We start from the raw sequence: 56,270 nt of genomic DNA, 5'->3' as shown, positions 1-56,270 counted from the left end.
TGGGCCGACAAATACGGCATCAATGTCGAGATCACCCGCATCAACGACTATGTCGAGAGCATCAACCAGTACACGGCCGGCGGCTTTGACGGCTGTTCGATGACCAACATGGATGCGCTTTCGATCCCGGCCGGCGGCGGTGTCGAAACGACGGCCTTGATCGTCGGCGATTTCTCCAACGGCAACGACGCGGTCATCCTCAAGAACAAGACCGCACTCAAGGATATTGCCGGCCAGAAGGTCAATCTCGTCGAGCTTTCCGTCTCACATTACCTACTTGCGCGCGCGCTAGAGACGGTGGGGTTGGCCGAAAAGGACATTACGGTGGTGAACACCTCCGATGCCGACATGGTCGCTGCCTACGGTACCAGCGACGTCACCTCCGTCGTCACCTGGAATCCGCTGGTCTCGGAAATCGCTGCCATGCCGGGCGCCCACAAGGTATTTGATTCGACTGAGATCCCCGGCGAGATCATCGACATGATGGTCGTCAACACCGCGACGCTGAAGGACAATCCGGCCTTGGGCAAGGCGCTTGTCGGTGCATGGTATGAAGCCATGGCGCTGATGACGTCGGGCACGCCCGAAGGCAAGGCGGCCAAGGAAGAGATGGCCAAGGCGTCGGGGACGGATCTTGCCGGTTTCGACGCTCAGCTTGCATCAACGGCGATGTTCTTCGAGCCGGCCAAGGCGGTCGCATTCACCAACGGCGCCGAACTGCCGAAGACCATGGATCTGGTGCGCAACTTCCTGTTCAGCCACGGCATTCTTGGTACCAACGCGCCGAGCGTCGACGTGATCGGCATGAGCTTCCCCGACGGCTCGACGCTGGGCGACGTCAACAACGTCAAGCTGCGCTTCGATCCGGCCTTTATGGCAGAGGCAGCGGGCGGAACGCTCTGACGCGGGAGCGCGACATGCTAGCCAGAGGAACCGGCATCATGCAGGCCGCAGCAGGCCCCGAAGTCGCGCGCCTGCAACTTAGCAGGCCGAAAGCGCGGCTTCGCCTCATCAACGCGACGGTCTCGCGCGGCGGAGCGCTGCTGCTTGGGACGCTGCCGTTTGCCGCCGTGGCGATTGCCTATCTCTTCGCTTCGGCGCAAAGGCTGGCGGTCAATCCCAGCGACAAGCTGCTGCCCTCCCCTGCACAGATGTGGTCGGCCTTTTCAGACCTGGCGACAGTGCCGGACAAGCGCTCCGGCGACCTGATCCTGTGGGCCGACACCTATGCCAGCCTGATCAGGCTGTTCGCCGGCGTCGGCATGGCCACGCTGGTGGCGCTCAGCCTCGGCGTCGCCATAGGTTTCATCCCGCGCGTCAGGGCCTTTCTGCTGCCCTTGGTCACAGTTGTCTGCGTCATCCCGCCACTGGCGCTGCTGCCGATCCTGTTCATTGCGCTCGGCCTCGGCGAAACGGCCAAGATCACCTTGATCGCTCTCGGCGTCGCACCGGTCATGGTGCGCGATATCGCCAACCGGGTGATGGAATTGCCGCCGGAGCTCGTCGCCAAGGCACAGACGCTCGGCGGCAACAGCTGGACCATGGTGCTCAGGCTGGTGCTGCCACAGGTCATGCCGCGCCTCATCACTTGCGTACGGCTGGCGCTTGGGCCGGCCTGGCTGTTCCTGATCGCGGCAGAAGCCATCGCCTCCACCGAGGGGCTCGGCTACCGCATCTTCCTCGTTCGTCGCTACCTATCGATGGACGTCATCCTGCCTTACGTCGCCTGGATCACGCTGCTTGCGGTAATGACCGACTGGCTGCTCGTGCGGCTCTCTCACATTATCTCGCCTTGGGCGCATCCGGTGCGGACCAGATGAGCCGGATCCTCGTCCATAGGCTGGAGAAGAGCTACGGCGACGCCCGCGTGCTGGAACGGGTCAACGTCTCCGCCGAAGCGGGTGAATTCCTGTCGCTGGTTGGCGCCAGCGGTTGTGGAAAATCGACGTTCCTGCGCATCCTGCTTGGCCAGGAACAGCAAAGTGGCGGCGTGGTCGTCGTCGGCGACCAGCCGATCGTGCCGGAGCCGACGCCGCAGCGCGGCATCGTCTTCCAGCGCTATTCCGTGTTTCCGCATCTGACCGCGTTGCAGAACTTGCTGCTGGTCGAGGACTTCCGTTCGGGCGGACCGTTCGGCCGCGTCTTCGGCGCCAGGCGCACAAGCGCCAGGCAAGAAGCCGAAACCATGCTGGAACGGGTCGGGCTTGGCCATGCGCGCGACCTCTATCCGGCCATGCTTTCTGGCGGCATGCAGCAGCGGCTGGCGATCGCGCAGACCTTGCTCGGCCGGCCGCAGATCCTGCTTCTCGACGAGCCGTTCGGCGCACTCGATCCCGGTATTCGCATCGAGATGCATGAGCTGCTCACCGAGCTCTGGACCGAGCACGGCATGACCGTGGTCATGGTCACCCACGATATCGGCGAGGCATTCAAGCTCGGCACCCGCGTGCTGGTCTTCGACAAGGTGCGCCACGACCCCCAGTTCCCGTCCGCCTATGGCGCGACGATCACCTACGATCTGAAGCTCGACCGCAAGCACCGGGCTTCCGCACGAGACGTGGCCGAAGTGGCCGCGATGGTCGGGACGACCCGACTGGATAGCGCAATCGCGACGACGGCGTCGTGAAGGAGGTTTCATGCACAGAGATAGTCCAGAACGCCGGCATCGTCGCGCCGGGCTCACCGACCACCAGCCACGCCAACGCTTCCACCATCCGAACTTCGAGATCCGCGACATGCAGGGCTGGAAGTCTATCGAGGCGGAAGGAAAGCTGCCCGAGGACGGCTGGCGCAAGGAACAGAAATGGGCACTCGACATGGGCCTGCCCGGATCGGATTCGATCATCGACAAGTCGATCCCGACATTCGCGCGAGGCGAGTTGCCGCACTTCGCCGGCATCAACACCTTCCTCAAGGCGCCCTATGTCGAGAACGTCCGCGATGTCGGCAGATATGACGCTGCCGTCATGGGCATTCCTTTCGACAGCGGCACCACTTACCGGCCCGGAACCCGCTTCGGGCCGCAAGGCATGCGCCGCATCTCGGCGCTTTACACGCCTTACAATTACGAGCTCGGTGTCGACCTGCGCGAGCAGATGACGCTTTGCGACGCCGGCGACGTCTTCACCATCCCCGCCAATCTCGAAAAGAGCTTCGACCAGATCACCAAGGGCGTCAGCCATGTCGCCTCGTCCGGCGCGCTGCCGATCATGCTCGGCGGCGACCATTCGATCGGGTTTCCGTGCGTGCGCGGCATCGCCGACGTGACCTCCAAGCGAATCGGCATTATCCATTTCGACCGCCACATCGACATCCAGGAAAAGGATCTCGACGAACGTATGCACACGACGCCCTGGTATTGGGCGACCAACCTGCCGAACGTCTCGGCCACCAATCTGGTGCAGCTCGGTATCGGCGGCTGGCAGGTGCCCCGCTACGGCGTGGCCGAGGCGAGAAAGCGCGGAACCAACGTGCTGACGATCTCCGATATCGAACAGATGGGGCTGGAGAAGGCGGCCGAGATCGCGCTCGAGATCGCATGGAAGGACACCGACGCCGTATACATCTCCTTCGATGTCGACAGCATCGATTGCGGTTTCGTGCCGGGTACGGGCTGGCCGGAGCCCGGTGGCTTCCTGCCGCGCGAGGCACTGAAGCTGCTCGGGCTAGTGTCGGCGCCCGGCATCTGCGGACTGGAAGTGGTCGAGGTGTCGCCGCCCTACGACACGTCAGACATCACGGCGCTGTTTGGCGTGCGGGTTGTCGTCGAGGCGCTCGGCTCGATGGTCGCGCACGGCAATCTCGGCAAACACAAATCCATCATCGACAAGCCGACGAGCTTTTGACCATGCACGATGATCATCACCACCACAGCCATGATCATGGCGACGGCCACCATCACGGGCCGAACGGTCATCATCACCATCCCCACCCCGTCGGCCACAACGGGCCGGCCGGCAAGCCGTTGCAATGGCAGACACCGCATCTACCGCACGACCATGCGCCCGAACCCGCCGACGCGCGGGCGACCGATCTCGATCTCGTCGAGATCGCGTTTCTCGAAGGGTTTTCGCGGGCGCCCGACCCATCCAGTTTCCTGCGCCTCGCCGGGATTCCGTTCGTCGGCGAGACCGCCGACGGCGTGCGGCTGCATCTTCTGCGCGTCGAGACGCAGGACATGGTCGATGTCGGCGCCGTCATGCCGCTGATTGGCGGCGCCGGCGTCACCTATCACCCGCTGCCCGCGAAACTGACGTCGCGCCGGCGCCGCCTGGCCTTCGTCTACCATAACGGCAAGGCACAAACGCCCCTTGACTTCGGCGAGGCCCGACTTCTGGCCGACAGGTCCGGCGCCGCACAATTCACCATGCCAGGGGCCGGACAATGAGCACCGGCCTTGAACCGATCGCACCCCTATCAAACAGGTCCAGAACCATGAACAGAACGCTTTCATTCTTCGGTAGACTCGCCCTGGCAGCCGCCACAACCCTCATCCCCTCATTGGCCTTCGCCCATAGCGGCGGTTTTCATGCCCACGGGTTTGTAGACGGCATTCAGCACCCGCTGACCGGTATGGACCACCTGCTTGCCATGATGGCTGTAGGCATCATTGCCGCTCGCGCCGGCGGCAAGGGGATCATCATCGTGCCGTCGTGCTTTGTCTCGGCGATGCTCGCTGGCGCCCTGCTCGGTATCGCCGGCATCGGCCTGCCCTCACTGGAAACCGGCATAACGCTATCGCTGGTGGTCTTCGGCGCCATGATGGCGCTTGCCAAGCCGCTTCCGCTCGCTGTGGCCGCCTCGCTGACTGCTCTCTTCGCCCTCTTCCACGGCAATGCCCATGGCCTCGAAATTCCCGAGACGGCCAGCGGCATCGCTTATGCGGTCGGCTTCGTGGTCGCTACTTCGGCTCTTCACGCGACCGGCGCGTTAGCCGCCCTAACACTTCGGCGCTGGCCGCGAGCCATCCGCACGGCAGGGGTCGGCACGTCGTTGGTCGGCGTGGCGCTGGCGGCACAGATCATCTGAACCGCAGCCCATTCATCTGCGATGAACAGGAGGCGAAGGCGTGATCAACCGGCTAACCGTTGGGCAGCGCATCCGAAACGTGCTGTACCAGATCCTGAAGACCCGGTCTGAGCGACTCTGATCTCATCCGGAGATTGAGGCTAGCAGCTTGCCGTACGCCGCGCGCGCGTACGGAGCCGTCCGCCGTGGGTTGCGATTAACTTCCTAGCTGCAGCCGGACGGTCTTGCCTGACGTAGCCGGCCTGTTCCCAGCTACGCCAAATGATCGCCGTCGTGAACTCCGCGCCGGCGAGCGTGACTTGGTCGTCACCGCTGCTGGCGGCCTCCCGGGCGAGGTCATGAAGAACTGGCGTGTCAAAGCGCCGAACACATTCGATCGCGAATTCGGCTTCTCACGCATGGGCTACGAGATCGCCTGGGGTGCGGCGATGGCCGATGTAGCATCCAGACAGTAATTCGAGGTCGATTGCGTAGGGGACTATGCGCGGCTTTCTATTCCGAACACCGTGCCGGCGTCGTTCAAGCACTTGATAAACGATCCTGACACTCCACCGGCGGTTGGCAACACATCTGCGGCCTCCAGAGGCCCACCATAAGTCAATAAAATCAAACGCTATGGACGGCGGTTCGCCTGCCTTGACTTGGCTAGCCAAGTGCAACAATGCCTCTAAATCATTGAAAGATAACGATAATGGTGGGCCCGGAGGATGTGCTAGAAACGTCGATTTGATTGGGTTTTTCGTGGGCCAAAATCAGAAGTATTCCCGTATCGTTCCGTAAGGTTCCGCGATGCTCTCACCATCGAATTGGCTGTGCCCTGCTTATATTAGTCCAGCAGCAGCCCAACTTCGAAGGTCCGGCATAGCCTCCGCGTGTGTCGGCTGAGCGCACATCTTAGATCACGCGCGGCCTCCGGGCTCGGCTCGGCCCTGCAACGGCGAATCTAGGACGATCCGCGCTGCTGTAACGTCGCACGCCCATAGGAATCGAGGACACGGGTGATGCTGCCAATCAGCAGGTCATGCGCGACGGGCTCGATCCGACCCGCCGCAACCTCGGCATCGAGTTGCCCCAGATACTGGCTGATCAAAGAGCGGGGAATGTCCCTGTCGCCCAGAAAATCCAGCAGCGTCTGTGTCGCGTGCTGTGCGTCGGGCGTCGGCCAGTAGTAACGGATGCGGTCGCTGAAGGAGAAGTGCCGCTGCACGCGCTGCTCGTCCGGCGTACCCGGATAGTATTTCTGCCAATTGTCCGGCGAGGCAAGCATGACGCGCTCCATCGCCGCCGGTAGGCTTTCACGGGACGGGTCTGGCGCAAGCACGTCGGCGATGTGGCTCAGCCCGTACAACGCCTCGCGCAGCGCGAAGGTGAGCCAGGGTCCAACCTTGAGGATGGCGAAGCCGTCGCGCACCAGAGCCCCAAGGGCCTCGTTTGGCTGGTAGTCGGTCGAATGCGCCTCGAAGACGAATTGCGGCATGCGCCCGAGCACGGCGACCAGCTGCGTCGCCTTCCGCGGCGCGTAGGCGATGATCTCGGCATTACCGAATTCGACGCCCGGCTGGACGACGACGCCGACCGCACGCGCAAAGGCAGCATCGAGGCCAGCGCGCGAAAATGCCTGTCGGTGGATCTCGACGGTGCGCAGGGCGTCATCGGGTTCGGTGACATGCATATGGTCGAGCGCTTCGAGCGCGCCGCCCGGCACCGGAACTTCGGTGCCGATGATGTAGACCGGTTTCTCGCCGCCAATGCGTTCGACCGCCGCCTCGGCGACGGCCGCAAGCGCCGCGGCGCGTGCAGCGATGGTCTCGTCGGCAAGCGCGGCTGGATCGTCGGCGCAAGCCATGCTGGTGTCGAGATGCAGCTTTGTGAAGCCGGCGCAGGCATAGGCGTCGATCATCGCCTTCGCCTTCGTCATCGCCTCGGCGGAAGGAAGATGCTTCCACGGATTGGGACCGAGATGGTCGCCGCCGAGGATCAGGCGATCGAGCGGAAAGCCGGCCCTTTGCGCGTGGCCCTCGACGAAGCTGCGGAAGCCGGCGGGCGTCATGCCGGTGTAGCCGCCTTCGTGATTGACCTGGTTGCAGGTCGCCTCGATCAGCACATCGGAACCGCGCGACGCGCCGTGGCGGAGCGCGGCCTCGATCACCAGCGGATGCGCCGAACAGATCGAGGCGATGCCGCCTTTCTCACCCGCGGCGCGCTTCACCGCGATGCTGGCAAATCTCTGCATCGCGGCCCTCACGGCCGGCCCCTCCCGGCGGTGGTTGCGAAAGCCTCAACCTCGGCCAGCGGAAAGATACCTTCCATTGGCCCCTTGCGAGTAACGGCTAGCGCGCCACACGCATTGGCGATCATGAGCGCCTGGGCGGGTGCCGCACCACGAAGCCAGAATGAGACGAAGGCAGCGCCGAAACAGTCACCGGCGCCGGTCGGATCGACCTCGTTGATGGCAAAGCCCGGCAAGGCCACCGTGCCGTGACGGTCGTGGAAGGCGGCGCCGTCGGCGCCCTTCTTGAAGACGACGCAGGAAACGCCGCGCTGCAGGAGGTCGTCGACCGCGCCCTTTTCGTCGCCGGCCGACGAAAACAGGAACAGTTCGTTGCCGCTCGGCAGGAAGACATCGGTTTGCTTGAGCACTTGGTCGAGCGCTTCGCGCATGCCGGAGGCCTGCATGATCTCGCGGCGAATGTTGGGGTCGAAGGACACCGTCCCGCCCTTGGCCTTCACCGTTTGGATCGCCGACAACGCGACGTCGGTGGCGCGGTCGGAGAACAGTGACGAGCCCATGATATGGACATGGTCGGCGCCGGCCAGCATGCTTGTAGCAGCGGCATCGATCCCGACCAGGCCGGCGGCGCTGTTGCGGATGTTGAAGACAAAGTGCCGGCTGCCATCCGCCCGGTAGGTGACGAAGGCGGTGCCCGTCGCGTAGTCCTTGTGAACCGCGATCGCCGACACGTCAGCTCCCAGGGTCCGCAGCCGCTCGATGTTCAACTGGCCGAAATCGTCCTCGCCGACCGCGCCGATCAGGCCGGCGGGTTGGCCGAGCGCTGCGGCTTGGCCGATGAAGATGGCGGGCGCGCCGGACGGATAAGGCCCCAGCAGCGGGCCCGGTTCGAGAAAGCTCTGGCCGATACGCTCGGCCATGATCTCGACGAGGATCTCGCCGGCTGAGACCAGCTTCTTCATCGCGGAATTCCTCCCGGCGTTTCGCTCCAGTCCGACTGCGGACTTCGGTCGCGCACAATTGTGCCTGGCGGCAATCGACATCCAGAGTCAATACGGCTTGCACTTTTTGCGCCAATTAATAAACTTACGCGTGGAATAATTTTATTATACGCGTTAAAACAGCTACAGTTTTCTGTAAAATTTTGCCTTGCGGTTGCACGCCGGCGCACCGTAAGAAGGTGCCGGACAGCACAAGGAACGAGGTTTCCGGAAGGCGGGGAATCGCTGGCGATGAAGCACAAGACGATGGAGGATTTCGCCCGCTCCTGTGGCGTCTCCAGGCCGACCTTGTCGAAATATTTCGACGATCCGACCAGCGTCAAGCCGGCGACGCGAAAGCGCATCGAGGAAGCGCTGCGCTCGTCCGACTACCAGCCCAATTTGTTCGCGCGCAACCTCAACCGCAAGCGTACCCGCAGCATCGGCATCATGGTGCCGACGGTGGCCGATCCCTTCTATTCGGAGATGGTCAGCCGCATAGAACTCAGGCTGCGCGACGAGGGCTACTGGCCGATCGTGATCTCCTCGCACGGCTCGCGCGAACTCGAAGTGGAGGCAACGCGAACGATCCTGTCGCTGAAAGTCTCCGGCGCGCTGATCGCACCGCTCGGCGTGCGCTCGGACCACCGCACGCTGGAAAAGCTGACGCAGGCGATCCCGGTCGTCTATTTCGACACCTATCTCGAAGGCCGGACGCCGTTCGTCGGCAACAACAACGCACAGAGCGTCTCGACCATCGTCGATTATCTTTGCCGGTCCGGCGCCGCCCCGGTCTATTTCGACATCCCGCATGTCAACCACAACTCGCCGGAACGGCTGGAGAGCTATGTCGCCTCGATGAAGCGGCTCGGGCATGAGCCGGTCGTCATCGGCAACACCGAGGACTACACTTGGGATTTCGAACGGATCGGCTACGAGCAGACGGAAACGATGCTCGACAATGGCGGCCTGGCGGGAAAGACCATCCTGTGCAACAACGACCGCTTGGCCTTTGGCGTGATGGCCGCCGCCTATGCGCGCGGACTCAAGATCGGCCGCAAGGGCGATTGCGACCTGCGGGTAGCCGCCCATGACGATCATCCACTCAGCCGCTACACCTGCCCCGGTCTCACCACCATGGCGCAGGACTTCGCCTCGATGGCCGGGCGCAGCGTCGAGATGCTGCTGGCGGTGCTTGAGGAGGACGACACGGCGGTCGCACCCAAAGTCAGTCTCGATGCGACGCTGGTGATGCGTCAGTCGGCCTGATCTTTCCCAAAAGCCGAATCGAAGCCGCGCCATGCGGCGACCGCAGCGCCAACGGCCTGTCGCGCTGCCGTGCCATGGCGGCCCATGGAAACAAAACCATGGATCTGGCCTGGCCAACGCCGCAGCACGACCGGCACACCGTCATCTTGCAGACGCCCGGCGTAGGCCTCGCCTTCATCAGCGAGGATGTCGTGACCGGCGATGGCGACGAAGGCTGGCGCCGCGCCGGCGAGGCTCTCCGCCCTGAGTGGCGAGGCGCGCCAGTCGTCGATGTCGGCGGCATAGCGGACATAGTGATCGCGAAACCAGGCCATGGTCGAGGCGGTCAGGCCAAAACCTTCGGCGAAGCGGCTATAGCTGTCCGCCGTCTGCGCGGCATCAGTGTTGGGATAGAACAGCAGCTGCGCGGTCAACGGAATAGGATCGCCCCGCGCGAGAAGACTAAGCACCGTGGCGAGATTGCCGCCGGCGCTGTCGCCCGCAACGGCAATGCGCCGAGCGTCGATGCCGAGATCGCCAGGTGCCTCTTGTATGAAGGAGAGCACGGCGCGGCAATCCTCGACCGCGGCCGGGAATTTGTGCTCCGGCGCCAGCCGGTAGGCGGGCGAAACGACGACGCAAGCCGCCATATTGGCGAACCAGCGGCAGATCTCGTCATGGGAATCGAGATTGCCGATCACCCAGCCGCCGCCATGCAGGTAAAGCAGCGCCGGGGCAGTTGCATCATGCGCGTCCTGCCCGCGATAGATCCTGAGCGTCAGCGAACCGCCGGGTCCAAGGATGGCGCGCTCAGTGACCGAAGCCACCGGCTCGCGCTCACCCTGCTGGTCCGGAAGGCCCTCTTCGTAGGCACGGCGTGCCTGTTGCGGTGTACCGGTCTCGAATGGCAAGGCGTCGGCCTGCCGGCCGAGCTCGAGCACATGCCGGGCTTCCGGGTCGAGAGGGGACAGGGACGGCGCTGAAGGCGATGTTATCATGGATCTCCCTCCCGGTCAGGCAAGCAGACCTGCCGCCTCGTCCTCGCCGAGCAGCGGCGGCTGGTCGACAGTCCCATTGACGGCAATTGAGCCGCGGCTTTCGCCCGAAGCCAGGATCGCCTCCATGATCTCCAGAACATGCAGCGCCAGATCGCCGGAGGCGCGGGGCTTGCGCCCATCGGCCAGCGCCCGCGCAAGATCGGCGACGCCTAGCATGCGGTAGTTGGCGCGGTCGGGTGCGACATAGGGCCAGTTGCGCGCACCGTAGAGTTCGGCCTCGCTGGCGAAATCGGCCCAGTCGTCGCCGCGCGCCGAGAGCGAAACTGTGCCGCCGAATGTGTCCGGATCGGGCAATCGCAGCGAGCCTTCGGTGCCGTGCAGTTCGATCGGATGGTTGGAGTGCTTGAACACGTCCCAGGACGCGCCGAAGGTGATGGTGGCGCCAGAGCGGAACTCCAGCAGGGACAGGATGGTGGTCGGCGTGGCGACCTTGAAGCTGGTGTTCTTGTAAGGACCTTCGGCTGATATCAGCCGTTCCTCCTGGCCGCGCGTCGCCATCGCCATGACGCGCTCGACCGGGCCGAGCAGGTTGACCAGCATCGTCAGGTAGTAAGGGCCCATGTCGAAGACCGGGCCGCCGCCTGGCTGATAGTAGAATTGCGGATTGGGATGCCAGTGCTCCATGCCGCGCCCCATCATGAAGGCGGTGCCGGTCACAGCGCGGCCGATCGCACCCTCATCCATCAGCCGGCGCGCCCGCCGTCCGGCAGCGCCGAGGAAGGTGTCGGGAGCCGAGCCGAGCTGCAACCCGCGCGCCCTCGCCTCCTCGACCAGCCGGCGGCCGTCGGCGGCCGATGTCGCCAAAGGCTTTTCGGTAAAGACGTGCTTTCCCGCCGAAAGCGCCGAAAGCGAAATGTCGAAATGCGCCGCCGGTATCGTCAAATTGAGAACAAGATCGATGTCCGGGTCGGCCAGCAGCGCGTCGACGCCGAGTGCGCGGATGCCATACTCCCTGGCGCGCAGCGCAGCCATATCGGCCGAAATGTCGGCGCAGGCGCTGAGCTCTACCCCGCCGAACAGAGCCGCATTGCGCAAATAGGTCATCGAGATGTTGCCGCATCCGATGACGCCGACGCCGAGCTTTGTCTTTGATTTTCTGTGCATTTCAGATCGCACCTCTAACGCGGTCATGGCCTGGCTACAGCAAGGTTCATAGTCGAAAGCCGCTATATAACATTTTAAATATTGACGCGCGTAAAATTTTTATAGAGCATGTGAAAACGCTGGCGCAGCATTGGAGGCCGCCAGCCTTGAGGAGGAGAACATGACTGACATGAAAAACGGCCAACGGCCGATGCGAATCCCGTGGGTCATGCGCGCACTGGATCTTTCCGTCGCGCTAGGAACCGAGACGGGTTCAGGCATAGATCACCTTGGCCCTGATCCTATCAAGCTGGCTGCGTATTGGACCGGGCAGGCCATCGTCGGTGATCACCACATCGACGGCCGACAGCGAAAATGCCTTGGAGGTCCCGCTGACGCCCCATTTGCTCGAATCGGCGAGGAGGACAACGCGCCGGGCCATGCGAACGAGGTTTCGCTTCGTTCGCGCCATGTCTTCGTTCACGTCGACCACATCCAGTGACGAGTCTATCGCATGCGCTCCAACAAAGACCTGATGCGCCACCAAGCCGCCGAGAGCCGTATCGGCATCGGTGATCAGTGTGCTCACCGTGTCGGGATAGACCCGGCCGCCGATCATATGAACGTCGAGCCCGGGACGATGCATAAGGTGCTGCACGATATTCATGGCCGTGGCCGCGACCACGACATTGCTGAGCGGCGGTAACTGCATGGCAAGCTGCATCAATGTCGAGCCGCCGTCGAAGATGACCGATTGGTTGTCCTCGAAGAGGTCTACCGCCGCCCGGGCGATGCGCTTCTTTGCGTCGAGGTTCGCTTGCATCCGCCGGGCGAACGCGGCCGTAGTCGAATCGGTGGTACGGGTCACCGCCCCTCCACGGGTCTTGGTCAGTAGTCCCTTTCGGTCCAGTATCTCGAGGTCGGAGCGCACCGTGACTTCCGACACGCCAAACCCGTCTGACAGGTCCTTCGTGCGAACCTGTCCGCTGCGTTGCACCTCACCCAGGATCGATTGGCGTCTCTGCTCCGACAACATTGCCCTGCCCTTGCCTCCCTGCGCCAGGCAACCGCTCTGGCCTCGGCTCACCTTAGCAAAAATACGCAAATTCGAAAGCTTTCGAAAGATTGTTTTTTTTATTTCTTTCGGAAACACTGGGTCCAGGATTTTGAAATCAAACGATTGGGGAATTTTGCACTCATGAGCCTAGGAACCAAGGTGCGTCTTGCGCGCCTCTTCTCGCATCCATCGGGGAACCTTTTTGGCGGCGCCGTCGACCACTTCGTCGGCTATGGTGACGTGCGCAAAGGCGGCCTTGCCGACCTGCCGGGTGCGCTTGCCCGCGTCATGGCGGGCAGACCCGACTACGTCAGCATCCAGCCTGGCACCGCGCGCCATCTGTGGCCGCAATATGCGGGCAAGGCTTCCCTGGTGATTCAGGCGGGCTGCTTCACTCCGGACGATCGCATCAGCGAGTTGATCGCAACGCCCGAGGATGCGGTGCGCGCCGGGGCCGATGCGTTGGCCGTGGCCATTCCGGTGCGCGGCGCGACCGAGGGCAAATACATACGCTGGCTCACCGATTCGGTAAACGCGGCGGCGCGCTACGGCATGCCTGTGGTGGCGCATATCTACCCACGCGATTTCACCGACGGAGCAAGAATCGTCTTCACCCCCGACGAGATCGCCTATGCGGCGCGCATCGGCTACGAGTCCGGCGTCGACGTGATCAAGATCGGCTACACGGGCGATTTCGAGTCGTTCCGAGAGACCGTCCGGACCTGCCCGGTGCCGGTTGTGATCGCGGGTGGTCCGAAAACCGATACGCTGCTCGGCGCGCTTAAGCAGACGGCGGACGCCATCCGTGCCGGCGCACGCGGTGCCGTGGTAGGCCGCAATCTTTGGGGGCATGGCGATCCGGAGAAGGCTGCGCTTGCCTTTCGGGGCGTCATCCATGACGGCCTTTCGGCGCAAGACGCCCTGGCAAAGGCGGGTGCCTGAACGATGCCCACCTTCCCTTCAATCCTCGGCTTCGGCGCTATTGCGATCGACGACATCGTCTATGTCGATCAGCCGTTGTCGGCGGGCAAGGGGAAGGTTCTGCATAGTGCCCGGTCTTTCGGGGGAAATGTCGCGACGGCGCTAGCCGCCGTCGCGCGGCTCGGCGGAAGCGCCGGGTTCGTCGGATGGCTGGGCAGCGCCGCTGACGACGCCGTGCTGCGCGATCTCGTTGCGAGCGGTGTTGAAACCGAATTCGCGCCGCGCCACCCGGACGCGCGCCCGGTGCGCTCGCGCATTACCGTCGGCTCGGACGGGGAACGGTTCATCGCGTATGACGACGACGCGATGCTGGGCACCGCGTCGGACTTCCCGGACGAGGTCCTCAGCCGCGCGACTGTCCTGATCGTTGATAGCTACGCGATCCGGTCGCTGGATGTCGTGGCTCGCGCTCGCGATCTCGGCCTTGCGATCCTCGGCGATATCGAATGGAGCTGCGGCCCAGCCACGGAGCGGCTGATCGCGCTCTGCGACCATCTCATTCTTCCCCTCGGCTTTGCACGGACTGCCACAGGGCGCCGATCGCCCGCCGAGATGCTCGATGCATTGTGGTCGCCGTCGCGGTCCGCCGTGGTTCTGACCGATGGCGGCAGGGGCGTGTACTATCGCGGGCGTGAAGAGACAGGTCTCTGGCATCTGCCCCCGCACCGGGTTGTGGTCGTCGACTCGACCGGCGCGGGTGACTGCTTTCATGGCGCCTACGCGCATGCGTTGATGCGCGGAGCCGACACCGCAGGCCGGGTGGCATTCGCGGCCGCGGCGGCGGCCCTCTCGATAACGGGGCGTGGCGGGCGCGAGGCGCTTCCGACCGACGATCAGGTCACGGAACTCCTGGCATCGACGAACGCGCCGCCAGCAGTCGAACTGAAAAATGCGTACGTCGATACTGGAACATAGCCTGAAACTATCCGAAGAAACATTTCGCAGGTGAACATAAGCCGAGGAAAATTATAAGAATCATTGGCTTATACTTGTGGAGGGAGGAAGATGGCAGAAGTCATTCTTGAGAATATCTGCAAAACTTACGGGAACAATTTTCGCGCAATCGACCAATTGAACCTATCGGTCGAGGACGGCGAGTTCTTGATCCTCGTCGGGCCGTCCGGCTGCGGCAAATCCACCGCGTTGCGAATGATCGCGGGATTGGAGGACATCACAAGCGGCAGCCTTCGGATCGGCGGAGTCGACGTCGTCGACATGCCGCCCAAGGACCGCGACATCGCGATGGTCTTCCAGAGCTACGCGCTCTACCCGCATATGACGGTGTTCGAAAACATCGCCTTTTCGATGCGGCTGGCAGGCAAGCCGAAGGCCGAGCGCAAGAAGCGCGTGGACGAGATCGCCAAAACCCTTCAACTGACGTCTTTGCTGGACAGCAAACCCGCGAACCTGTCAGGCGGACAGCGCCAACGGGTTGCCATGGGCCGCGCCATGGTGCGCGAGCCGGCCGCCTTTCTCATGGACGAACCCCTTTCCAACCTGGATGCTAAACTGCGTGTTCAAATGCGCGCCGAAATCACCAGCCTGCAAAAGCAGCTCGGCGTAACGACCATATACGTGACCCACGACCAAATCGAAGCGATGACGATGGGCGACAGGGTCGCGGTGTTGAAGGGCGGCGTGCTGCAGCAGGTCGACACACCCAAGAGACTGTATGAGTCGCCGGTGAATGCCTTCGTCGCCGGCTTCATCGGTTCTCCGTCGATGAACCTTTTCGAAGCGACCCTAAAGGGCGGCGAGCTCGGTTTTCGCGACTTCGCCATCCGATTGCAGGATGCAGCTTTCGTCGGCAGGCCCGCTCTGAGGTCCTATGAGGGGCGCAAGATCGTGTTCGGCATACGGCCCGAGGATCTTTATGACAGCAGCCTCGAATCCGGCCGCAATTATCAGACGATACCCGCAAATGTGACTTCGATCGAAGAGCTCGGCTCTGAACATATCGTCCACCTGAACATCGACGCGGTCCGGGTGGACTCCGGCGATCCGGACGCAGCGGAGGATTTTGGCCTGGCATCGAACGCGGTGGCGAGATTCGAACCGGCGAGCGCCATCCACTCCGACTCGGAAATCCGGTTGGCCGTCGATGAGGCCAAGTTCCACTTCTTCGATCCCGAGACGCATCTAGCGATCTGAAGATCTGCAGCAGACCGCAGGCGAGAGGGAGGCGCCTGCGAAAGATACTCGCAAGAAGGCTTCTGAATAAACCAGACGATCGTCCGCATTGTGCGGTCGATCTTGTAGAAGGAGGAGAAAATGATGTTTCGGATGCAATCCGCGATGCTGAAAATAGCCGCGGCCGCATGGTTGCTTGGCGCAACCAGCGCCATGGCGGACACGACGCTGGAATTCACCCAATGGTGGGAGCCTGAATTGCCGGCTGGCTCGCTCAGGGCAATCATGGATGACTTCGAGGCCGCAAACCCCGGAATCAAGGTGACATTCGTCAGCGGCCCCTACGCGACCACGCGAGACCAGATCTCGGTGGGTGCCGCAACCGGAACGCTCAGCGACGTCGTCGGTCTCGACGGCGCCTGGGTGAACAATCTGAATGCGCAGAACGCACTCGCCGACATGAATCCGATGATGGATGCGAGTGGTTTCGACAAGAGCCAGGTCGCGGACATCATCAAGGTGGACGGCAAGGCGGTGATGTTTCCCGTGGCTTCCTTCGTTTATCCGGTCTTCGTGAATTTGGACCTCGCCGCCCAGGCAGGCGTGACCAAGCTGCCATCGACCCGTGCGGAGTTTCTCGAAGCCGCCAAGAAGATGACCCACGCCGACAAGAACCAGTATGGCTGGGTGTTGCCCCTGTCGCTGCAAACGCCATCCGGGGTCCAGAACGACATGATGTCTTGGGTTTGGGCGTCGGGTCAGTCGATGATGGCGAACGGCAAGCCCGCTCTCGAGGGCAAGCCGGTGGTGGATATGCTCACCTTCGTCAAATCACTCAACGACGCCGGCACCATCTCGCCCGGAATCGCCACCAAGACCGAGCAGGAAAAGGTCGAGGAATTCGTCAACGACCGCGTCGGGATGATGATCGACTCGCTCGCGCATGTGAACCTCATCCGCAAACGCAACCCCAAGCTGAACTTCGACCTCATCCCGGTCCCGGTCGTAGAAAACTATACCGGCAAGCGCGGCCTTCCCTATGCCTCCTGGGGCATCGGCATCTCTGCTGCCTCGAAACATCAGGAGGAAGCCTGGAAACTCGTCCAATATCTAATGAGTGAAAAGGTGAACGCCAAGCTGGTGTCGCTTGCAAACGCCTTCCCGGGCAACGTCAACGCCAAACCCGATTTCGTGACCTCGGACAAAGCTTTCGGCAAGGCTTTCGAAATCTTCAAGACCGGTTATCTCGCCAATGAGTTCACGGGCCTGCCGGTGGCTGAAGACCTGATGACCCAGTTCGACGTTCAAGCCCAGAAGATGCTCGCCGGCGAGCAGTCTCCGGAACAAGCTGCAGCCACCGCTCAGAAGGGCTGGATGGCGAAATTCTGATCGGCCTGTTTCTTCGTTTTCGATCTTCGACCGGGGGGCCTGACTTCGGGCAGGCCTCCCGGCAACAACGGATCGGCAATGTGAGACGGACCTGTTTCCGAAGCCCCTTCTCTTGAAGGCGTATCCCAAGGTTGGCATATGACCCGGCAGAAGCGCTCCCGCCACCATAGACTGAAACGAGCGGTCGCACCGTATCTCTACCTGTCGCCCTCGCTCCTCATAATCGGCCTGCTGATGCTGCTGCCGATGGTGACGGTGATTGGCTATTCGTTCCAGAACAGCGCAGTGCTGCGTCGCGACCCGTCTTTTGCCGGACTGAAACACTACCAAGCGATTTTTAACGATCCGGTGTTCTGGGCTTCGCTGTGGCACACGCTCTACTTCACATGCATGAGTGTGGTTTTCCACATGACCATCGGCATGATCTTCGCGCTCATGCTGAACAGCGAGCGCATCAATCCGACGCTGCGCAATATTCTACGCGTGCTCTACATACTGCCCTGGCTGTTCACCGCAGTGATTATCGCCGTGATCTGGCGCCTCCTGCTTGAGCCGAACGGTGTCGTGAATAGCATTCTCATGCAAATCGGCATCATCGGTTCCAAGGTCGAATGGTTTTCCTCGCCCGAGACCGCGCTGCACGCCGTCACCTTCGCCAACATCTGGGCGGGCTATCCGCTTTTCATGGTCAGCCTCCTCGCAGGCCTGCAGGGCATTCCCAAGGATTTCTACGAGGCCGCCGATATCGACGGGGCGAAGGCCTACCAGAAACTGATCTTCATCACGATCCCGCAGCTGATGCCGATCATCATCAGCATCTCGCTGCTCGACTTCATCTGGACCATGCAGGTCTTTCCATTGATCTGGATAACGACGGGCGGCGGTCCGATTTACTCGACCGAGGTCCTCAGCACCTACACGTACAAGCTGGCGTTTTCGAGCTACAACCTGTCGCAGGCGTCGGCGAGCGCCGTGGTCATCCTGCTGATCTCCCTCGGCCTGACGCTGTTCTACATCCGCTATCAAAAGGCTCGGTAGTCACCATGAGGAAAAGGCACTCGCCGAAAGACAGGCTGATCACCGTCGCGCTGCATGTCGCGCTTGCTGCAGGGCTCTTTTTCGCGGCCTTCCCGATCTACTGGATGCTGAGCAGCTCGTTCAAGTCGAATACCGAAATCTTTGCCCTGCCACCAACCGTCCTGCCGAAGGCCTTCACGCTGGAAGCGTATGCGGCCATCCTTGGCGACCCGGTAAAGCTGCGCTTCTTCTTCAACAGCTACTTCGTGGCCGGGGCGGTGACCGTGCTGACGGTGCTGATCGCCTTGCTGGCGGCCTATGGGTTCAGCCGTTTCAATTTCCGCGGCAAGAGCAGCCTCAACACACTCATCATCAGCACGCAGACGATCCCGCCGATCACGCTTTTGATCCCCTTCTTCGGGCTTGTCGTCTCGTATGGCATCTTCGACACCTACGTCGCACTGATCCTGACTTACCTGGTATTTACGCTGCCCTACGCGATCCTGCTGATGACGGGATATCTGAACACCTTGCCTCGCGATCTCGATGAAGCGGTGGCTGTCGACGGCGGCAGCAGCTGGACCGCACTCTGGCGGGTGATCGTCCCGATTTCACTGCCTGGTATCGTGGCGACGTCGGTCTACACCTTCCTGTTGTGCTGGAACGAATTTCTGTTTGCGCTGACGCTCACGAAGTCAACGTCCATGCGCACCGTCCCGATCGGCATCCAGCTGTTGATGGGGCAGCACGCCTTCGAATGGAACCAGATGATGGCGATGAGTGTGCTCGGCTCGCTACCGCTCTTGCTCATCTACCTCGTTGCCCAGAGGTTCTTCCTCGCCGGCATGACCGCGGGCTCGGTCAAGTAGGATGTCCCTTCCACGGAGAACTGATGGAGTAGGCCGCGCATCGAAATCGATGGATTGGACCTTCTCCGCTGGCAGCCGATATCGCCGCGGCCACGGGCGTCGTCACAGCGCCGCTGATCGTGCTGATGCTGTTCTTCCAGCGCCACATCATCGAAGGGCCTTCGCAGGTGGAATCAAGGAATGAAAGGATGAACGTGAAAGACCTCAAAGTCGGCTGCCAGACCTTCACCTGGGAAATGCTCGGAGACCGTTTTGCCGGCGGCCCCGACGACCTGCTCAAAGCGATCGCCGATGGCGGCTATGCCGGCATCGAGATCACCGACACGATGATCGGCCGCTATGCCGGCAAGCCGGCGGAGTTCGCTGCGGCGCTGAAGACATCCGGCCTGACGCTGGTCTCCTTCGCGTTCGGTTCAGACAGCGGCTTCACACTCAAGGAGAAGATCGGCGCCGACCTCGAGACCGCCAAGCGCTGGATCGATTTCGCCGCCGCCTTTCCGGGCGCGATGGTGTCCATGGGCTCGGCCACCGTCGTGTCGGACGGTCCGCGCGACGACAAGTTCGCCATTGCGGCCGCGGTCTACAACAAGGCTGGTGAACTCGGCCGCAAGGCCGGCGTCCAGGTCGCGGTGCATCCGAGCTCGCACCACAACACGATGCTCTACGACCGCGCCGATTACGACCGCATCTTCGGGCTGCTCGATGCCTCGCTGGTCGGCTGGGTGCCGGACACCGGGCACATTTTGCGCGGCCACAAGGACATGGCCGACACGCTCACCACCTATCGCGATCGCATCCGCTACGTGCACCTGAAGGATGTCGATGCGAGCGGCACCTGGGCGATGCTCGGCAAGGGCGTCTGCGACACGGCGAAAGTGATAGAGATCACTAGCGCGGCGCCCAACTTCAACGGCTGGCTGGTGCTGGAGGAGGAATCCGAAACCGCCGCCGCCGATCCGGCCGGAGCGGTCAAGACCAACCGCCAGACCATGCGCGGCTACGGAGCCTGAGACAATGATCCGCAAGAAAGACCGTCGTCTTCGTGTCGGTGTGCTCGGCTGCGGGCCGATCGCGCAATTCGCGCATCTGGAATCCTGCGTGAAGGCGAGCAATGCCGATCTCTACGCGATCTGCGACGCAGCACCCGATCTGCTCGCGCGTATGGGCGCGACCTACGAGCCGCAGAAGATGTATGGCGACTATGACGCGATGCTCGCCGACCCTGCGCTGGAAGCGGTGATCGTCGCCACCTCGGATGCCTATCACGTGCCGATGTCGATCAAGGCGCTGGAAGCCGGCAAGCACGTTCTCTGCGAAAAGCCGATCGGCGTCTCGGTCGAGGAAGGCCAGAAGCTTGCCGACGCGGTCAAGCGCTCCGGCAAGGTGCTTCAGGTCGGCCACATGAAGCGCTTCGACCCGGCTCTCGAAGCGGCGCGTGACTTCGTCCGCGATGAGATGGGCGACATCCTTGGGCTGAAGGCCTGGTATTGCGATTCCACCCATCGCTACACCAACACCGACGCGATCCAACCTCTGCCCATCACCAGCAAACTGGCGAGGAAGCCGGCCGGCAATCCGAAGGCCGATCTCAGGCAATATTTCATGCTGGCGCATGGCTCGCATCTCGTCGACACGGCGCGCTTCTTGTGCGGTGAGATCACCGCTGTGCGAGCCCGCCTCAACGAGAAATTCGGCGCCTATTGCTGGTTCGTCGAGACCGAGTTCGCCAATGGCGCGCTCGGCCATCTCGACCTCACGGTTGCCGTGCGCATGGACTGGCATGAAGGTTTCCAGCTCTATGGCGAAAACGGCTCGGTGATCGCGAAGACCTTCAATCCCTGGTACTTCCGGGCGAGTGAAGTCGACATTTTTCACGAGAAGGACGCCACCTCGCGAAAGCCGCTCGGCGCTGACGGCCATTTCTTCCGCCGCCAGCTCGAAAGCCTCGCTGAGACGGTGCTCGACGGCAAGCCGATGCGCGGCGCCAATGTTGACGACGGGCTCGCCTCGATCCGCGCCATGGTGGCGATCGCGCGCTCGGTCGAGAGCGGCGAACGCGTCGAGATCGCCAGCGTGACGGGAGCGGTCTGATGCAGATCGGGGTGTTCGCCAAGACCTTCCCGGGCAGCGAGCCGGCAGGCGTGCTGGCCGCGGTGCGCAACGCGGGATTTGCCGTCACCCAGTTCAACCTTGCCTGTGCCGGCCTTCCGTCGATGCCGGATGCGGTGCCGGATGACGCCATCAGCACTATTGCGGCTGCGTCCGGTGCCTCCGGCGTCGCTTTGGCGGGGCTGTCGGGCACCTACAACATGGCGCATCCGGACAAGGCAGTGCGCGACGACGGCCTGCGTCGTCTTGGCGCGGTCATCGAGGCAGCGGCAGCGCTTTCGGTTCCACTCGTCACGCTCTGCACCGGAACGCGCAATCGTGACGACCAATGGGCGCACCATCCTGACAATGCCGATCCCTCGGCATGGACCGACATGGCGGTCGAGATGGAAAAGGCGCTCGAACTCGCCGAGCGTCACGGTGTCGATCTTGGGATCGAGCCCGAACAGGCCAACCTCGTCACCTCCGCCCCTGACGCGATGCGGCTCATCGCCGAGATGGGTTCGAAGCGGCTGCGCATCGTGCTCGATCCGGCAAACCTGTTCGAACAGGCGGATGCCGCGCAGGCGCGCGCCATGGTTGCGGCTGCAGTCGAGCGCACGGCAAGCCATGTCGCCATGGCCCATGCCAAGGACCGTTTCGCCGACGGCCGCTTTGCCACCGCCGGGCAAGGCGTCGTCGACTTCGCCGACTTCATCGCCCGGCTGAAGGCGACAGGTTTCGAGGGGCCGTTGGTGACGCATGGGCTTTCGGCCGGGGAAGCGCCCGGCGTCGCCCGTTTCCTCAAGGGGCTGCTGTGATGGCGCGCCCGACGATCCTGCTCCGCGATGGCGCCGCGCTTCGGGTTTCCGATACGGGCGACGGGCTGGCGGTCGTCTTTCAGCACGGGCTGGGTGGCGGCGAGGCGCAGGTTGCGCAGACCTTCCCCACAGGCTTTCGTCGCATCACGCTCGAATGCCGCGGCCATGGCGGCTCCGGCCTTGGCGAGCGCCGGCCATTTTCGTTCGAGATGTTCGCCGACGATGTGCTCGCGGCCGCCGACCAGGCCGGCCTCGATCGCTTCGTTGCCGGCGGCGTCTCGATGGGTGCCGCGATCGCGCTCCGCCTCGCCTGCCGCCATCCCGACCGCGTCGCCGCGCTGGTGCTGGTGCGGCCGGCGTGGACGTTCACGGCAGCACCGGTGAACATGCAGCCTATAACCGAGGTCGCCGAACTCATCCTCGACCGTGGCGCCGAGAGCGCGCGGAGTATCTTCGCGCAATCCGAGACGGCGACGCGGCTTTACCGCGAGGCGCCCGACAACCTGTCCTCGCTGTTCGGCTATTTCGACCGGCCGGACGCCCACGCCTTTGCGCAGGTGCTCGCCAACATCGCCGCCGACGGGCCCGGGATTTCCGAGCGCGACGCCGCCGCCCTGCGCATCCCGACGCTGGCCATTGGCAACGCCAGCGACGCGGTCCACCCGCTGTCGGCCGCCTATAGGCTCGCCGCAGTCATCCCCAATGCGATCTTCGCCGAGATCACCCCCAAGGCGCTCGACAGCGCCAGGCATTTCACCGAATTACACGCCGAGATCTCGGCCTTCCTTCACGCCCACTCGAACGTCCGGAGCCTCATTCCGTCATGACCAGCAAATCTCTCTCAGGCCCCGCCGCGATAGCCGCTCTGCCGCGCAACCGGCTGCTCGGCGAATTCTCGCTGTGGTCGGCCGATCTCGCCAACATGGAGCGCGACCTGAAGCGCATCGAGGCCCATGCCGATCTGCATCACGTCGACGTCGCCGACGCCCGCTTCACCCCCGGCTTGCTGTTCTTCCCGGATCTGGTGGCGCGCATCGCCAAGCTGACGGCGAAGCCGATCCATGTGCATCTGATGGTCGAGGCCGAAATCGTCGAGGCGCAGACGCGGCAGTTCATCGAGGCCGGCGCCGACCTCATCACCATCCATGCCGAGAATGGCGAGGCGGGCTTGCGCGCCGTCAAGCTGGCGCATAAGCTCGGCGCCGAGGCCGGCGTCGTGCTCAGGCTGGAGACGCCGGTCGCGGCAATCGTGCCTTTCCTGCCCGAGGTCGCGTTCGTCACGCTTCTCGGCACCTTGATCGGCGTCAAGGGCCAGAGCCTGTCCGAGCAGGCCTGCCCGCGTCTCATCGAGGCGCGCGCGCTGATCAGGAAAGCCGGCCGCGAGGCCGACATCGTGCTCGCCGCCGATGGCGGCATCCGACAAGAGACGGTGCCGCTGCTGCGCGCCGCCGGCGCCGACACCGTGGTGCTGGGCTCGCTCGCCTTCGGTGACCCTGACCTTGCGCAACGCATCGCCTGGCTGCACGGGCTGAAAGCAGCCGCCCGATGAGCACGCTTGCGCTTGCCTTCGATCTCGGCGGCACGGAGCTGCGCGGCGCGCTGGTCGAGCGCGGTGGCGACGTCGTCGCCCGCGTCTCGGCGCCGACGCTTGCCGTCGCAGGATCGGAGGCGGTGATCGGCCAAATCATCACGCTGGCGGACATGTTGCTCAAGGAGCACCCACAAGCGAAAGTCACCGGTATCGGCATGTGTGCGCCCGGCCCGCTCGACCCCAAGGCGGGCATCGTCATCGGGCCGCCGACACTGGCCGGCTGGCACAATGTGCCGCTGATCGACATCCTCAGCCGGCAGTTCGGCCTGCCGGTGCGGCTGGAGAACGACGCCAATGCGGCGGCCCTCGGCGAATGGCGCTTCGGCGCCGGCCGCGGCACCGGATCGCTGGTATTCGTGACCGTGTCGACCGGCATTGGCGGCGGCGTCATCGCCGATGGCCACATCTATCACGGCAGGCGCGGGCTGGCGGCGGAGATCGGCCACATGACCATCACCGGCGAAGGCGACCGCTGCTTCTGCGGCGCCGTCGGCTGCTTCGAGGCGGTCGCCTCCGGTACGGCGCTCGGACGGTGGGCGACACGGCTGACCACGCCGGGCGACGGCTCGCTGCTCCGGCGGCTGTCCAACAATGGCGACGTCTCGGCGCGACACGTCGTCGAGGCGGCGCGAGCGGGTGATGTGGCGGCTCGCCGCCTGGTCGAGGCCGAGGCGCGGTGGCTGGGCATCGGCTTCACCAACCTCCTGCATCTCTACTCGCCCGACCTGATCGTGATGGGCGGCGGCCTTTCCAACGGCTTCGACCTCCTGGCACCGACCATCAGGGCGACCGTCGAGCACCGCGCCATGCAAGCCTATCGCGACGTGCCGATCGTTCCGGCCGAACTTGGCGACCGGGCGGGCCTGGTCGGCGCGGCGAGCCTGATCCTATGGGAGGGCGAGCCCGGCACGGCGCTGGCGATGGTGCAGAACGAGGAGACGACAACCGGCGCCAGGGAGGCAAGCCAAGGCTGAGCTCAAGCTGCGCGGCGCGCGCAAATCCTATGGAGCCGCCGAGATCATCAAGGGTATCGACCTCGACGTCGAGGACCGCGAATTCATCGTCTTCGTCGACCCGTCCGGTTGAGGGAAGTCCACGCTGCCGCGCATGATCGCCGGGCTGGAAAGGATCAGCGCAGGCGACCTCATGATCGACGGCGTGCGCGCCAACGACATCGACCCGTCCGCGCGTGGACTGGCCATGGTGTTCCAGTCCTATGCGGCCTATCCGCATATGAGCGTGGCCGAGAATAGGGGGCTTCGCACTGAAGATCGCTGGGCTGCCGCCGCAGGAGCGGGAGCGCAAGGTGAAGGAGGCGGCCGACGTATCCGGAATGGTGGCTCCTGGCCGCAGCCTGCGCTCTGCGGAGGATCGACAACGCGCGGATCGGTAGCCGTTTGCGAGAATGTCCATCTCAAGAGTCTTAAGGCGTAATCTGTAGTGCAAAGGTGTCAAATGCCCACTCCCAACAATCCTCCGGCCGCGGTCAGACGCGCCCTGCGCAGGCTGGGAGCGAATATCCACGATGCCCGGCGGCGGCTCCCAATGGCGCTGGTGGCGAGCGCGCCTTTACCTCGCGCTCGACCCTGCAACGGGTCGAGGCGGGCGACACGAATGTCAGCACCGGCATATATGCCGCCGCAATCACAGCTTCCTTTGGCTCGGAAAGACGGCGCGCGAGCGACGGATGAATCGACCGAATTGACAAAACCATCGTGCAGCGTTCACCTCATTGCTCTCTAACAATGCTTCCGGGGGGCGGCTTTGCTTTTCTTTCCATCTCTCTGCCGTGCTGTGCTCTTGACTGTGGCCTTTTTTGCAGCACTGCCGACGATGCCGGCACTGGCATGGGCCCCGGATACTGTCATGACCTTCCAGGTGATCCGGAACTCGGACCCCGCATGTGAACCAACCTGCCCTGCGTGGATCTACGCTGCAGGTTCGATTGAAACCTCGTCCCCATCGGCTTTGCGCAAGCTGCTGAAGAGCCTCGGCGCAGTTCACCTGCCCATCGTCTTGGCATCGAATGGTGGTGACCGTCAGTCCGCCCAGGAACTCGGCAGGATCGCCAGAAAGAACAAGCTGACAATCGCTATTGGGACTTCACCCGTAGTTTGCAAAGACAAAGCCTCGGTCTGTCGCACGATGCCAGAGATTGACGGCCAAGGTCGATTCGAAGAAGCCAACTGCCTGTCTGCCTGCCCCTTGTTCCTTGCTGGTGGCGTCAAAAGGCTCAACAGCGACCGCAACTTTATCGCGGTCCACAAGGGACAAGCCGTCCTGTACTCAAATGGCGACAGGACCTTCACTCAAATAAAATCCGCCAAGAGGGTTGCCAAGGTTCTAGCCAATGCTCACCTGGAGAAGAAGCAATATCTCCGGGAAATGGGCGTGGCCGTCGCGCTGGAGGATGAGGCTTTCAAGCATGGCGGCGACGACTTTTATGAAGTCCCGATCGATCGGCAGCGGAGTTGGGGCTTGATCACCGGCTCAGTCGAAGAGTTGGATTTCACCGATCCCCAATTCTGCAAAAGACAGCCGCTCCCCGAGAATTGCGTCCCAAAACAAAATGGCCTGCCACGACGTAAGTCATGAAAATGGGTGGCTTATTTCCGCGCAGCCACTCGACCGGAAGAGATCAGCCGCGTATCTCAGTCAAGCAAGCCGCCGTTACGAGGCCAACCGGCTCTTAAGCCGTTTCTCGCGGAGACGGGTGCCAGCCCGCCAGGTGCGGGCGGTTTGTCGTCCGTCGTCTGCTGGGCGATCCGTACCAGATCGCTGAGCGCCGAACGGATTTGCGGCCAGGGAAACTCGGAGCATTCCACCCAGGCCTCACCCTCGCGCAACACGGCATCGAGCTTACCCGCCACGCCGGCGACAGTAGTGGCAGGCGTCGTTGAGAGCGCTTGCATCAGATTCTGCGCCCGGTTGGCAGCCTCGCGCTCAGCTCGAAGGGCCGCAGCATAGCCGCCCTCCTCCGCAGCCGTGTCCCAGCGTGCCTTATGCGCCGCGAGGTCAGCTTCGGCCTTTTCCCGGAGATCCGCTGTGTCCGGGCGCTTGCCGAGCACTTCATTGAGCGCCTCGATCGAGTGAACCATCACATCCTCACCCTCAGGCAGACACACGGTTGCGCAAGGAAAGCCGACGTTCGAGATAAGCCTCGTCTCCAGGCGCTGCTGCTTGCGGCAAAGCCGCTCGGTCAGCTTGTGGGTTTTCTCCCATTCCCGCCAAAGCGCCAGCGCTGGGTCAGAAGGCGCAGTCGTCCTTCCGGCGTCGCCTGCGGACGCGTTACCTTGGAGTTGCCACGCGGTGGTAGCCGCGATGGTTCCGGCAAGCACTTGTCGGCGAGTGACGAAAGGCAGAGTCGTGGTATTCTCGGAATCACCCATGATCCGAGCTCCTCAGAAGCTTCGGTTGTGGTCAGCTGGATGGGATGTGCGGACATCCTCTCCAGCTATTTTTTGCACGCTAGAGCAGTGTTGGGGCTAAAGTGCACCAACGCCTGCCGCGGCCAATTCCGTCCCGCGGCGCTGGTTGATACGCACGCTACGAGAACAGGCATTGATAGAAAAAATATCAATTGGGCACGCCGAATGTCAATAGAAAATCTATCAAAACTGCGGCAGACGGTTAGTACGCGCCAAATCAAAGCGGCGCGCGCGTTGCTTGGGTGGTCCCAGGCGGACCTGGCACGCCACTCTTCGGTGTCTGAGCCAACCATAGCTCGTCTGGAGGCCGAAGACGGCCCACTCGGGGGGCGCCCTGAAACCGCAGCGAAAATTCTCAGGGCATTGACCGATGCCGGAACAGAATTCATGCTCGAGAACGGTAGCGGACCTGGAGTGAGACTTATCAAAGCTCGCCAAAGCCCTGAGTGACCCGCGTTCGCTCCTATCGTCCACATGCAGTCAGACACGCGCTCATCGCGCGAGGCCTGAACTAGCGCTCTCACTCGTTGAGGAAGTCACAGTTCATTTGCTGCGTTGTCCAGACCCATCTCACATCCCGATCCCAACGCCGCGCTTTCTGCCGAAGCTCCAGTCGATGCCGCCGCTGTCTTGCACGAGCCCGCTGATGTGCTGGCCGATGCGCTTGTCGAGCATCGGCTGCCAGGGAACGAGCTGAAACCCGAGCCCGTCGTCCAGCATGGCGAAGCGCCCGCTGGCAAGATGGACCGAGCCAAGGAGTGTGCCGCCGACATGGTTGCCGGGCTGGACTGGCTGGAACGTGAGCCCGCGCGCAGCGGCCATTTCCTTGCCGACGCGCGCGACCTCCTGGCGCTCCAGCGTGGCTACGAGGTCGCGCGAGAAGGTGATCGTCCGGGTAGTCGCATCGCGTTCGGCAAGGCCCATCCTGACGAGCTGGGCAGCCCGTCTGTCGAGCGCGTCGTCGACGTCAAGACCGAAGGCTGACCGGACCAGCGGCACGGGGGTCCTGGCCGTAAGCTCTCGGTCGAGCCAGGTGGCGCCGTCGTTGCCGACCTGCGCGTCAAGATCGAACGTCGAAAGCACGCGGACGGAGAAGTCTTTTGCGCGGTTCTGGCCATCGTAGGCAATGCCGCGCTCGGACAGGTCTTGCGGAATGCGCCAGTGGTCTTCGTCGATGCGTTCGACGTGGCCGGCCCGGCGCAGCGCTTCGAGACGGCGGACATGGAAACGGACGAAGGCGTCCGGATCCTTGCCCTGCTCCAAAAATGCCTCGCGGATTGCCTCCAGATGTCTGCTCGGCCGATAGATACCTTCCTCGCCCGCTACGACGCTGATGTTGCGGTCGGCCGCACGCGGCTCCTCCTTCGGCAGGATCGGGTCGAGCGCCACGATATGGTCGCGCTGGATGTCGTCGAGCTTTGCCGCATCCGCGGTCTCGACATAGTGAGTACGCCCGTCGACGCCGTCGATGACGAGCGACAGCCGGTCGCTCATCTCGTCGCCGGCGAGCCCCTTGGTGAGCACACGGCCGACGACCGGCTCGGTGATGGTCTGCCGGTGCAGGACATATTGGGCCGCGCCCCGCTCATCGGCGAGGCCGTGCTCTTCCAGCGCCCGGTGCATGGTCTTGATGATGTCGTTGCGCTCACCAAGCGCTCGCAAGGTACTTTCGGCCCTGTCGGAAACCACCCATCGGCCGGGCTCGATCTCGTTCGCCAGGCCGAAGTGCTCCAGCTTCTTTGCACGATCGATGAGCAGATAGCGGTTGCTGGAAATGGTGTAGCTGTCGCTGGCATTGGGACGCAGGTCGACAAGATCGTGCTCCTGCTGTTCGGCGATCAGCATGCGGTCGAGGCGGGTCAGCCGTTCGGCTTCCACCTCGCTGGCCAGCTTGCGGGCGACCTCGATCTCGCTTTGTAACCCAAGCTCCCGTTCCACCAGCTCACCTGCCCGGTGACGGATGCCATGGGCGATGTAGTCGCCGGCGATGTTCAGGATCTTGCCGTCATCGGTGATGCCGCGCACCAGGACGTGGGTATGCGGATGACCGGTGTTGTGATGGTCGACAGCGATCCAGTCGAGGCGCGTGTTGAGGTCGGTCTCCATCTGTCGCATGAGATCGCGGGTGAAGGAGCGCAGGTTTTCCATCTCGGCGGCATCCTCCGGCGCGACGATGAAGCGGAACTGATGCCGGTCGCCGCGCCCGCGCTCGACGAAGGCCTTGCTGTCGGCCTCGTCGTCGACGGCCGAGTATACCCTGCCCTTCTCGCCGTCCCTGGTCACGCCGTCGCGCTGGAGATAGCGCAGATGCGCATCGACGGCCTTGCTGGTCGTCACGAACTTTTGGCCGCGCCCAGTCCCCTTGCCTCGCCCCGGCAGCTTGACGACGCGCGCCTTCACCACGACGCGGCGGGAGCGAAAGCGGACGCCATTGCCGTCCTGCTTCCACCCGCCACCGTCCCTTGGCAACCCGGCCACCACCTTGCCGCCGCGGCCGCGGGCATTGAAGCGGCCACTCCCCTTTCCGCCGCTGCTGCTTGCTCCGAGGCGATAGGGATTGCCGCCTTGCTTGCGGATCGCAATCTCGACCTGGCGCACAAAGGGCAGCGTCCGTGAATTGACCGGCGCGCCGCCATGCCGCATCCGGCCGGTGCGAACCTGGAATCTGTCGCTGACACGATCTGCCATGACGACAGCATCGGGAGTCGCATTTGGTGCTTCAAGATGGCCGGAACGCAGAGCGGGCTATGGCGCGCAAAGACTTGCCGCGGCGAAGAATGGCGGATCGCACATCGCTGCGGCACGATAGTTTTGCATTTCGGATCAACAGCATAGCCATAGCTGTAAGCCCCGCACCTCGCGCGATTCCGCCTGATGTCGGCCTGGGCCCGAAAAAACAATGTGCAGACAAATACTTACGAGCGAAGCGAGTGCGAGCGCCAGCTCGCTTTATCTTGCCGTCCCTCCCCGTCCCTGTCCCCTGTCCCCTGTCCCCTGTCCCCGTCTCCCTAAACCACCCTCCCAAGCCACTTCCCACAAGGTAGCAGACCGAAAAAACGTCTCCAGGAATGCCGCCGTCAACGTGATGTTACGGAACGGCGCTTTGACGAACAGCCTAACTGCGCGGGCGTCGCGGCAGACGTTGGTGCACCGACAAGCTATCCGGCAGCGGCTCGACCGCAGTTAAGTCAGTTACGGCAACGTTCATCGGCGACTAAACGTTGGAGGGATGAATCGCCGCTAACACTATCTCAGCAGCAACATTGGCGTCGCGGTCGCCACGCGATCGGAAGACATCCTGAATGTCCGCGGTGTGCGCGAAAACCGACGAAGGGATTGCGCTCGTTCTGCCAACTCCCTGCCTGGGCCTGTCGGAATGAGAACGGTCCCGATAATCAATAGCGCGGGTTTTCTGACGTAGTCGATTGTCTCGCTCGGCAGCGGAGAGGTGCTGTTGATATCGTCCATGACCGGCAATGTAGGCAGCGAGGAAGCCGATGCGGCCAAAGCGGTCGAGCATCTCGCGATTGTCACGAGGTTGATAAGAATCGATGCCGAGATCTACTTGATGCGCAGTTCTCCCATATCGCTGGTATGATCTGCATCAGCTCCATCGCGCCCTTCGCGACACGGCATGAACATCGTCAACGCACTCGACGTGTATGTCGGCGCAAGCAATCTCCCCGGAATGGTGGAGGCTCTGCGCACTCGCGGATATACGCTGGCCACGGACCGCCGGATGAGATGCTAGTGTCAGAGCGAGCCGTGCGCTCACCACGCGATTGCGAATCGGCCTAGCTTGCCGACACAACCGCCTGACGGGACATCGGCCGAAGGGTTTGACCGGCGCCCAAGCGATCTGGCACAGAACGCTGCCTGAGACGCAATTGGAGCATCCGATTGCCTCACTCGTGGCGCTTTGATGGGTGGCTCAGCGCGAGGCCCAGGTACTTTTCTCGGCGTCGAACTGGAAATAGATTGGCGCGGATCGGTCGTTTGAAGGACGGATCGTTACGGCGAGATGGGCGCCGGCCTTGCCAATGCGATCCCACGCCGCGCCGGTCTCGACGCTTTCGCAAGACGACGCGATGGTGTTGTCAAGCGAAGTGACCGGAACGACGCTTTTCGCGAAGCCGGTAGCTGTCGCCACGGATGGTTATCACTGTCGAATGATGAAGCAGGCGATCAAGGATCGCCGTTGCCACCACGGGATCGCCAAACACGCTGCCCCATTCGCCCACCGAGCGGTTTGAGGTGATCAGGATCGATCCCCGCTCACAACGCCGCGACACCAGCTGGAAGAACAGATGTGCGGCATTGGCTTCGAACGGGAGATAGCCGAGCTCGTCGATGATCAGCAGTTTCGGCCGCGACAGGGTCGTCAGTTGCTTTTCGAGTGAACCGTCGTCATGGGCCTTGGCCAGCATCGCCACGAGCGTGGCCGCCGTGACGAACTGGACGCTATGGTTTTGCCGGATCGCCTCGCGCCCGAGAGCCACCGCCAGATGTGTCTTGCCCGTACCCGGAGGTCCAAGGAACAGGACCGTGTCGCCATGGGCAATCCAGCGGCAGGTCGCCAGTTCCCGGACTTGGCGCTGATCCAGCGACGGCTGCGCGTCGAAGTCGAAGCCATCGAGTTCGCGCACAAACGGGAACTGCGCGATCTTGCCTGCCATGGAGATGCGCCGCTCGTCGCGCCGCGCGATCTCGCGCGTCACGAGGAAGGCCAAGCCTCGCGCAAGGTCATTTGCGAACGCGCCGCTTCGTCCAGGAGCGTATCGAGCTGGTCCCGGATCGCGGTCAGCTTCAGCCGGTCGAGCTGAGCCACCAGCATCTCGTGATCGACCGTCGTCATCACCAGCTGCCTCCCACCAGTGCCTCATATTCGGCCAGCGGCCGCAACAGAGCGGAAGGCGCAACAATATCCGCCGGCGCCGATTGCACCGGCGCAGCAGCGCCGACCACGCCGGCAAGATGCGCGCGCTCGACAATCCGTTGGCGACGGCCGCGGCACAAGGCATGATCCGCCACCACCTCGCCCGCATGACGCACGATAACGCGGCCGCCCAGCACCACGACTTGGACGCTCTCCCCGATCAGCCGCCAGGGAACCGAGTAACTGTTCGTGTCCAGGTCGATTGCGCAGTCCGCCTGGACCTTGCGCACGAGATCCCGCAGCTGCCCAAACGGTGCCCGTCCGCCCAGAGGGCGAAGCGCCATGGCTTCTTCGGCAAAGCGCTCCGCAGGAGCCACGCCGGTCGTGCCATGCACACTGCTGATCGGCAATCTCGCGCGTCCACCGGTCCAGATGCCCCTCGAACGCCGCCCAGTTCTCGAACCGGCGGCCGGCAATCGCACGCTTGACGTAGCCGACCCCGCGTTCGTCCTTCCCCTTGGTACGTGCCCGATAAGGCGCACAAGCCCGTGGCGTAAATCCCCAATAGCGGGCAAAGGCGTGCAGCCGCACATTGAACCGCACCTCCCGCGTCGCCGCATCGTGAAGTTCGACCAGCGCCTTCGGATTATCGAACAGCACTTCCGTTGGAACCCCGCCGAAGCGAAGGAAGGCTCCTTCCATCCCCTCGAACCAGTCCGCCTGGCGCTCCCGAAGCGAGGGACGGATATGCAGCCGACGCGAGTAACCCAGCGTTGCCACAAACAGGTGCACCCGAACACGCTCGCCGCCGATCCACGCCCGCGTGTCGCCAAAGTCGATCTGCATCTGATGTCCCGGCGCCGTCTCAAACCGAACCGTCGCGCGCTTCTGCACCCTCAACTCCCGACGCCAACCCTGCACCCGAAGCTCCACCGACCGAAGCCCTATGACGATCCCATGTTCGCTCTCCAGTTCCTGGCGCACCACATCGGCGTTGCCATCATGGCGGAAGAAGCGCTCCCGCAGCCAATCGTCTAGCCCGTCAAACGCGCTCCGCCGCACAGGCTTGCGGAACGGAACAGTCCCGCCTTCTCGCAGATACCGACGCACCGTGTTGCGCGCGCACCCGAACTCCTTCCCCAGCCGCTTCGCTCCCCAGCCAAGCTCATGCAGCCGCACCATCGCTGCCACCTCTTCAGGCTGAAGCATCTCCTCTCCCTGCATCGTTCTCGACAATGCAGGAATCGCCGAAATCCCAATCGTCATCCATGCCTCCTCTCATAACCGAGGGGGTCAGTTTCTCAATTCGGCCGACAGGTGTGGCGCTTTTTTGCCTCCGACTTTCCCCAGGAAGAGCGAGAGGTTCGCGTCCAGCGTCAGCGTTGAGATGTGCGGAACAAGCCGTTATCGTTAGGGAATGGTGCCACTCAGTTGCACCTTTCATGAGCGTTGACGACTGTCGCGCGCCGTCACAGCTCGCCTCCACGCGATCTTGGAAGTCTCTGGCTCTGGCGGGGTGCGGTTGCTGGTTCAGACCGGCACCGCGCCGCCGATGATCGAAGTCCGCGGGAGCGAGCCGAAATAATGGCCGTCAAAGTGTCCCCTCATGAGAAAGACTTCGTCACTGGCGGCGCACCGCACTCCTGCCAGACGGCCAGTGCTCGGCCGAGCGGTCCCGCTCGCAGGCATGTCCCAAGCTCGCAGTGCGGATGACGACAGCGGTGCCGCGGTGGCAAACGAGTTGTCAGCTGCGGGCTGGCAAGCGCTTCAAAAGCAGCACGCCGTTCGTCAGATATTCGTTGAGCCAGTGGCATGGCAGCCGTTCGGGCGCATGCCGGCTGCCATATCAGCAACATCCATCCTGCCGACCGACTCGACGCTGTACGGCAGCCGGAACGCTCACAGATGCATTCCAGATGAACTGTCGCTCGAACGTCCAATTTCACGTTGGCGCGGACGAGGAGGACCGCGCCGCCGGTTGTCGCGGCGATAATTCTTGCGCACACGTTCATCACTCAATCGTGCAGCGCAGGAGCGTACGTTCTGTCGCTGGTTTGTCCAGTTGTGGGTGCCTGCCGCACGGAAGGCGAGCGGAAAGTCTCGCTCCTCCGACGCGATCAGCAACATTAACTGCAGCCGGGCCGAACGATGGAAGCGAAGCTTGCCGGCTTGATATTTGCAACGAATGAGGTTTGTTGGCGGAATAACGAATTGTTTGCGTGATTTGGCAATAAACAGCCCATCCGTTTCAACGCGCGCCATTAGACAAGAGGAAAACTCGATGACCGTTTCTCCAGACCAAAACGACCAGGCTGATCTCGTATCAATTACCGCCGACATCGTTGCCGCCTATGTTTCGAACAATCCGCTGCCGGTCGGCGAGTTGTCGAAGCTGATCGGGGATACCTATGTTGCTTTGCAAGGGATCGGCACACCTGTGGCTCCAGCCGCAGTCAAGCTGGAGCCCGCGGTGTCCATCAAGAAATCAGTGACACCGGATTTCAACATCTGCCTGGAAGACGGGAAGAAATTCAAATCCTTGAAGCGACATATCGGAACGCATTACAATCTGAGCCCTGACCAATACCGCCAAAAATGGAACCTTCCCTCAGATTATCCGATGGTGGCGCCAAACTACGCGGCCACCCGCTCGGCCCTGGCAAAATCAATAGGGCTGGGGCGCAAGACGGCAGCACCGGCAACAACTGCGGCGGAAAAACCAAAACGAGCTGCTCGCGCGGCGGCAGCGGCGACAACAATCCCATCGGCCGCCAAGTCGCCGGCTAGGAAGGCACGCAAGGCACTCGTCAAAGCGTAGCGTGCTGCACCAGACAGTGGTGCGGTGGCGAACCTGGAGTGGCGAAGCCCCGCCTTTGCCAGGCTGTGTGGAAACGATTGGAGGCTCCGGTTTGACCGGGGCCTCTTTTGGTTTCAGGCCGCAGCGGCTTTGATGTTTATGGCGCGTAGCATGTTGTAGGCGAGCACCGATAGTGCCATTTCGGCTCTGGTTCCTTTGAGGTTTCTGGTGAGGAAACGCCCTCCTGCCATCATCCGCTTAATGGTTCCGAAGGGATGTTCGGCGGCGCATCGTCGCCTGGCCATGAGATCGGGGGTGGCTCTGGCGTTCATCTGGCTGAGTGCGTCCTCGTCCAGATGGCGCTTGACGAAGCGGCGCTCGGCCGTGGTGCATTGCGGCTTGAGAGCGCAGTTCGAGCAGTCGAGCGACACATAGGTCACGTTGCGCTTCTTGCGATGCAATTGCTTGCGGACCAGCGTGCGGCCCGCCGGGCAGCGTAACGTGTCGGTGTCGGCTTCGTGGACAAAGGCAGTACGGTCGAACAGCGTGCCGTCGCCCTGGCTGTTCACCGACCTGCTGGCCGCAACGCAGGGCGTGATGCCATCCGCCTCGCAGGCGCTGGCATGTGCGCCATTGGCGTAGCCTGCATCGGCAACGACTGTCAGTTCGGTCCGCCCGAGCATATCCTTTGTTGCCCTGGCCATGGGATGGAGTTGGCGCTTGTCGGTTACCTCATCCGTCACATCGTGGTGGATAATCAGCCCGCTGTCGGCGTCGACCGCCGTCTGGACGCTGTATGAAGGAGGCTTGGGGCCGTTGGCCTTGCCCATCGGCCTTGCATCCTCCTCGCCCTCGACAAGCATCGTGCGGCCTTCGTCCTCAAGCTTTGCTGCAAGCCGGCCCAGTTCGGCGCGCCGGGCATGAAGCGCGGTTATCGCCGCAGACACCGCGCCCGGCGCATCGTCCGGCTCCGCATCGTCGGCTTCATCGAGCCCGGCGAGATAGTCCGCGATCCGGCGATCGAGGCGGACGACCTCGTCCGCAATCTCCTTGCGTCCGATGATCTTCTTGCTGCTCGCCACCGCCCGGAACTTCGAGCCATCCAAGGCCACCAGCCGCGCCTGGAAAAGACCTGCATCCCGGCACAGCATCACGAAGGCCCGGCATGCGCCCACGATCGCCGCGCCATTGTCACGGCGGAAGTCGGCAATCGTCTTGAAATCCGGCGCCAGTCGCCGCAACAGCCACATCGCCTCGACATTGCGTCGGCATTCGCGCTCCAGACGCCGAGACGAACGAACCTCGTTGAAATAACCGTAGACATAGAGCCTGAGCAGATCACGCGGATCGTAGGCAGGTCTTCCCGTGCTCGCGGGCACCGCCCGGCCAAAGCCGAGCCCGACCATGTCCAGCTCGTCGACGAAGGCGTCGATCACGCGAACCGGCGCATCTGTCGCCACATAATCATCGATTGTCGCAGGCAGCAGAGCTGCCTGGCCACGATCCTCTCCAGCAATGTATCTCATGAAATGGCCGCACCGTCGCCGATGCGGCCATCATATCTGATTTGCTCAGTTAGTTCTCACACAGCCTGTTTGCGGCGGGGCTTCGTGTTTAGTCGGATCACTCAGCGGAGCGGCGGGACCAGATGAGCGAGAACTCGCCCCCGGTGTCGGTTTCGACCAGGCTCGCATAGATCGGAGCGGGAAAGCTCGGATCGTCGAGCTTGACGGAGTGGTAGTCGCGGCCCTCGCGCGAGGTCTTCCTCCATGCCGCTCCGAACTCGGTGGCTCCGGCGAAGATGCGGAAGTCCGGACCTTTCTCGTTGTCGCCTTCGGCCGGTGCCAACGTCACCGTCTTGACGTTGAGGTTCAGGGTCTTGACCGAGCCGGAGAAGCCGTTCGCGGTGCGGGAGAAAGTGCCGATGGTAGCCATTTTGGTCGTTCCTTCTGTTTTCTCGGGCTGCGCCTATCGCGGCCTCGATGGTGGTCGTGAGACCGGGGACGATCGTTCCGCACCCCAAAGTGGCTGAAACGAAGTGGAAGACGGCGGCGCGAGGCTTTCTTGAGCCGCGAGGAATGGACGCAAATCGGGGTCCCCGCCACCGCCTGGGTGGTGGGGTGGTACGGCAAGGGGAAGAAAACGAAGCGCCGTCGTTGCGGGAAGACGATCGAGACTGAGCGAAGCGAAGGCGGTCCTTGGTCAGACCCAATCCATTCGAGGGCGCCATGGGCGTGGCTTGAACGCTTGAACGAACGGATGGCAGGAACCGCTATGACGGCGACCGCGATCGGCACGCGCTCTCGCGCCCAAATCACTGGAATGAGGTGCCACATTTGGGTATGCCCTGCAGGGACGTAACGTGGTCCGCCCTGATCGATGTAACATCTGGGTTGACATCGACTATTTGTGACAGGGTAGCGTCAGGCCTAAGCCTTGAGGTGACACTACATGAGCCGCATTGGCTACGCCCGCGTCAGCACCGTCGACCAAGACCTTGAAACCCAAATCGCAAAGCTAACAGCTGAAGGCTGCAGCATCATCCGCTCGGAAAAGGTCTCTGGGGGGTCAGCCGTGATGGTCGAGCGGAGCTCGCAACCATTATCGACTTTCTGCGACCGGGAGACGAGCTGGTTCTCACTCGGCTGGATCGGCTTGGCCGCGACACCCGCGACGTTCTAAACCTGATCCACGAGTGCGAGCAGCGCGGAGCTTTCGTTACCGTCCTTGACCCGCATGTTTAGGTCGGGGTTTCCCAGCGGGTCCAGCGTGAAGTTCGCCCGATAGTGGCAGAACAGACGATCAATCTGATCGACGCGAAAATACCGCTCCGATGCCGTTTTGCTGGTGGGCTGGTCTCGCCTCGCCAACTTGTCTGTTACCGATCTGGGTATCAGATAAACATGTCTGCTGTTGAGTTCATCGACAAACAGAAGAACGACAGCAAGCCAGTCGAAAACGTCGTAGTTGTTGTAGCCTACGTATGCTGGTCCCGTTTTATAGGTACGTGATTTGACCGATATGCGCTGTGGCTCAGCGTTCAGCGGCTGTGCGATGACATCGTAACCGGGCCAGTTGTCCGGCACCTTCAGGGCGGGGATGCCCGCAAGCGTTAACTCAGCGGCTACGATCATTTCGCAGGCATCGCCCATCTGCTTGGTCGTATATCGTTTTGGTGCACCCACTGGGGCGTCGAGGGTTGCATCCAGCGGAACTGTTAACATGCGAGAAAATCCTCGTTGCCGGTGGCCCAGCCTAGGCGGAGCCGCTGCCCTGACTTCAAGGTCACCGTGCTCGACTGGTCACGTTCAGCCTCAGCACCAAGGAGGCGCGCGAAACTTGCGAACTCCTCGAACCACATGCGGGTTGGCGAGAACGAGTGAACAATCATGGCGGCTTCATCGCGGTGCATCAACTGATAGCGGATATGAGACGGCGGCACCTCATCCAAGCAGAGCAGGCCACATAGCTGGCGCATGCGATCTCGCTTTTGCTGCGATGATTGTGCAAACCACTCTCCGACGGGCGGACCGAACGGCTCGCTCACCTTGCCTTCGATGGTTGCAGCGCGGGTCTGATCGCCGTACCGGATCAAAGCGAACACATCGTTCTGGCTATCGCGATTTCCCCCGTCCAGCGCCACGTTGTGCTCAGGAAGCGCAAGCAGCAACTCGACCAGCCCATCGAACATGTGAGCGATCTCCTGCGGCAAGCCGTCGGTGTTTTCCCAGCAGTGCGCAAGGGTCTTTGCTGAGTAGCCGGTTCGCCATTGCCTCTCGGGTTCCGCAAGAAACGCCTGCCAGCTCGCCGGGCCTTGGCTGGGAATATAAACCCGCGTCCTATGTCGCTCACGTGCGGGTGCCACGAGTTGATCCACAGCTCAAGTGTCCCTTCCCAAACGAACCAAAGTTTTTTGCCACCACTCCACGTCGGCCAAACCTTCCGCGTCAATATGAGCGAGACATTCTCCGCGGCGTAAACCAACTTTGACACATGGTAGGAGAGATCGAATGACCTTCCGTAAAACAGACAAGTAAAAGTTGAAGCACCTCATGACACTTGGCGGGATTGAAGGCTCCGATATGTAGACCGAAGCGGAAAGCGTTGACCCTGCAGCCAAATCGGATACTCATCACCCCCTTTGAAAGCTTGGGGGATTGAACGTGAAGTTTGCACTGGTCGGTGGCGAGCGCCGACAACCCGAGCCGACCCTCACCGGGCAGTGCCCCGGTTGCGGCGAGACAGTGACTGCGAAATGTGGAACCCAGCGTGTCTGGCATTGGGCGCATAAGGGTCTGCGAACCTGCGACCCGTGGTGGGAGCCTGAGACCGAATGGCACCGGCGCTGGAAAAACCTGTTTCCGGTCTCGTGGCAAGAGACGGTCCTACGATCAGAAACGACCGGAGAGCGCCACATCGCAGATGTAAGAACGCCGAACGGTCTTGTTATGGAGTTTCAGCATTCTGCCATCAATCCCGCCGAGCTCGCCTCACGGGAGACCTTTTATCAGAACATGATCTGGATCGTTGACTGCAAGCGGCTCGGCAGGGATCGTCCAAGGATAGACGAGAACCTGACGAACTGGCGCAGCCTGCCGGAGGGGGATGTTCGAATGAGCCACTGGCCCGATGAATTCTTGCCAAAGCGGTGGCTCGACTGTTCCGTGCCTGTATTGTTCGATTTCGATGGATTGGACATAGACGATCACTCTGATCGCCATAATCATCTGATCTGCCTGCTACCCGACCGCTTCATGGATGAGGCGGTTTACTTCCCCGTTGAACGATCAACATTGGTGAGCATCGCTAACAACGAAGCCTTAATCTTCGATCGGCGAACTGTGCATCAACGTCTCCTTGAAAGTAAAATGCAAGCTCGGACGGCGTCCTACCGGCTGCGAGCTCCCGATCGCAGAGGTCGGTATTAGTGTCCTTCGTTTTCGGTCACAATTCTGTCCATCGGCACTCGGTGTGTCCCATCAGGTTGTGAAGCTCGACGGTTACGAAGCGGCTCGCGAGCGCGCCGTTAGTAGCGCTGTAGCCAGTGAGCGGCGTGTCAGTGGTCATCGGCGCTTTCCGTTAGGGTGGTTGTTGACGCCAACCCATTTCGGAAGGACCACCGATGACCGACGACATGATGAACCTGCGCACGGATGCTGATCTGCTGCGGTAATCGATGAAGATGCGGCCCTTCCGGGCTAACGCGCAGCGGACAGAAGATAACGATCAGGATGAACCGCAACGAGCCGCTGGGCGAACGAACGCGCGAGGGTCCGGGCATGATCGTGTGTGATCTTCGCCTCAAGCGGGGCCATCAGGTGAATACCCTTGCCGCCGGTCACCTTCGGCCAGCTCTCTAGGCCTTCTGCTTTCATAATGTCGCGAAGCGCTAAGGCGGTCTCGGTCACTTGATTCCACTCGACGCCCTCACCGGGGTCAAGGTCCAGAACGATTTGGTCGGCATGCTCGATATCGTCGACAGTGGCATTCCAAGGGTGCAGCTCTACAGCATCCATCTCGACCAGCCCCAGCAACCCAGCAAGATCGTCCACCCACACGCGGACGCCTTCACCACCCTCACGCTTTTGAACGCGTAACTGATGTACGGCCGCGGGGATCTCCGGAAGCTTGCCCTTGTGGTAGAAGGTGGCTCCGCGACTGTGGCGGACAAGCTTGAGTGGTCGGTGGCTCAGATGAAGGAGCGCTTGACCTGCTACCCTCTCCCATTACTGCGCCAGCTCCTCTTTTGAAGGGGAGACTGCATCGGGCAGCAGTTGCAGGATATTCTCGCTGGGAACGCCATGTTCGCGGGCTGCATTTGGTGCCTCGGACGGAGCTGGAGGCTTTAGTGGACCCGCCAGGAGGTCTTCGCGTAACCCCTTAAACACCGCCTCCCGCAGCACGCCGCGATCGGTCACGCCGCTGAATTGCACCTCGGCCAGTACGTCTGGTCTGACCCACGTCGCTTTCGGCTTCACGATGGGCTCTGACAGAGGTGATTTGTTGATGATCAGCGGGTCAAGCCGCTCTCGAACTTCTTGCGCGGCCCTCAAGGTGTAGCCGCTGCGAGCCTTCCCCGCATAGAGCAGTCGGTCGCCCTCGCGACGGCCAATGTAAAGCGATGCGATACGGCGCGGGTGAGCGCCGAGCTTTTCCACGAAAGCGACAATGGGGAAGGTGTCGCTCTTGATGCACTTCACCTTGAGCCAACTGGTCTGGACGCCCGAGCGGTACGTGGCATCGGTGCGCTTGGAGACAATGCCCTCCAATCCCATCCGGCAAGCATGCTCAAAGACATCCGTGCCGCTCACCTCCAGATGCTCGGCAAAGGTCAGTGTCGGGGCTGTGTCTTTCAGCAGCTTCTGAAGCGCGGCCTTGCGCTTGATCAAGGGCAGCTGCCGGAGATCGCGCCCGTTGAAGTGCAGCAGGTCGAATGCATAAAAGATGAGCCTCGCCGAGTTCGGATTGCCCAGTTCCCGTTCTAAGGCTTGGTAGTCCGGCAGGCCGGTGTCGCCGAGAACGACGGCCTCACCGTCGATGATTGCCGCCTTCACCGGCAGACCCGCCGCCGCTTGAACAATTCGTCGGTATCGATGCGACCAGTCGTAGCCACGACGCGTGAAAGCCCGCGCTTTACCGCCCTCAATGATCAGCTCGGTGCGGTAGCCGTCGTACTTGATCTCGTGAAGCCATTCGCCGCCCTCGGGCGCATTCTCAACCAGCGTCGGCGACTGGAACTCAATGAACGAGAGCCGACCATTTTCAACCTTGGAAGTCATTAGAGACTCCTAAACCATCCACTCAACCTAAGTGCCAACGAATAGGTTCCGGAACAGGCAGGCCAGAACGGGTTGTGCCCGGCGGGCCATGAGCCGGTTGCCCGATCCTGGCTCAAACCGGGGTGTCGTTGACGGAACTCTTAGTTTAGACGGCGCTTATCTATCAATGTCGCTTCACTGGTTCTCACCGCCGGTTCCCGTAAAGACCGATCGTGCCGGCGTTACATACCAATGCAACAACGTCGAGGGGGCCGCCGAGCAGCTCCTGAAGTGGACCAAGCGCGGCCCTAAGTGGCACAGCGCGGTGCAACTCTGCATGGATGCGATGATCGATCAGGGTGAAGCCGGAAGTGGTTCGCAGGGCGTTCTTTGAGGCCGCCAAAGAGGAGGGAAAGCTACTGCCGCCGTAGCTCTTGGTGGGAAGGAAGCTCACTCCATGTCTGGCACATCGCCGCCAACAAAGAGTGTGGTCGGCTCGCCGTATTCGCCCAAAGCTGGATTCGCATCTCGCGACCACGCAATGACACCAGCATGGTGCCTCACCAGTCCCTTGGCGGTCCTTATTGCTCGGTCTTCGGTTTGCTGCTCCGCTGGGCCATAGACTGGTTGGAGGTCCCCGGTTTCGTCGCGGTCGAATGCAATAACGACGATCAGCTTAGGTGTCTTATGCTGAGGAACAATACTCTCTGACATGCTCATGATCTTTCGTTGACCGCCGCCCGGCCGTCCACGGAGGCGGCGTTATCATCGGACAAGACTAGCGGGCGGAGCCGCCTTGATTCTGGCGGAGCAATTGCGGCGGTACCAACAATGGGCACCATCGGCAGTTCCCGCCATGGCACTTTCTGCTTGCCCTTTAACTCTGCAATCTCCTCGTCACGTCTTGCAATTCGGCTTTCCAGGTTGGTTACACGCTCGGTCAGGAAGTAGCGGCCAACCACGAACCCGCCCCCAGCGCAGAGAGCGGCAAACGTGGCGAATACGGCGGGGTTCGCCAGCACCAGCGCCGAGTTCGCTTCTAAAAAGGCAATGATCTTCTGCATGGGTCTGTTCGCCCCGGCATCACCCCAAGGCGGGCGGCGAGTCGTCGAAGCTGACGTGCACAAGGCCGGGATGCCGGTGAGCGAGGGCGAGAATTTGGGTCTCGAGCTCGCAGTTGTAGACCATGAGCGCCTTGACAGTCTCAAGGGGGCTCTCATAGCGGGCGATGAGCTTCACCGCCTCAGAATGGAGTTCAGCTTTGGCTTCGGCGTCTAGATGCAAAATGCCCATGCCGGTCTCCTAGCGCGTAGCCCTGCGCGGCGCAGTGAGCGCGTCAAGGCGTTCCTGAAGATGACCGTTTAGGACGATCATTTCCTTGAGCGCCTTCACTGGATCGCCCCTGTGCTGGGCAATGAACTTGTCGGCGATTGCTTGAAGGGCGGCCTCTTGGCGGCTGTCCAGCATCACAATGTGGTCCATGGCGATCACTCCCAACGTTACCCACCAGCAGTGAACAAAAACGGAACAAAAATGTCAAGGGAGAATTGACTCTGCGAGGAATGCCTTCCTATTTGTCAGTAGGTGGGCGGTTGCACAGATCGGGGAAAGCCGCAATGGGCAGACGAAAAAGCCGGTTTGACAAACTGTCCGCGAAAGACGCGAGGGCGATCATCGAGGACGCATTGAGGCTTCGACAGACGGTGCTTTCGGCGCAGACGCACCTGAATGCTAGCGGTTCATTGTTTTGGCAGCTTCGCGGGCTTGTAGACAAACTGCACGAGGTGCTGGCCACTGTCGCGGAGAAGGAGCCTGACTACCGTATGCCGGGGCTTGGGCTCCTCCCGCTCCCACAGGATAACTATACTCGGAAATAACCCATGGCAGGTCCGATGGACAGCGTTGGGCGGGCTGCAAAGGCCAACATGCTGCTCATCGTGGAGTGCGGCCACTGTTACCATATTGGGCGCTTCCGGGCCAACGACGTGGCCAAGGTGGTAGGCTGGAACAAGCCGCTCGAGGCCATCAGGTTCAAGTGCAAACGGTGCAGCCGAAAGGACACCACCGTACGCACCCAGTTCATCGATCAGGACCACCCGCCGAAGGGATACATCTGGGTGCTTCAGAAATTCAGGGCTTAGAACAGTGAGCCTTGGGCTGGGGCCTGCTGTGGCACCTTAACCTGCGTGGCGGGCTTCTCCACAATCACGAGGGCATCATCCGGTGCGGTGCGCTGCAACCGCTTCGCCTCCGACCACGGCGCGGCCAGCCATGTTTCCGTCTCCTCTTGCGTGGTCAGGATAACGGGCATGGCCTTCTCGTGGATCGGGGCGATGAGCGCGTTGGGCTTGGTGGTCATGAAGCCATAGACCTCGTGATCGCCGGGGCCTTCTTTGACCTTGCGCACCCCATGCCAGCGTGTCCAAAGACCCGCGAAGAAGAACAGCGGGCGGTCCTCGTCCAACGCGAACCAATAGTTTCGTTGAATGCCGCCTGTCTCGGGGTCCTTATCCTCCGGCGTGGGGCTGGGCTCCGCGAAGCTCGTCACCGGGACGACGCAGCGATACTCGACGCCGACATACTGCTGCCAGTGGCCGTACTGCGGATTGCGGATGTTGGTTGTGCCGGAGTCGGCGTTGCCCCTGACGCGCTCCCGTGGCGTCGGCATCCCCCACCGCAGATTGGCAAGTTCGCGCTCGCCATCGGCTGCGTTGCGGACCACCGGTCCGAACTGATTGGGATAGATGTCCATGGATGGCTCGAGGTTGCCCAAGATGTCTCGTAGAGCGCGGGTCCACTGGCGAAGTGCCTCTTGCGACGTGGTGATGTTGTACAGGTTGCACATGCGACAAACATCGCGGAAATGGCTTGTCTCTGCAACTGGAACTCACGGCCAGTTCCGGCACCTCGAAATTCTCAAGGTGTGATCTCAAACGGGTCGAGCGCACCATTTCTAATGCGAGATCCGCTGATCTCCCACGAAAAGTGATTGCGCTCTGGATAACCGTAGGTGCGAGCGATTTTCTTAAACTCGACCATTCCTCTCGCGATCCTTATCGCCCGCTGCTCCGCTGGGCCAAAGACAGACTGGAGGTCGTCGGTCTAATCCCTGTCGAAGTCCGTGACGACGATCAGCTTCGGTGCTTTCTGCTGCGGGATCAACTATCTGACATGCAGGTAGTCTTACCGCTGGGCTACGCGTTCGATGCGCTGTCAGCCTTTTCCGACAGAAACGCCGGATGGCCGAGTGTGGATGTTCGTTGACGGGAGGGGCCCTCGTCAGTACCTTACCATCACATTTCCGTTGGTGATCTAGTGCCAATATTACAAGGGGGGCGTTTATGAGCAATGCTGGCGACGCAAATTTCTGTACTAACTACCTTGCCAACGACGCCGAGGTCAAAAATATGATCGATGCAGGCAAAGAGGAGTTTTACATCCGGTACAACAACTGGATAAATGCCTCAGAGCCGCCGAAACCGTCCGTTATGCTCGCGATTTTCGGCGCGATTGATGATGCGGATCGAAAATTGGAACTTGGTAACGGTTCCAGTGGCTTGGGCGGTGTCTACAACCGACACTGTGGAGTATTCAATGATTTTGTCATGACATACAAAGCTGCTGGAGCTGTATATGATCAGCAATATGCAGCAAGTCTGCCCTTCTTTCGGATGGCTGCTGGTGGGAATCCGAGTCTTGTTGCATTTAGAGTAGCTTTGGCGAAATATTTTGCTGGGCTTACGCTTAGTGATGAGGAGATATATACTATAAACGGTGCGATGTTCGTTCAGGTGGACATTAATCCCGTTATTGGCTCGGGTGACAAGAGGCTGTTTGCGATTCCAGCGTATGCCCTTCTCGCCTATGATGTGAACTTGGGCGATGCTGCGTGGGACCTAATTGATCAGCGCGTGGGAACGGCCCTCGACGCGGTCCGTGGCAACACTATCAATGTAGCAGGCGCTGTCCATCTGAGACTGGGCGACGACAATTTCCCGATCTACAAGCCCATTGTTATAGGTGATGGCATGGTGGTGATGGGGCGAGCCTGATCGCGGACACATCTGAAACGGAGTACGGCTCGGTAGCATGGCCGTTGGCGCTCGCTGAGGCCGATGAGTTTGCAATCGCTGGCAATCCGAGCTTTTGCCGATCGAAGACCACAATTGAGGCCGCGCTCCGGCTCGCAAACGCGGCTGGCATAACTCGCGTCGCAGACATTAGTGGCCTCGACGATCTAGCACTTTGCGTAGTGTCGATCGTCCGCCCAAATTCCCCGTCTCTTAGCGTCTCATCAGGAAAGGGTCTCAACATCCAGAGCGCTTGTGTATCGGGGCTTATGGAGGCCCTCGAACTCTATCACGCCGAGACGTTTGCGGAATGGTTCCCATTTGCTGAAATTCCGGATGGCGTTCATGTTCCGCCTCTGGCAGCGTTGCCGAAGGCGTCCCTTCGTCGGTCGCAACCGTCTTGTTGGCCGAGAATGTCGATAGGTTGGGATATCGTATCCGGCAAGGTGACGGCCGTTCCTTTCGATCTCGTTCATGCCGATTTTACGACCGAGGCATCATCTCAAGGGGACGGTTTCATTGTCAGTAGCAACGGACTAGGCGGCGGGATCTGTTACTCGGCTGCCGTAGTCCACGGACTATGCGAAGTCATTGAAGGCGACGCTATTGCACTTTTCAAGGCTAGCAGGCCTGAACGATATTCACAGATCCTCTGGGACACAGTTCGGGACCCCAGTACGAGATTTTTATATCAGGCATGTTCCACCGCTGGAATCGATGCGGTCGCATGGGACATTAGAACCGAATTAGGTGTACCGACCTATTACGTTCGGCTTGTCGAAAGCCGAAAGGACCCTCCCACCTTGATACAAAGTGCCACTGATGGTTCGGCATCCCACCTCAGTGCCGAAGTCGCCTTGAGGGGGGCCCTAATGGAGGCTATCCAGACTCGACTGATGCTGATTTCGGGTGCCCGCGATGATATTCGTCCCCGCTCATATGTGAATGGGCCGGGAAGTTCGATTCAGTGCAGAGAAGTTGTGCCATTTCCAGCCGAACCGGCAAGTCAACAAATGACTGACGACGAAGCAGTTGGCAGGCTTGTGGACCAAGTAGTTCGAGCTGGTTTTCCTCAGGTCGTGGTCATCGATTTGCAAAGCATGGCGAGAGAACTTTCGTTCGTTCGAGTTGTTGTACCCGGCTTGGAGGCGTATCCGCATTCTGTTGGCTACTCCCCCGGTTCGCGCGCACTTGCTGCAGGTATCAACAAATGAAGGTCGCCATTTTCTCTGGTCCCACAATGCGAACCCGGCAGCGCGATATCTCGTCGGTATTTGGCTTTGAGTCGCGACCACCAGCCAAGCGGGGTGATATATATAGGGCTGTTGTGGGAGATGGTGTATCGGTGATCGGACTGATCGACGGCTACTTTGGCAGTGTTCCTTCCGTTCTGCACAAGGAGATACTATCCGCAATGGCCAAAGGCTGCATGGTGTTTGGCGCGGCCAGTATGGGTGCCCTAAGGGCGTCCGAACTACACCGATTTGGCATGATCGGCATCGGAAATATCTTCCATGACTTTGTGAGTGGCCGTCTGGTTAGGGACGACGAGGTAACCATCGAGCATGGGCCTGAGCAAGTTGGCTTCGCACCCGCTTCTGAGGCTCTCGTCAACATCCGCTACACACTCGCAAACGCTGTCACGTGCAGTAAAATTTCTAACCGCGCTGCAGATGAAATAACTGAAATAGCCGCAAATACGCGATATTCTCGTCGTACTCTTCTCGGTGCTCTCCACTTATACAATCAGCGCAGCGTACATGAGATAATTTCGGAAGAAACAATTGGTTGGATTGTGGAAAATAAAGTCGATCAGAAATTTCGAGACGGTTCAGCCCTACTTAATGCTATCCGGGAGTTTATAGCGGAAGATTGTAACCGAGCGCCGACGAAGCTCGTTGTAAAGCAAACCAGATTCTTTACCGATTTTCGCGCTGCAATGAACAACTCACTGGTTAGAGACTTGGTATATTAGAAGACTGGGCCGGTATGACGTTTTGAAGTGACAAGGCTAGCCGTTGTTCAACGCTGGTTATCAAAGACTGATATTGCTGGTGGCCGCGAAGCGGCTCAAGGTCAAGGTCATTCGCCAGCCATCGGCCGAACTCGGCTGGCATCTTGGGAAGACACGACTCCAAAAGGCTGAGTGCCTTCTCCCGTTCGCCTGACTGCGCCATGGCGCACGCAAGATTGTATTGGTCGGTCAGATCATCTGGTTCGATAATCAGCGCGCGATCGGCCCATTCGAGTGCTCGTTCGTTCTCTCCCAAGCGAGCCCATGCGAGCGCACCGTGCGCTAAGGCGTTGGCATTGTCGGGCCGGGCGGCAATCTCCCTCTCTATACGCTCAAGGGCTCGATATGTTGTAGTAGTGAACTCGTCATTGCGCCCCAGAGATCGCTGCGCCAAAGCGAGAAGGTTCAGGGAGCTATGATCCGACTCCAATAGTCGCGCTGCTTCTTCAAAGTGTTGCAGCGAGTCTTCATGCCGTCCAAGCTCAAGGTAGGTGATGCCAAAGTTGTGGTGAACGTCAAACGAATCTGGCTCTAAACGCCGAGACTCTTGGTGGGCGCACAGGGCCGCTTCGAACTCGCCTCTTTCGGCGAGAATGCGGCCCATCGCAGCATGGGCTTCGGCGAGGGTGGGATCGAGAATTGTAGCTTGCCGCGCTGCGTCAAGTCCGGAGTCGGTCGCCCTACCGCTCTGGTGTAGATACGATAAGCAAAGGGCTGATAGCGCCCAAGCTCGCGCATAGGACGGATCGACTTCCAAGGCGCGTCTGCAAAAACGGAGTGCGATCTGATAGTTGCGAACGCCTCGCAACACAAAGTATCTACGCCCCATGAGATAGAGACGGTACGCCTCTGAATCGTATGTTGAGCGGAATTCTAAGGCCCGTCGTTCGGTGGGCAGAAGTTTCACTCGAAGAGCAGCTACGATCGCTTTTGAAAGCTCGTCTTGTATCTCGAAGACATCTCGTAGGTCGCGGTCATAACGTTCGGCCCATATGTGCGTATCCCCGACTGCATCGACAATTTGAGCGCTTATGCGAATCCGCCCCCCAGATCGCCGAACGCTGCCCTCCAATAGATAACTCACTTTCAACCGTTGGGCGATCTGACTCACGCTGTTCGTGCGATCCCTGAATGCAAAGGCGGTGTGACGCGAGAGAACATCAAGCGCGGAAATCTTGGACAAATCCGTGATGATGTCTTCTGTAATGCCGTCGCTAAAATAGCCTTGCTCCGGATCTCCGCTCACGTTTGCAAATGGCAGCACTGCAACCGTGATTTTCGAGTGCACCGCAGAGACCGCGGTCGCTGAGTTTTGCTGGCCACGCCTTACCCGGAATACACGAACAGTTTGGCTGATGTTCTTCAGATCTTTGACACCGATATCGTCAAAGTGGAAATCGCCCTTGCCGCGCGCTTGGCTAAAGACAGCCTCAGATACGAAAACGGTGCCGGGTTCCGCGATTTGCTGCAGGCGTGCAGCTATGTTCACACCCTCTCCAAAAAGGTCGTCGTTCTGAACAACTACATCGCCGAGACTGATCCCTATTCGATAAATGATCTTCTTGTCGTCGGGCAGATCGCCATTGGCGGCGATCAAGGCAGTCTGAAGTTCGATTCCGCATTCGACAGCGCCGACAGCGCTGGCGAACTCAAGAAGCACGCCATCGCCAATCAGCTTGACCACACGGCCCTTGTGAGTCGATACGAGAGGCTCAACAATCGTGCTGTGCCGCGTTCTTATTGCGGCGATTGTCGCCGCTTCGCTTGCTTCAACCAGACGACTGAAGCCAACGATGTCGGCAAAGAGGATAGCCGCTAGTCGGCGCTCCACGTTTTGACTCCGTTTCGGCAATGTTCAAATCGAGCTTACGCTTCGTGAGCGGAGCGCAGAAGTGAAAAATTCACGTCCTCGCTATCACTACACGGTTTCGGATTTGAGTAAGTCGAAACAGCATCGCCTGTGATTGATTGGCGCGCCGGAAGGGATTCGAACCGTTGGCCTGCCGCGCTGCGCAGAAAAACCCACAGTCGACTAGCCCTCCTAAGCGATATCGTTCAGAATCCGACATACCTGCATCCTGGAGCATCCTAGTTCATTCGCAATTTCTGAGACACCTAACTCAGCCAGCTTGAGTTCGAGTACGCGCTGGTGGTCTATACGCGCCTTCCCACCCCTATAGACGCCAATGCTCTTCGCCTTTTCAATCCCTTCACGCTGCCGCTCCTTGATAGACCGCCGCTCCATCTGAGCTACCATGCCAAGGACTGTCAGAACGATATGGCCCATCTCGCTCCGGGTCGAGACATGAGGGTCCAGGACGGTCACGAACGCACCTCGCTGCTCGCACTCGTGGATCAAATTCAGAACGTCACGCGTATCGCGGCCAAGCCGGTCGAGCCGCGTGACGACCAGTTCATCGCCAACTCGCAGAAAATCGAGGATAGTGGCAAGTTCGGCTCGACCGTCGCGGCTCGCGCCTTCTCCGACCGGATGATGCCACACCCTTCGGCCTTCAACTTGACGATTTGGGTTTCGAGATCTTGGTCAATCGTGCTGACGCGGGCGTAGCCAATTCTGCTTTCAGCATGAAATCGAATTCAACAGCCGTACGGCCAACGACCTTACCCAGTCATTTGAGACGACCGTTATCGCTCCCGTGGTCGGGTGATCCGCCCTCGTCGGGACGCGAGTTTCTGCTTAGTGTTCCCTTGGAAACGGCTTGCCTAGACGACCGGCAGATTCCAGCGGCTGAGTATGTCGTTCAGCGCTTCGATGCACTCTTTGCGTAGCTTTTCGAGATCATGAGCAAGCACAGAATCCGTGAAGTCCAAAAACCCGTGGACTTCTCTGATTTTCTTGTCTTTGCGTCCTTGCTCGAGCTTGCTCCGCAACTGCCGGAGCCTTTTGTCGATGAAGCTAAGACCCTCTCGAGCGTCCTTGTCGTCGAGGTCTCGCCAACCCCCGACGGATTTGCGAATTACGTGGCGGCTCTCGCGATCAAGAAGTTCACCGGTGCGGACGGGGCGTTGCGTGTCAGATAGAGCCTGAAGAAACTCTGCAGGGCTCTCGCAATGCAATGGTACCTCGAACGCCGGCCTTGAGAAGGCCAACGCTATCGTGCGAAGGATCAACTCATCGAGGTCAGCTGTGCCGCGAACCTGGATCACATCGTTGTAGTACCAGCGTTGCAATTCGGGAAAGCTGTTTAAATACGCGATGCACTCGTCCCATGACCAGACAGTGGCCCGACGATCGAGGTTCGCATTCGCCCATTCGTCATTGAGCTGGTTGACCCAGCCTTGCACTCCCGTGTCCCGCCGCGCGGTGGTGACGAGGATCCAGATTGACAGACTCGGTTGGAACGCAAGTGCCTCCTTCGCAGCGGAGCGGAGAAATTTCCGAGTAATGGGCCCGCCGGGGTAAGGAATCCCATCTTTATCCAAGTCAGAGAGGCGCTTGCACTGAACGCCAATCCAGCCGTACCTCTTCGACCGACCAAACACATCGACGCCATTCTGCGCCTGTCCGGGGCGGCCGTACTGCTGCGCATCGGGAATGCTATAGGCCTCACTCAACATGCCGAGCGCGAGATCTTCAAACTGCTGCCAGTAAAGAGGCGGCTGAAAGAATTGTGAAACTGTCGGCACCTTAACCTATCCCCGCCTATGCGAACCCTGCACCCTGTCCCTTTGCTATCTACTATTGAAGGTCGTTACAACACGGAGGGCTCGGTTCAGCGCTACTGGATCGGATAGCGAGCGGCGTTGAACTGCTTGATAGAGCGGTCCGTAGCCGCTCCCTCTGTAGCCAGCTCAAGTCGTTTCCGGATCTCTCCCCGTATTGCGGAGCCTGATCCGTCTCAGCCGGCGGATATGTTTGTGCGCTGGGCAACGGAGGTAAGTTCCTACCTGCCTCGCCTGACGGGGAGACCACAACATGCGGCGAGATAGAGCTTTCCGGCGTCGCGGAAAAAAGCCCGCCGGTTTTGAGCCTGCGGGCAAGTTCTGGAGTAGCTGAGTTCAACCCAGCATCAGTCAACGACCGGCGGAAGGGTTGGTTGCAGTGGATGCCAGCTAGCCGCAGCATGCTGTGAATCGTAGCAAAGTGAAAAACAAAACTCTGGACTTCCAGGTCGGACTTGCCCCAATATTTGTTTGGGGGAATTCACATGAAAATTGGAGCACTCATCGCAAGTGCAGCCCTGTGCGTCAGCGGCTGCTCTACGAGCACTGTCGTGTCGGACAGCGATCTCACGGCAATGAATACCGTTGCGCTATGTCACGTTCTCGCCAGCAGCACGGACGAACAGTATCGTAGTCGGGTAGCGTCCCTTCTAGTGCGCAGGGGCGCAACAGCAGAGAAGTGCACCAGGCTTGTGCAAACCGACAATGCTGTCGCGACGGGCATAGCGGTCGCGGCTGTCGGCGGCGCAGCTGTGGGTGTCGCTGCCAACAACGGCTATGGAGGCGGAACATATTACCGGCCACCGCCACCACAAACCTATGGCGTCGCGTGGGACCAATTCTATGGCCAGAACTACAGCGTTATCTGGCGCTGCCGCGACCGGTCCACCGGGCGGTTCGTTGACGATTACTATTGCGCCGGCCTGCCCATGGTCGACAGCGCATGGCCGGGCTGGTCGGCGTAGCGGATGAGCAGGCCATACCGCAAATATCGATCCAATCGGTGGCAGAGACCCACCGATGCCAAGCTGTGGCGGCGCCAACTTGCGAGCGTGCCGGCAATGCTCGGTCTTACGGCAGCGGCGGCAGTGGCCGCCTTCCTGGCGCCGTCGAGCGCGCAACGTAGCAACGATGCATCAAAGGCCAGCCCACGAAGGGTGGCGCCCGCTTCGCTTACCGGTGTCGCTTCCGTCATTGACGGCGATACGATCGAAATCCACGGCCAGCGCGTCCGCTTCAACGGCATCGACGCGCCAGAGAGCCGGCAGCTGTGCCGCGATGCGAATGGCGCCGAGTATCCTTGCGGCCGGCGATCGGCCGAAGCGCTGGACACTTTCCTAGCCGCGTCGAGGCCGCTCGAATGCACATTCGTGACGTGGGACCGCTACCACCGCTTTGTCGGCGATTGTCGGCGCGCCGACGGCGCGGGCGTGGCCGCCTGGATGGTCGAGCACGGCCAGGCGCTGGATTGGCCTCACTACAGCCAGGGCGCTTATGCGGGGCAGCAGGCGCAAGCCCAAGCCTCAAAGATCGGCCTGTGGGCCGGGACGTTTCAGGCACCCTGGGAATGGCGCGCTGCGCACGCCGACGGCGCGGCGCCGTCGAGTCGCCCGCTGGGCATCATCAGCCGTAAGCTGGTCGCGCAGAGCGGCTATTCTTGCGAGCCGCGGAGAACGTGCAAGCAGATCGGTTCCTGCGACGACGCCAACTGGTACCTGCAAAACTGCTCATGGGGCGGAAAACTCGATCGCGACAAGGATGGGATCCCCTGCGAAACACTCTGCTAGCTGAAATGTAACGGCGTAAGCGCGCTACGGCCTGTTCGGCTTTCCGCTTACACCGATCCAACGAAGACCATGCATGGGCGGCGCGGTCTGCTAGCCCCATTTTTTGACGAGGTATTCTATATCTGAAGGGCAGAAAAAGTTGTTGCGACAATAGAGAGAAGACGCCTTAACTAAGACTTTTCAAAATCGTTAACATAGTTATTTTTCAGTGTATGCTGACAGGCGATCAAGGCGTGATGTTGCCCTGTCGGGGGGCGAGTAAAATGCAGACTGTGATGAGTCAAAAGCTGGCAAGCTATGGCCAGTGGACCTACCGTGGTGCCTGGGCCCTAGAGATTGCGGCCGCAGCGATTGGTCTTACGACAGGTGTAGCATTAGGTGTACAAGCGTTTTCTGCAAGCGAGTCTGTCACTGCAATGGACTTGACGCTCGCCAGTGCACCCTTTCTCATGGTGGCAATCGCGGAGCTCACCAAGATACCGATAGCTACACTGCTTTTCAGCGCGTCTTGGCTCTGGAAGCCCATAATCTTGGTCTTCCTCCTGATTCTTGCAGGCATCACTTTCGAAACTGTCTTTATGGGGATGGAGAGGGCAGGCGCATTGCGTCAGCTGCGTTATGAGGAGCTCGTAAACAAGATTGATGCCCTTGAACAGGAAGCGACAAAGCTCGCCTCTGCTGACGAACTTGGTCGAAGAGCCGATCAGGTCGATCAAGCCCGTTCCGAAATTGAGCAGCTGACCTCTCTTGCGGAAAAATCGCGTGCGACCTTTCAGTCGCAAATTGCCGAGGCCAATGCGGAATTGGAGGGAACGACAGCCCTTACTCCAGAGGCCTCGCGTGTTCGCGATCAAGTGGATGAGAAAAACGCGGTTCGATCGGCGCTGATTCAACAGCGTGATCGCGAAGTTAAAGACGCTGTCGATCAGTTTGAGCGCCAACGCGACAGCTTTGTTGAACGTATCAAGATGGCGCGCGATTCAGGCGACAGCGACTCGGCACGCAGGCTAGAATCGGAAGTGGCTAAACTTGCCAACCCCCGCACGAAAATTATCACCAAGTTCGACACTCGGATTGAGCCGCTCGATCAAGAGATTGCTGCGCTGCGCGAAAATTTCGATCGTTTGCGGGCAAATAGCCCTCCTATGACTACTGACCAGAGGCAGAAGCTTGTCGATAGGCGTTCGTCTCTGGAGCAAACGCGCGATAGTGATGCCGCGGCTTGGCAGCGTCGATTGGATGAAGCGGGCAAACGGCTCGCAGATGCCCAGGCGGCAGAAGCCAACAAGGCAAACACCTCGGCGCAAAACCAGGTCAGACAGGACCAGATTGCCAAAGCCCTCAGCGCCTTGGCCAAGGAGCGGATCCCAATGGCGCGAACAGATCAGGTCCGCCGTATTGCCTCCCGCTGGTACGGCAGCAAACCTGAACTGGTGACTGAGGCACAGGCCGGAATAATCTCTGTGATTTGGTTCGGCTCGCTCGCGCTCATCGCCGCGCTCGCGGGACCAATTACGGCAATGGTCGCTCTAGCGCTCCAGCGCATTGCCGCCCGAGAAGAGGACAATTCAGAGAGCAAGACTTCCAGGCTGCTCCGCAGAATGCTTCTGAGTTGGCGTTGGCGCCGAATTCGAACGATTAAGGTACCAGTTGAAGTTATGGTCGAGAAAGAGGTTGAGAAGCGGGTTGAGGTGCCTGTGGAAAAGGTGGTCAAAGAGATCCTCTATGTTCCGCTCTTCACCGATGATCCCGAAGTCCTTCGCAAGGCCCTCGACCAGGATTTGCCGCCTGAGGTTTCAGACCTCGTGACGGTATCGATGAAGGGTCGCAAAAGTGCTCGTCCGGCATAACACCACCCTGCTTGAGCAAGCCGTCGATCTCGCCGTCAAAAGGTCAGCGATTCCAACCTTGCAGGCTCAAGCCGCGGCCCAAGAGAAGACAGCCCGAGCGACCGCCTTTCGCCGAATGGCGACTGGCGGAGCCATTGCAGTGGCGGCGGTCGGGATTGGGCTAGGCATCAATCTTGGTCTATGGGACAAAACCTTGCCGGAGCCGGCGGCTTTGCCGACCATAGAGCAGCCAAGCGATCTCACCTCCCCAAAAGACGAGCCGCCTATTCCTGTTCCAACTCCAAAGCCAACTCAGGAGCAGGCGCCCCAGGCTGACGTCCCTACCAAGCCTGACGTAGTGACCGTCGACTTCAACAAGTTCGCCACCAAGAACGTCGAGTTCCAAGGCACCACTTGGGAGTTAATCACAGGTCACCACTTCAAGGATGAGAACGACGAAAACTGGGACCGAGCGTGGTGTTACTCTCGGCGGAGTGTGAACGGCGTAGACGTAAATGTATCATTGGCAGCTCGTTCTGCCCCGACGGCGCCACCAGCCGGGCCTGGCGCTGCTGCTCAGACGCTTCAGTTGGTCGGCCTTAATGATTCTTCCGCCGTCGATCTTGCAACAAGATGCGCGTGGCTGGATGGTCGCACATTTGCGTCTTCAGACATCATTCCTGACCCGTCACGAGAGCAGGCCGCAACTGTCCCCGCAGAAACTCCTGCGACAGAGGTCGATCCAGATAGTGGATTTGTTGTCGTGTCCGGGTGGGACGCGATCGGAAACGACCTGCCGGATATGCCAATTAGGAACGTGAGTTCTGAGCAGTGTCAAACCGCCTGCGATACCGACTTCAGGTGTCTAGCGATTACTTATAACACAAAATTTCGAGCTTGTTTCATGAAAGGGGACGCATCGCTACTGGTCAAAAGCGAAGAGTCGATCATGGCCGCAAAGAAAGTGGTCGAGAGCAATTTGCGCTACTCGAATTTGGTGTTCGCCACAAAAACGGAAATTTCTGGCAATGCCTATTGGACCTCTCCGCTCCGATATCCCGACTGCATACTGCAATGTGCAAACGACAAATCCTGCTTAGGGTTCAATTTCCGCAAAAAAGAAAGTGCGTGTGTCCTTTTCAACAGCATAACCCAATCCGCTGATAACGCAGCGGTCGCATCTGGCATCAAGAGCGTCGCCAACTAAAGTTGAAGCAAAGCATCTATCCTCAAGGAGCGATTGAAGCCAAGCCACTTATCAAAGAAAGTGGCTAGAAAAGTTGTGTGCGTCAAGTTCTGCAAAATGGCGTGGCATTGCGTTGACGTCGGCGTGTCCGCCGCGCAGCCCCCGTGTTTCGCGGCGCGGCGGACACATGACGGTGCTCAGGCGGCCAGGGCCCTCAGGCTCTCCTTCTTGTGCTCGCGCAGATGATCCATGTTGAGGTAGCGGGTCGCCT

55 protein-coding genes and 6 pseudogenes (1 of these 61 running past the window's edge) are annotated in these 56,270 nt (G+C 60.8%); 37 read left to right on the top strand and 24 right to left on the bottom strand.

The genetic code is table 11. The annotated features are described in order from the left end of the window. The 7 genes from NKI72_RS19955 to NKI72_RS19925 form a co-directional block, all read left to right on the top strand. A protein-coding gene (locus NKI72_RS19955) for a putative urea ABC transporter substrate-binding protein (RefSeq protein WP_352832696.1) crosses the window boundary here: on the top strand, positions 1–903 show its 3' portion. The gene continues 162 nt to the left of window position 1, outside the view; only the last 903 of its 1,065 coding nucleotides appear in the window; the start codon falls outside the window, past its left edge; its stop codon occupies positions 901–903. A gap of 38 nt (positions 904–941) precedes the next feature. Further along, entirely contained in the window at positions 942–1,820 is an 879-nt protein-coding gene (locus NKI72_RS19950) for an ABC transporter permease (protein ID WP_352832870.1), read from the top strand. Next, entirely contained in the window at positions 1,817–2,626 is an 810-nt protein-coding gene (locus NKI72_RS19945; protein ID WP_352474463.1) for an ATP-binding cassette domain-containing protein, read from the top strand. Before NKI72_RS19950 ends, NKI72_RS19945 begins: the two co-directional genes overlap by 4 nt. 10 nt (positions 2,627–2,636) lie before the next feature. Then, positions 2,637–3,845, top strand: coding sequence for an agmatinase family protein (locus NKI72_RS19940; RefSeq protein WP_352542649.1), 1,209 nt, complete (start codon positions 2,637–2,639; stop codon positions 3,843–3,845). A gap of 2 nt (positions 3,846–3,847) precedes the next feature. Next, the gene (locus tag NKI72_RS19935) at positions 3,848–4,387 is read left to right on the top strand and encodes a hypothetical protein (RefSeq protein WP_352474461.1); all 540 of its coding nucleotides are present in this window, start codon (positions 3,848–3,850) and stop codon (positions 4,385–4,387) included. A gap of 47 nt (positions 4,388–4,434) precedes the next feature. Further along, positions 4,435–5,028, top strand: coding sequence for a HupE/UreJ family protein (locus NKI72_RS19930; RefSeq protein ID WP_352685796.1), 594 nt, complete (start codon positions 4,435–4,437; stop codon positions 5,026–5,028). A 224-nt stretch (positions 5,029–5,252) separates the two neighbouring features. Continuing rightward, positions 5,253–5,483 carry a thiamine pyrophosphate-dependent enzyme gene (locus NKI72_RS19925; protein WP_352474481.1) on the top strand — a complete coding sequence of 77 codons (231 nt, stop codon included), beginning with the start codon at positions 5,253–5,255 and terminating at the stop codon, positions 5,481–5,483. A gap of 488 nt (positions 5,484–5,971) precedes the next feature. Here NKI72_RS19925 and NKI72_RS19920 read toward each other — a convergent pair whose 3' ends face one another. Both NKI72_RS19920 and NKI72_RS19915 read right to left on the bottom strand, forming a co-directional pair. Continuing rightward, entirely contained in the window at positions 5,972–7,261 is a 1,290-nt protein-coding gene (locus NKI72_RS19920) for a D-tagatose-bisphosphate aldolase, class II, non-catalytic subunit (protein WP_352850600.1), read from the bottom strand. A gap of 8 nt (positions 7,262–7,269) precedes the next feature. Further along, positions 7,270–8,220: a sugar kinase gene (locus NKI72_RS19915; RefSeq protein ID WP_352850599.1), complete on the bottom strand. Its 951-nt coding sequence runs from the start codon at positions 8,218–8,220 to the stop codon at positions 7,270–7,272. Between the two features lie 264 nt (positions 8,221–8,484). On the opposite strand from NKI72_RS19915, the gene NKI72_RS19910 reads away from it, so the two are divergent. Continuing rightward, positions 8,485–9,507, top strand: coding sequence for a LacI family DNA-binding transcriptional regulator (locus NKI72_RS19910; RefSeq protein ID WP_352850606.1), 1,023 nt, complete (start codon positions 8,485–8,487; stop codon positions 9,505–9,507). Here NKI72_RS19910 and NKI72_RS19905 read toward each other — a convergent pair. The 3 genes from NKI72_RS19905 to NKI72_RS19895 all read right to left on the bottom strand — a co-directional run bounded on the left by NKI72_RS19905 (position 9,495) and on the right by NKI72_RS19895 (position 12,663). Beyond that, a complete protein-coding gene (locus NKI72_RS19905; RefSeq protein WP_352501406.1) occupies positions 9,495–10,484 on the bottom strand; it encodes an alpha/beta hydrolase in 990 nt (329 codons plus the stop codon). The two genes, NKI72_RS19910 and NKI72_RS19905, sit on opposite strands and share 13 nt — an antisense overlap. Before the next feature lie 15 nt (positions 10,485–10,499). Then, the gene (locus NKI72_RS19900; protein WP_352850597.1) at positions 10,500–11,648 is read right to left on the bottom strand and encodes a Gfo/Idh/MocA family protein; all 1,149 of its coding nucleotides are present in this window, start codon (positions 11,646–11,648) and stop codon (positions 10,500–10,502) included. A 253-nt stretch (positions 11,649–11,901) separates the two neighbouring features. After that, the gene (locus NKI72_RS19895) at positions 11,902–12,663 is read right to left on the bottom strand and encodes a DeoR/GlpR family DNA-binding transcription regulator (protein ID WP_352501408.1); all 762 of its coding nucleotides are present in this window, start codon (positions 12,661–12,663) and stop codon (positions 11,902–11,904) included. 162 nt (positions 12,664–12,825) lie between these two features. Between NKI72_RS19895 and NKI72_RS19890 the strand changes: the two genes are divergently transcribed. From NKI72_RS19890 to NKI72_RS19820, 15 genes and pseudogenes are all read left to right on the top strand, one after another. Beyond that, positions 12,826–13,626: a beta/alpha barrel domain-containing protein gene (locus tag NKI72_RS19890; protein WP_352501446.1), complete on the top strand. Its 801-nt coding sequence runs from the start codon at positions 12,826–12,828 to the stop codon at positions 13,624–13,626. Between the two features lie 3 nt (positions 13,627–13,629). Further along, a complete protein-coding gene (locus tag NKI72_RS19885; protein WP_352850596.1) occupies positions 13,630–14,580 on the top strand; it encodes a PfkB family carbohydrate kinase in 951 nt (316 codons plus the stop codon). 90 nt (positions 14,581–14,670) lie between these two features. Then, positions 14,671–15,816, top strand: coding sequence for an ABC transporter ATP-binding protein (locus tag NKI72_RS19880; protein WP_352850594.1), 1,146 nt, complete (start codon positions 14,671–14,673; stop codon positions 15,814–15,816). A 120-nt stretch (positions 15,817–15,936) separates the two neighbouring features. Continuing rightward, on the top strand, positions 15,937–17,184 hold the full coding sequence (locus NKI72_RS19875) for an ABC transporter substrate-binding protein (RefSeq protein ID WP_352850593.1): 1,248 nt from the start codon (positions 15,937–15,939) through the stop codon (positions 17,182–17,184). A 138-nt stretch (positions 17,185–17,322) separates the two neighbouring features. Further along, the gene (locus NKI72_RS19870) at positions 17,323–18,222 is read left to right on the top strand and encodes a carbohydrate ABC transporter permease (RefSeq protein WP_352850592.1); all 900 of its coding nucleotides are present in this window, start codon (positions 17,323–17,325) and stop codon (positions 18,220–18,222) included. Between the two features lie 5 nt (positions 18,223–18,227). Then, on the top strand, positions 18,228–19,070 hold the full coding sequence (locus NKI72_RS19865; RefSeq protein WP_352850590.1) for a carbohydrate ABC transporter permease: 843 nt from the start codon (positions 18,228–18,230) through the stop codon (positions 19,068–19,070). A 188-nt stretch (positions 19,071–19,258) separates the two neighbouring features. Continuing rightward, the gene (locus tag NKI72_RS19860; protein WP_352850588.1) at positions 19,259–20,080 is read left to right on the top strand and encodes a sugar phosphate isomerase/epimerase family protein; all 822 of its coding nucleotides are present in this window, start codon (positions 19,259–19,261) and stop codon (positions 20,078–20,080) included. A gap of 4 nt (positions 20,081–20,084) precedes the next feature. Next, positions 20,085–21,161: a Gfo/Idh/MocA family protein gene (locus NKI72_RS19855; RefSeq protein ID WP_352832728.1), complete on the top strand. Its 1,077-nt coding sequence runs from the start codon at positions 20,085–20,087 to the stop codon at positions 21,159–21,161. Continuing rightward, complete coding sequence (locus NKI72_RS19850; protein WP_352850585.1) at positions 21,161–21,979, top strand: sugar phosphate isomerase/epimerase family protein; 819 nt, start codon at positions 21,161–21,163, stop codon at positions 21,977–21,979. Before NKI72_RS19855 ends, NKI72_RS19850 begins: the two co-directional genes overlap by 1 nt. Next, entirely contained in the window at positions 21,979–22,806 is an 828-nt protein-coding gene (locus NKI72_RS19845) for an alpha/beta fold hydrolase (protein ID WP_352850583.1), read from the top strand. The genes NKI72_RS19850 and NKI72_RS19845 overlap by 1 nt, the downstream gene beginning before the upstream one ends. After that, complete coding sequence (locus NKI72_RS19840) at positions 22,803–23,528, top strand: ribulose-phosphate 3-epimerase (protein ID WP_352850581.1); 726 nt, start codon at positions 22,803–22,805, stop codon at positions 23,526–23,528. Before NKI72_RS19845 ends, NKI72_RS19840 begins: the two co-directional genes overlap by 4 nt. After that, positions 23,525–24,544, top strand: a complete 1,020-nt coding sequence (locus NKI72_RS19835; RefSeq protein WP_352850580.1) for an ROK family protein — start codon at positions 23,525–23,527, stop codon at positions 24,542–24,544. Before NKI72_RS19840 ends, NKI72_RS19835 begins: the two co-directional genes overlap by 4 nt. Before the next feature lie 7 nt (positions 24,545–24,551). After that, positions 24,552–24,897 (top strand): annotated as a pseudogene (locus tag NKI72_RS19830) (ATP-binding cassette domain-containing protein); the annotation flags it as partial. 128 nt (positions 24,898–25,025) lie between these two features. Then, a pseudogene (locus NKI72_RS19825) lies at positions 25,026–25,222 on the top strand (hypothetical protein); the annotation flags it as partial. 214 nt (positions 25,223–25,436) lie between these two features. Beyond that, positions 25,437–26,165, top strand: a complete 729-nt coding sequence (locus tag NKI72_RS19820) for a hypothetical protein (RefSeq protein WP_352616336.1) — start codon at positions 25,437–25,439, stop codon at positions 26,163–26,165. 56 nt (positions 26,166–26,221) lie between these two features. Here the strand turns inward: NKI72_RS19820 and NKI72_RS19815 are convergent, their stop codons facing one another. Next, complete coding sequence (locus NKI72_RS19815) at positions 26,222–26,959, bottom strand: hypothetical protein (protein ID WP_352850578.1); 738 nt, start codon at positions 26,957–26,959, stop codon at positions 26,222–26,224. 39 nt (positions 26,960–26,998) lie between these two features. On the opposite strand from NKI72_RS19815, the gene NKI72_RS19810 reads away from it, so the two are divergent. Continuing rightward, on the top strand, positions 26,999–27,448 hold the full coding sequence (locus tag NKI72_RS19810; protein ID WP_352850576.1) for a helix-turn-helix transcriptional regulator: 450 nt from the start codon (positions 26,999–27,001) through the stop codon (positions 27,446–27,448). Positions 27,449–27,568: 120 nt separating this feature from the next. Here the strand turns inward: NKI72_RS19810 and NKI72_RS19805 are convergent, their stop codons facing one another. Next, positions 27,569–29,686: a DUF3363 domain-containing protein gene (locus NKI72_RS19805; protein ID WP_352850574.1), complete on the bottom strand. Its 2,118-nt coding sequence runs from the start codon at positions 29,684–29,686 to the stop codon at positions 27,569–27,571. Between the two features lie 778 nt (positions 29,687–30,464). Between NKI72_RS19805 and NKI72_RS19800 the strand changes: the two genes are divergently transcribed. Beyond that, complete coding sequence (locus NKI72_RS19800) at positions 30,465–30,596, top strand: hypothetical protein (protein ID WP_352850572.1); 132 nt, start codon at positions 30,465–30,467, stop codon at positions 30,594–30,596. A 499-nt stretch (positions 30,597–31,095) separates the two neighbouring features. Here the strand turns inward: NKI72_RS19800 and istB are convergent. From istB to NKI72_RS19785, 3 genes and pseudogenes are all read right to left on the bottom strand, one after another. Further along, positions 31,096–31,853 (bottom strand): annotated as a pseudogene (gene istB, locus NKI72_RS19795) (IS21-like element helper ATPase IstB). Then, a pseudogene (gene istA / locus NKI72_RS19790) lies at positions 31,853–33,140 on the bottom strand (IS21 family transposase). The pseudogenes istB and istA overlap by 1 nt, the downstream one beginning before the upstream one ends. Positions 33,141–33,773: 633 nt before the next feature. Beyond that, positions 33,774–34,136, bottom strand: coding sequence for a hypothetical protein (locus NKI72_RS19785; protein WP_352850570.1), 363 nt, complete (start codon positions 34,134–34,136; stop codon positions 33,774–33,776). A gap of 19 nt (positions 34,137–34,155) precedes the next feature. Here NKI72_RS19785 and NKI72_RS19780 point away from each other — a divergent pair, with 19 nt between their 5' ends. Continuing rightward, positions 34,156–34,692, top strand: coding sequence for a Ros/MucR family transcriptional regulator (locus NKI72_RS19780; protein ID WP_352850568.1), 537 nt, complete (start codon positions 34,156–34,158; stop codon positions 34,690–34,692). A gap of 113 nt (positions 34,693–34,805) precedes the next feature. On the opposite strand, the gene NKI72_RS19775 is transcribed toward NKI72_RS19780, so the two are convergent. Then, a complete protein-coding gene (locus NKI72_RS19775; RefSeq protein ID WP_352850566.1) occupies positions 34,806–36,197 on the bottom strand; it encodes an IS1182 family transposase in 1,392 nt (463 codons plus the stop codon). 97 nt (positions 36,198–36,294) lie between these two features. After that, entirely contained in the window at positions 36,295–36,606 is a 312-nt protein-coding gene (locus NKI72_RS19770) for a DUF736 domain-containing protein (RefSeq protein WP_352850563.1), read from the bottom strand. Positions 36,607–37,122: 516 nt separating this feature from the next. Between NKI72_RS19770 and NKI72_RS19765 the strand changes: the two genes are divergently transcribed. Further along, on the top strand, positions 37,123–37,353 hold the full coding sequence (locus NKI72_RS19765; RefSeq protein ID WP_502908968.1) for a recombinase family protein: 231 nt from the start codon (positions 37,123–37,125) through the stop codon (positions 37,351–37,353). Here NKI72_RS19765 and NKI72_RS19760 read toward each other — a convergent pair. Both NKI72_RS19760 and NKI72_RS19755 read right to left on the bottom strand, forming a co-directional pair. Further along, entirely contained in the window at positions 37,350–37,895 is a 546-nt protein-coding gene (locus NKI72_RS19760; protein ID WP_352850561.1) for a hypothetical protein, read from the bottom strand. The genes NKI72_RS19765 and NKI72_RS19760 overlap by 4 nt on opposite strands. Beyond that, the gene (locus NKI72_RS19755) at positions 37,889–38,536 is read right to left on the bottom strand and encodes a DUF6946 family protein (protein WP_502908967.1); all 648 of its coding nucleotides are present in this window, start codon (positions 38,534–38,536) and stop codon (positions 37,889–37,891) included. The genes NKI72_RS19760 and NKI72_RS19755 overlap by 7 nt, the downstream gene beginning before the upstream one ends. Before the next feature lie 298 nt (positions 38,537–38,834). Between NKI72_RS19755 and NKI72_RS19750 the strand changes: the two genes are divergently transcribed. Further along, positions 38,835–39,599, top strand: coding sequence for a competence protein CoiA (locus NKI72_RS19750; protein WP_352850557.1), 765 nt, complete (start codon positions 38,835–38,837; stop codon positions 39,597–39,599). A gap of 16 nt (positions 39,600–39,615) precedes the next feature. On the opposite strand, the gene NKI72_RS19745 is transcribed toward NKI72_RS19750, so the two are convergent. From NKI72_RS19745 to NKI72_RS19720, 6 genes and pseudogenes are all read right to left on the bottom strand, one after another. Continuing rightward, positions 39,616–39,738, bottom strand: a complete 123-nt coding sequence (locus NKI72_RS19745; RefSeq protein ID WP_352850555.1) for a hypothetical protein — start codon at positions 39,736–39,738, stop codon at positions 39,616–39,618. Between the two features lie 102 nt (positions 39,739–39,840). Beyond that, positions 39,841–41,450: pseudogene (ligD, locus tag NKI72_RS19740) on the bottom strand (DNA ligase D); the annotation flags it as partial. Positions 41,451–41,879: 429 nt separating this feature from the next. Beyond that, the gene (locus tag NKI72_RS19735; protein ID WP_352850605.1) at positions 41,880–42,143 is read right to left on the bottom strand and encodes a hypothetical protein; all 264 of its coding nucleotides are present in this window, start codon (positions 42,141–42,143) and stop codon (positions 41,880–41,882) included. A 2-nt stretch (positions 42,144–42,145) separates the two neighbouring features. Continuing rightward, the gene (locus NKI72_RS19730) at positions 42,146–42,493 is read right to left on the bottom strand and encodes a hypothetical protein (RefSeq protein ID WP_352850553.1); all 348 of its coding nucleotides are present in this window, start codon (positions 42,491–42,493) and stop codon (positions 42,146–42,148) included. A gap of 19 nt (positions 42,494–42,512) precedes the next feature. Continuing rightward, positions 42,513–42,722, bottom strand: a complete 210-nt coding sequence (locus NKI72_RS19725; RefSeq protein WP_352850552.1) for a hypothetical protein — start codon at positions 42,720–42,722, stop codon at positions 42,513–42,515. Between the two features lie 9 nt (positions 42,723–42,731). After that, a complete protein-coding gene (locus tag NKI72_RS19720) occupies positions 42,732–42,911 on the bottom strand; it encodes a hypothetical protein (protein WP_352850550.1) in 180 nt (59 codons plus the stop codon). Positions 42,912–43,309: 398 nt separating this feature from the next. Here NKI72_RS19720 and NKI72_RS19715 point away from each other — a divergent pair, with 398 nt between their 5' ends. Next, positions 43,310–43,570, top strand: coding sequence for a hypothetical protein (locus NKI72_RS19715; RefSeq protein ID WP_352850548.1), 261 nt, complete (start codon positions 43,310–43,312; stop codon positions 43,568–43,570). On the opposite strand, the gene NKI72_RS19710 is transcribed toward NKI72_RS19715, so the two are convergent. Next, on the bottom strand, positions 43,567–44,274 hold the full coding sequence (locus tag NKI72_RS19710; protein WP_352850546.1) for an SOS response-associated peptidase: 708 nt from the start codon (positions 44,272–44,274) through the stop codon (positions 43,567–43,569). The genes NKI72_RS19715 and NKI72_RS19710 overlap by 4 nt on opposite strands. 23 nt (positions 44,275–44,297) lie before the next feature. On the opposite strand from NKI72_RS19710, the gene NKI72_RS19705 reads away from it, so the two are divergent. The 4 genes from NKI72_RS19705 to NKI72_RS19690 all read left to right on the top strand — a co-directional run bounded on the left by NKI72_RS19705 (position 44,298) and on the right by NKI72_RS19690 (position 47,474). Continuing rightward, complete coding sequence (locus NKI72_RS19705; protein WP_352850545.1) at positions 44,298–44,693, top strand: hypothetical protein; 396 nt, start codon at positions 44,298–44,300, stop codon at positions 44,691–44,693. Positions 44,694–44,770: 77 nt separating this feature from the next. Then, positions 44,771–45,481, top strand: a complete 711-nt coding sequence (locus NKI72_RS19700) for a hypothetical protein (RefSeq protein ID WP_352850543.1) — start codon at positions 44,771–44,773, stop codon at positions 45,479–45,481. 44 nt (positions 45,482–45,525) lie between these two features. Next, complete coding sequence (locus NKI72_RS19695; RefSeq protein WP_352850542.1) at positions 45,526–46,713, top strand: YcaO-like family protein; 1,188 nt, start codon at positions 45,526–45,528, stop codon at positions 46,711–46,713. Next, positions 46,710–47,474, top strand: coding sequence for a TfuA-like protein (locus tag NKI72_RS19690; protein ID WP_352850540.1), 765 nt, complete (start codon positions 46,710–46,712; stop codon positions 47,472–47,474). The genes NKI72_RS19695 and NKI72_RS19690 overlap by 4 nt, the downstream gene beginning before the upstream one ends. On the opposite strand, the gene NKI72_RS19685 is transcribed toward NKI72_RS19690, so the two are convergent. From NKI72_RS19685 to NKI72_RS19675, 3 genes and pseudogenes are all read right to left on the bottom strand, one after another. Further along, positions 47,455–49,344, bottom strand: a complete 1,890-nt coding sequence (locus NKI72_RS19685) for a TPR end-of-group domain-containing protein (RefSeq protein WP_352850538.1) — start codon at positions 49,342–49,344, stop codon at positions 47,455–47,457. The two genes, NKI72_RS19690 and NKI72_RS19685, sit on opposite strands and share 20 nt — an antisense overlap. A 210-nt stretch (positions 49,345–49,554) precedes the next feature. Further along, positions 49,555–50,111, bottom strand: a pseudogene (locus NKI72_RS19680) (recombinase family protein). A 126-nt stretch (positions 50,112–50,237) separates the two neighbouring features. Continuing rightward, entirely contained in the window at positions 50,238–51,161 is a 924-nt protein-coding gene (locus NKI72_RS19675) for a hypothetical protein (protein WP_352850537.1), read from the bottom strand. Positions 51,162–51,889: 728 nt separating this feature from the next. Between NKI72_RS19675 and NKI72_RS19670 the strand changes: the two genes are divergently transcribed. The 4 genes from NKI72_RS19670 to NKI72_RS19655 all read left to right on the top strand — a co-directional run bounded on the left by NKI72_RS19670 (position 51,890) and on the right by NKI72_RS19655 (position 56,020). Continuing rightward, positions 51,890–52,162 (top strand): hypothetical protein, encoded by a 273-nt coding sequence (locus NKI72_RS19670; protein ID WP_023803258.1) that lies wholly within the window; start codon positions 51,890–51,892, stop codon positions 52,160–52,162. A gap of 123 nt (positions 52,163–52,285) precedes the next feature. After that, positions 52,286–52,984, top strand: a complete 699-nt coding sequence (locus tag NKI72_RS19665) for a thermonuclease family protein (RefSeq protein WP_352718578.1) — start codon at positions 52,286–52,288, stop codon at positions 52,982–52,984. A gap of 263 nt (positions 52,985–53,247) precedes the next feature. Further along, on the top strand, positions 53,248–54,834 hold the full coding sequence (locus tag NKI72_RS19660; protein ID WP_352850535.1) for a hypothetical protein: 1,587 nt from the start codon (positions 53,248–53,250) through the stop codon (positions 54,832–54,834). Continuing rightward, entirely contained in the window at positions 54,818–56,020 is a 1,203-nt protein-coding gene (locus NKI72_RS19655) for a PAN domain-containing protein (protein ID WP_352850533.1), read from the top strand. Before NKI72_RS19660 ends, NKI72_RS19655 begins: the two co-directional genes overlap by 17 nt. Positions 56,021–56,270 lie beyond the last annotated feature (250 nt).

It is taken from the genome of Mesorhizobium sp. M0437 (assembly GCF_040321335.1).
Classification (GTDB): Bacteria; Pseudomonadota; Alphaproteobacteria; order Rhizobiales; family Rhizobiaceae; genus Mesorhizobium.
The sequence above is the reverse complement of the archived record's forward strand: the minus strand, read 5'-3'. Positions and strand labels throughout refer to the sequence as shown.

Coding starts and splice junctions, on each gene's coding strand:
- NKI72_RS19775 (WP_352850566.1), bottom strand. CDS start 36,197: ATGAGATACATTGCTGGAGAGGATCGTGGCCAGGCAGCTCTGCTGCCT.
- NKI72_RS19940 (WP_352542649.1), top strand. CDS start 2,637: ATGCACAGAGATAGTCCAGAACGCCGGCATCGTCGCGCCGGGCTCACC.
- NKI72_RS19820 (WP_352616336.1), top strand. CDS start 25,437: ATGACCTTCCAGGTGATCCGGAACTCGGACCCCGCATGTGAACCAACC.
- NKI72_RS19710 (WP_352850546.1), bottom strand. CDS start 44,274: ATGTGCAACCTGTACAACATCACCACGTCGCAAGAGGCACTTCGCCAG.
- NKI72_RS19785 (WP_352850570.1), bottom strand. CDS start 34,136: ATGGCGCGCGTTGAAACGGATGGGCTGTTTATTGCCAAATCACGCAAA.
- NKI72_RS19880 (WP_352850594.1), top strand. CDS start 14,671: ATGGCAGAAGTCATTCTTGAGAATATCTGCAAAACTTACGGGAACAAT.
- NKI72_RS19920 (WP_352850600.1), bottom strand. CDS start 7,261: ATGCAGAGATTTGCCAGCATCGCGGTGAAGCGCGCCGCGGGTGAGAAA.
- NKI72_RS19865 (WP_352850590.1), top strand. CDS start 18,228: ATGAGGAAAAGGCACTCGCCGAAAGACAGGCTGATCACCGTCGCGCTG.
- NKI72_RS19660 (WP_352850535.1), top strand. CDS start 53,248: ATGCAGACTGTGATGAGTCAAAAGCTGGCAAGCTATGGCCAGTGGACC.
- NKI72_RS19765 (WP_502908968.1), top strand. CDS start 37,123: ATGAGCCGCATTGGCTACGCCCGCGTCAGCACCGTCGACCAAGACCTT.
- NKI72_RS19720 (WP_352850550.1), bottom strand. CDS start 42,911: ATGGACCACATTGTGATGCTGGACAGCCGCCAAGAGGCCGCCCTTCAA.
- NKI72_RS19935 (WP_352474461.1), top strand. CDS start 3,848: ATGCACGATGATCATCACCACCACAGCCATGATCATGGCGACGGCCAC.
- NKI72_RS19770 (WP_352850563.1), bottom strand. CDS start 36,606: ATGGCTACCATCGGCACTTTCTCCCGCACCGCGAACGGCTTCTCCGGC.
- NKI72_RS19930 (WP_352685796.1), top strand. CDS start 4,435: ATGAACAGAACGCTTTCATTCTTCGGTAGACTCGCCCTGGCAGCCGCC.
- NKI72_RS19905 (WP_352501406.1), bottom strand. CDS start 10,484: ATGATAACATCGCCTTCAGCGCCGTCCCTGTCCCCTCTCGACCCGGAA.
- NKI72_RS19890 (WP_352501446.1), top strand. CDS start 12,826: ATGAGCCTAGGAACCAAGGTGCGTCTTGCGCGCCTCTTCTCGCATCCA.
- NKI72_RS19810 (WP_352850576.1), top strand. CDS start 26,999: ATGGGATGTGCGGACATCCTCTCCAGCTATTTTTTGCACGCTAGAGCA.
- NKI72_RS19760 (WP_352850561.1), bottom strand. CDS start 37,895: ATGTTAACAGTTCCGCTGGATGCAACCCTCGACGCCCCAGTGGGTGCA.
- NKI72_RS19780 (WP_352850568.1), top strand. CDS start 34,156: ATGACCGTTTCTCCAGACCAAAACGACCAGGCTGATCTCGTATCAATT.
- NKI72_RS19850 (WP_352850585.1), top strand. CDS start 21,161: ATGCAGATCGGGGTGTTCGCCAAGACCTTCCCGGGCAGCGAGCCGGCA.
- NKI72_RS19800 (WP_352850572.1), top strand. CDS start 30,465: ATGACCGGCAATGTAGGCAGCGAGGAAGCCGATGCGGCCAAAGCGGTC.
- NKI72_RS19915 (WP_352850599.1), bottom strand. CDS start 8,220: ATGAAGAAGCTGGTCTCAGCCGGCGAGATCCTCGTCGAGATCATGGCC.
- NKI72_RS19745 (WP_352850555.1), bottom strand. CDS start 39,738: ATGACCACTGACACGCCGCTCACTGGCTACAGCGCTACTAACGGCGCG.
- NKI72_RS19855 (WP_352832728.1), top strand. CDS start 20,085: ATGATCCGCAAGAAAGACCGTCGTCTTCGTGTCGGTGTGCTCGGCTGC.
- NKI72_RS19725 (WP_352850552.1), bottom strand. CDS start 42,722: ATGGGCATTTTGCATCTAGACGCCGAAGCCAAAGCTGAACTCCATTCT.
- NKI72_RS19945 (WP_352474463.1), top strand. CDS start 1,817: ATGAGCCGGATCCTCGTCCATAGGCTGGAGAAGAGCTACGGCGACGCC.
- NKI72_RS19875 (WP_352850593.1), top strand. CDS start 15,937: ATGATGTTTCGGATGCAATCCGCGATGCTGAAAATAGCCGCGGCCGCA.
- NKI72_RS19700 (WP_352850543.1), top strand. CDS start 44,771: ATGAGCAATGCTGGCGACGCAAATTTCTGTACTAACTACCTTGCCAAC.
- NKI72_RS19690 (WP_352850540.1), top strand. CDS start 46,710: ATGAAGGTCGCCATTTTCTCTGGTCCCACAATGCGAACCCGGCAGCGC.
- NKI72_RS19870 (WP_352850592.1), top strand. CDS start 17,323: ATGACCCGGCAGAAGCGCTCCCGCCACCATAGACTGAAACGAGCGGTC.
- NKI72_RS19805 (WP_352850574.1), bottom strand. CDS start 29,686: ATGGCAGATCGTGTCAGCGACAGATTCCAGGTTCGCACCGGCCGGATG.
- NKI72_RS19900 (WP_352850597.1), bottom strand. CDS start 11,648: ATGCACAGAAAATCAAAGACAAAGCTCGGCGTCGGCGTCATCGGATGC.
- NKI72_RS19860 (WP_352850588.1), top strand. CDS start 19,259: ATGAACGTGAAAGACCTCAAAGTCGGCTGCCAGACCTTCACCTGGGAA.
- NKI72_RS19715 (WP_352850548.1), top strand. CDS start 43,310: ATGGCAGGTCCGATGGACAGCGTTGGGCGGGCTGCAAAGGCCAACATG.
- NKI72_RS19885 (WP_352850596.1), top strand. CDS start 13,630: ATGCCCACCTTCCCTTCAATCCTCGGCTTCGGCGCTATTGCGATCGAC.
- NKI72_RS19895 (WP_352501408.1), bottom strand. CDS start 12,663: ATGTTGTCGGAGCAGAGACGCCAATCGATCCTGGGTGAGGTGCAACGC.
- NKI72_RS19950 (WP_352832870.1), top strand. CDS start 942: ATGCAGGCCGCAGCAGGCCCCGAAGTCGCGCGCCTGCAACTTAGCAGG.
- NKI72_RS19815 (WP_352850578.1), bottom strand. CDS start 26,959: ATGGGTGATTCCGAGAATACCACGACTCTGCCTTTCGTCACTCGCCGA.
- NKI72_RS19840 (WP_352850581.1), top strand. CDS start 22,803: ATGACCAGCAAATCTCTCTCAGGCCCCGCCGCGATAGCCGCTCTGCCG.
- NKI72_RS19735 (WP_352850605.1), bottom strand. CDS start 42,143: ATGTCAGAGAGTATTGTTCCTCAGCATAAGACACCTAAGCTGATCGTC.
- NKI72_RS19835 (WP_352850580.1), top strand. CDS start 23,525: ATGAGCACGCTTGCGCTTGCCTTCGATCTCGGCGGCACGGAGCTGCGC.
- NKI72_RS19730 (WP_352850553.1), bottom strand. CDS start 42,493: ATGCAGAAGATCATTGCCTTTTTAGAAGCGAACTCGGCGCTGGTGCTG.
- NKI72_RS19845 (WP_352850583.1), top strand. CDS start 21,979: ATGGCGCGCCCGACGATCCTGCTCCGCGATGGCGCCGCGCTTCGGGTT.